The 57,671-nt window shown below is 50.9% G+C and carries 52 protein-coding genes (1 of these 52 running past the window's edge); 23 read left to right on the top strand and 29 right to left on the bottom strand.

Translation table 11 applies throughout. The features are described from left to right. Window positions 1-711 carry the 3' portion of a DMT family transporter gene (locus OOT00_RS12360; RefSeq protein WP_265425688.1) on the top strand. 219 nt of this gene lie to the left of the window's left edge, so the window shows 711 of its 930 coding nt (coding positions 220-930); its start codon lies off the left edge, out of view; its stop codon occupies window positions 709-711. Further along, complete coding sequence (locus tag OOT00_RS12355; RefSeq protein ID WP_265425687.1) at window positions 689-1,852, top strand: THUMP domain-containing class I SAM-dependent RNA methyltransferase; 1,164 nt, start codon at window positions 689-691, stop codon at window positions 1,850-1,852. The genes OOT00_RS12360 and OOT00_RS12355 overlap by 23 nt, the downstream gene beginning before the upstream one ends. Window positions 1,853-1,971: 119 nt before the next feature. On the opposite strand, the gene OOT00_RS12350 is transcribed toward OOT00_RS12355, so the two are convergent. Together OOT00_RS12350 and OOT00_RS12345 are read right to left on the bottom strand one after the other, a co-directional pair. After that, window positions 1,972-2,355: a hypothetical protein gene (locus OOT00_RS12350; protein WP_265425686.1), complete on the bottom strand. Its 384-nt coding sequence runs from the start codon at window positions 2,353-2,355 to the stop codon at window positions 1,972-1,974. 130 nt (window positions 2,356-2,485) lie between these two features. After that, window positions 2,486-3,517, bottom strand: coding sequence for a lipid A deacylase LpxR family protein (locus OOT00_RS12345; RefSeq protein WP_265425685.1), 1,032 nt, complete (start codon window positions 3,515-3,517; stop codon window positions 2,486-2,488). A 374-nt stretch (window positions 3,518-3,891) separates the two neighbouring features. Here OOT00_RS12345 and OOT00_RS12340 point away from each other — a divergent pair, with 374 nt between their 5' ends. Continuing rightward, window positions 3,892-5,163, top strand: coding sequence for a hemolysin family protein (locus OOT00_RS12340; protein WP_265425684.1), 1,272 nt, complete (start codon window positions 3,892-3,894; stop codon window positions 5,161-5,163). Between the two features lie 62 nt (window positions 5,164-5,225). Here OOT00_RS12340 and OOT00_RS12335 read toward each other — a convergent pair whose 3' ends face one another. The 5 genes from OOT00_RS12335 to OOT00_RS12315 all read right to left on the bottom strand — a co-directional run bounded on the left by OOT00_RS12335 (window position 5,226) and on the right by OOT00_RS12315 (window position 11,122). After that, window positions 5,226-6,248 carry an ABC transporter ATP-binding protein gene (locus tag OOT00_RS12335; protein ID WP_265425683.1) on the bottom strand — a complete coding sequence of 341 codons (1,023 nt, stop codon included), beginning with the start codon at window positions 6,246-6,248 and terminating at the stop codon, window positions 5,226-5,228. Between the two features lie 103 nt (window positions 6,249-6,351). After that, window positions 6,352-7,323, bottom strand: a complete 972-nt coding sequence (locus tag OOT00_RS12330; protein WP_265425682.1) for an ABC transporter ATP-binding protein — start codon at window positions 7,321-7,323, stop codon at window positions 6,352-6,354. A gap of 3 nt (window positions 7,324-7,326) precedes the next feature. After that, window positions 7,327-8,244: an ABC transporter permease gene (locus tag OOT00_RS12325; RefSeq protein ID WP_265425681.1), complete on the bottom strand. Its 918-nt coding sequence runs from the start codon at window positions 8,242-8,244 to the stop codon at window positions 7,327-7,329. Next, window positions 8,241-9,218, bottom strand: a complete 978-nt coding sequence (locus OOT00_RS12320; RefSeq protein ID WP_265425680.1) for an ABC transporter permease — start codon at window positions 9,216-9,218, stop codon at window positions 8,241-8,243. Before OOT00_RS12320 ends, OOT00_RS12325 begins: the two co-directional genes overlap by 4 nt. Window positions 9,219-9,562: 344 nt before the next feature. Continuing rightward, window positions 9,563-11,122, bottom strand: coding sequence for an ABC transporter substrate-binding protein (locus OOT00_RS12315; protein ID WP_265425679.1), 1,560 nt, complete (start codon window positions 11,120-11,122; stop codon window positions 9,563-9,565). A 412-nt stretch (window positions 11,123-11,534) separates the two neighbouring features. Between OOT00_RS12315 and OOT00_RS12310 the strand changes: the two genes are divergently transcribed. The 10 genes from OOT00_RS12310 to OOT00_RS12265 all read left to right on the top strand — a co-directional run bounded on the left by OOT00_RS12310 (window position 11,535) and on the right by OOT00_RS12265 (window position 19,648). Continuing rightward, window positions 11,535-12,053: a Na+/H+ antiporter subunit E gene (locus OOT00_RS12310; protein ID WP_265425678.1), complete on the top strand. Its 519-nt coding sequence runs from the start codon at window positions 11,535-11,537 to the stop codon at window positions 12,051-12,053. A 3-nt stretch (window positions 12,054-12,056) separates the two neighbouring features. Continuing rightward, window positions 12,057-12,371: an MrpF/PhaF family protein gene (locus OOT00_RS12305; RefSeq protein ID WP_265425677.1), complete on the top strand. Its 315-nt coding sequence runs from the start codon at window positions 12,057-12,059 to the stop codon at window positions 12,369-12,371. A 5-nt stretch (window positions 12,372-12,376) separates the two neighbouring features. Continuing rightward, window positions 12,377-12,718 carry a monovalent cation/H(+) antiporter subunit G gene (mnhG, locus tag OOT00_RS12300; protein WP_265425676.1) on the top strand — a complete coding sequence of 114 codons (342 nt, stop codon included), beginning with the start codon at window positions 12,377-12,379 and terminating at the stop codon, window positions 12,716-12,718. Further along, window positions 12,715-12,957, top strand: coding sequence for a Na(+)/H(+) antiporter subunit B (locus OOT00_RS12295; RefSeq protein WP_265425675.1), 243 nt, complete (start codon window positions 12,715-12,717; stop codon window positions 12,955-12,957). Before mnhG ends, OOT00_RS12295 begins: the two co-directional genes overlap by 4 nt. Further along, window positions 12,954-13,787, top strand: a complete 834-nt coding sequence (gene mbhE, locus OOT00_RS12290; protein WP_265425674.1) for a hydrogen gas-evolving membrane-bound hydrogenase subunit E — start codon at window positions 12,954-12,956, stop codon at window positions 13,785-13,787. Before OOT00_RS12295 ends, mbhE begins: the two co-directional genes overlap by 4 nt. Before the next feature lie 3 nt (window positions 13,788-13,790). Then, window positions 13,791-14,174 carry a cation:proton antiporter subunit C gene (locus OOT00_RS12285; protein WP_265425673.1) on the top strand — a complete coding sequence of 128 codons (384 nt, stop codon included), beginning with the start codon at window positions 13,791-13,793 and terminating at the stop codon, window positions 14,172-14,174. A gap of 46 nt (window positions 14,175-14,220) precedes the next feature. Next, the gene (locus OOT00_RS12280) at window positions 14,221-15,753 is read left to right on the top strand and encodes a complex I subunit 5 family protein (protein WP_265425672.1); all 1,533 of its coding nucleotides are present in this window, start codon (window positions 14,221-14,223) and stop codon (window positions 15,751-15,753) included. Between the two features lies 1 nt (window position 15,754). Beyond that, entirely contained in the window at window positions 15,755-17,233 is a 1,479-nt protein-coding gene (locus OOT00_RS12275; RefSeq protein ID WP_265425671.1) for a monovalent cation/H+ antiporter subunit D family protein, read from the top strand. A gap of 45 nt (window positions 17,234-17,278) precedes the next feature. Beyond that, complete coding sequence (locus OOT00_RS12270) at window positions 17,279-19,072, top strand: Na(+)/H(+) antiporter subunit D (protein WP_265425670.1); 1,794 nt, start codon at window positions 17,279-17,281, stop codon at window positions 19,070-19,072. An 81-nt stretch (window positions 19,073-19,153) separates the two neighbouring features. Continuing rightward, complete coding sequence (locus OOT00_RS12265) at window positions 19,154-19,648, top strand: Crp/Fnr family transcriptional regulator (RefSeq protein WP_265425669.1); 495 nt, start codon at window positions 19,154-19,156, stop codon at window positions 19,646-19,648. Window positions 19,649-19,801: 153 nt separating this feature from the next. Here the strand turns inward: OOT00_RS12265 and OOT00_RS12260 are convergent, their stop codons facing one another. From OOT00_RS12260 to OOT00_RS12250, 3 genes are read right to left on the bottom strand one after another with little or no spacing between them, the layout of a single operon-like run. Then, window positions 19,802-20,314: a methylated-DNA--[protein]-cysteine S-methyltransferase gene (locus OOT00_RS12260; RefSeq protein ID WP_265425668.1), complete on the bottom strand. Its 513-nt coding sequence runs from the start codon at window positions 20,312-20,314 to the stop codon at window positions 19,802-19,804. Window positions 20,315-20,319: 5 nt separating this feature from the next. Next, entirely contained in the window at window positions 20,320-21,723 is a 1,404-nt protein-coding gene (gene gltA / locus OOT00_RS12255) for an NADPH-dependent glutamate synthase (RefSeq protein ID WP_265425667.1), read from the bottom strand. Between the two features lie 17 nt (window positions 21,724-21,740). Beyond that, on the bottom strand, window positions 21,741-22,601 hold the full coding sequence (locus OOT00_RS12250) for a sulfide/dihydroorotate dehydrogenase-like FAD/NAD-binding protein (protein WP_265425666.1): 861 nt from the start codon (window positions 22,599-22,601) through the stop codon (window positions 21,741-21,743). Window positions 22,602-22,859: 258 nt separating this feature from the next. On the opposite strand from OOT00_RS12250, the gene OOT00_RS12245 reads away from it, so the two are divergent. Continuing rightward, on the top strand, window positions 22,860-23,660 hold the full coding sequence (locus OOT00_RS12245) for a TatD family hydrolase (RefSeq protein WP_265425665.1): 801 nt from the start codon (window positions 22,860-22,862) through the stop codon (window positions 23,658-23,660). A gap of 82 nt (window positions 23,661-23,742) precedes the next feature. Here the strand turns inward: OOT00_RS12245 and OOT00_RS12240 are convergent, their stop codons facing one another. Next, on the bottom strand, window positions 23,743-24,936 hold the full coding sequence (locus OOT00_RS12240; RefSeq protein ID WP_265425664.1) for a vWA domain-containing protein: 1,194 nt from the start codon (window positions 24,934-24,936) through the stop codon (window positions 23,743-23,745). Between the two features lie 44 nt (window positions 24,937-24,980). After that, the gene (locus OOT00_RS12235) at window positions 24,981-25,832 is read right to left on the bottom strand and encodes an AAA family ATPase (protein ID WP_265425663.1); all 852 of its coding nucleotides are present in this window, start codon (window positions 25,830-25,832) and stop codon (window positions 24,981-24,983) included. A gap of 299 nt (window positions 25,833-26,131) precedes the next feature. Between OOT00_RS12235 and tatA the strand changes: the two genes are divergently transcribed. Both tatA and OOT00_RS12225 read left to right on the top strand, forming a co-directional pair. Beyond that, window positions 26,132-26,320, top strand: a complete 189-nt coding sequence (gene tatA, locus OOT00_RS12230; protein ID WP_265425662.1) for a twin-arginine translocase TatA/TatE family subunit — start codon at window positions 26,132-26,134, stop codon at window positions 26,318-26,320. A gap of 469 nt (window positions 26,321-26,789) precedes the next feature. Then, window positions 26,790-28,610, top strand: a complete 1,821-nt coding sequence (locus tag OOT00_RS12225; protein ID WP_265425661.1) for an acyl-CoA dehydrogenase — start codon at window positions 26,790-26,792, stop codon at window positions 28,608-28,610. Between the two features lie 211 nt (window positions 28,611-28,821). On the opposite strand, the gene OOT00_RS12220 is transcribed toward OOT00_RS12225, so the two are convergent. The 5 genes from OOT00_RS12220 to pilM are packed head-to-tail and all read right to left on the bottom strand — an operon-like array spanning window position 28,822 to window position 34,715. Then, on the bottom strand, window positions 28,822-31,437 hold the full coding sequence (locus OOT00_RS12220) for a type IV pilus secretin PilQ (RefSeq protein WP_265425660.1): 2,616 nt from the start codon (window positions 31,435-31,437) through the stop codon (window positions 28,822-28,824). A gap of 45 nt (window positions 31,438-31,482) precedes the next feature. Further along, the gene (locus OOT00_RS12215; protein WP_265425659.1) at window positions 31,483-32,412 is read right to left on the bottom strand and encodes a pilus assembly protein PilP; all 930 of its coding nucleotides are present in this window, start codon (window positions 32,410-32,412) and stop codon (window positions 31,483-31,485) included. After that, window positions 32,409-33,089: a type IV pilus inner membrane component PilO gene (locus OOT00_RS12210; protein WP_265425658.1), complete on the bottom strand. Its 681-nt coding sequence runs from the start codon at window positions 33,087-33,089 to the stop codon at window positions 32,409-32,411. The genes OOT00_RS12215 and OOT00_RS12210 overlap by 4 nt, the downstream gene beginning before the upstream one ends. Before the next feature lie 19 nt (window positions 33,090-33,108). Then, window positions 33,109-33,663, bottom strand: a complete 555-nt coding sequence (locus OOT00_RS12205) for a PilN domain-containing protein (protein WP_265425657.1) — start codon at window positions 33,661-33,663, stop codon at window positions 33,109-33,111. Then, complete coding sequence (gene pilM, locus OOT00_RS12200; RefSeq protein WP_265425656.1) at window positions 33,660-34,715, bottom strand: type IV pilus biogenesis protein PilM; 1,056 nt, start codon at window positions 34,713-34,715, stop codon at window positions 33,660-33,662. Before pilM ends, OOT00_RS12205 begins: the two co-directional genes overlap by 4 nt. Before the next feature lie 729 nt (window positions 34,716-35,444). Here pilM and OOT00_RS12195 point away from each other — a divergent pair. Both OOT00_RS12195 and OOT00_RS12190 read left to right on the top strand, forming a co-directional pair. Further along, window positions 35,445-36,944, top strand: a complete 1,500-nt coding sequence (locus tag OOT00_RS12195; RefSeq protein WP_265425655.1) for an ATP-binding protein — start codon at window positions 35,445-35,447, stop codon at window positions 36,942-36,944. Continuing rightward, window positions 36,922-38,319: a sigma-54-dependent transcriptional regulator gene (locus OOT00_RS12190; protein WP_265425654.1), complete on the top strand. Its 1,398-nt coding sequence runs from the start codon at window positions 36,922-36,924 to the stop codon at window positions 38,317-38,319. Before OOT00_RS12195 ends, OOT00_RS12190 begins: the two co-directional genes overlap by 23 nt. Window positions 38,320-38,722: 403 nt before the next feature. Here OOT00_RS12190 and OOT00_RS12185 read toward each other — a convergent pair whose 3' ends face one another. From OOT00_RS12185 to OOT00_RS12140, 10 genes are all read right to left on the bottom strand, one after another. Continuing rightward, window positions 38,723-39,397, bottom strand: coding sequence for a tetratricopeptide repeat protein (locus OOT00_RS12185; protein WP_265425653.1), 675 nt, complete (start codon window positions 39,395-39,397; stop codon window positions 38,723-38,725). Between the two features lie 13 nt (window positions 39,398-39,410). Further along, window positions 39,411-40,442 (bottom strand): adenosine kinase, encoded by a 1,032-nt coding sequence (locus OOT00_RS12180; protein WP_265425652.1) that lies wholly within the window; start codon window positions 40,440-40,442, stop codon window positions 39,411-39,413. 74 nt (window positions 40,443-40,516) lie between these two features. Then, a complete protein-coding gene (locus OOT00_RS12175; protein WP_265425651.1) occupies window positions 40,517-40,987 on the bottom strand; it encodes an SH3 domain-containing protein in 471 nt (156 codons plus the stop codon). Window positions 40,988-41,065: 78 nt separating this feature from the next. After that, window positions 41,066-42,250, bottom strand: coding sequence for a hypothetical protein (locus OOT00_RS12170; protein WP_265425650.1), 1,185 nt, complete (start codon window positions 42,248-42,250; stop codon window positions 41,066-41,068). A 52-nt stretch (window positions 42,251-42,302) separates the two neighbouring features. Continuing rightward, on the bottom strand, window positions 42,303-43,280 hold the full coding sequence (locus OOT00_RS12165; protein WP_368407600.1) for a polyprenyl synthetase family protein: 978 nt from the start codon (window positions 43,278-43,280) through the stop codon (window positions 42,303-42,305). Beyond that, window positions 43,280-44,614: a 30S ribosomal protein S12 methylthiotransferase RimO gene (rimO, locus tag OOT00_RS12160; protein WP_265425649.1), complete on the bottom strand. Its 1,335-nt coding sequence runs from the start codon at window positions 44,612-44,614 to the stop codon at window positions 43,280-43,282. The genes OOT00_RS12165 and rimO overlap by 1 nt, the downstream gene beginning before the upstream one ends. 69 nt (window positions 44,615-44,683) lie before the next feature. Further along, entirely contained in the window at window positions 44,684-45,502 is an 819-nt protein-coding gene (locus OOT00_RS12155) for a crotonase/enoyl-CoA hydratase family protein (RefSeq protein WP_265425648.1), read from the bottom strand. Window positions 45,503-45,584: 82 nt separating this feature from the next. Continuing rightward, window positions 45,585-46,604 carry an FAD:protein FMN transferase gene (locus OOT00_RS12150; RefSeq protein WP_265425647.1) on the bottom strand — a complete coding sequence of 340 codons (1,020 nt, stop codon included), beginning with the start codon at window positions 46,602-46,604 and terminating at the stop codon, window positions 45,585-45,587. Between the two features lie 170 nt (window positions 46,605-46,774). Beyond that, window positions 46,775-48,775, bottom strand: a complete 2,001-nt coding sequence (locus OOT00_RS12145) for a hybrid sensor histidine kinase/response regulator (protein ID WP_265425646.1) — start codon at window positions 48,773-48,775, stop codon at window positions 46,775-46,777. Window positions 48,776-48,790: 15 nt separating this feature from the next. Further along, a complete protein-coding gene (locus OOT00_RS12140; RefSeq protein ID WP_265425645.1) occupies window positions 48,791-49,681 on the bottom strand; it encodes a molybdopterin-dependent oxidoreductase in 891 nt (296 codons plus the stop codon). Between the two features lie 478 nt (window positions 49,682-50,159). Between OOT00_RS12140 and OOT00_RS12135 the strand changes: the two genes are divergently transcribed. Further along, window positions 50,160-51,212 (top strand): tRNA dihydrouridine synthase, encoded by a 1,053-nt coding sequence (locus OOT00_RS12135; protein ID WP_265425644.1) that lies wholly within the window; start codon window positions 50,160-50,162, stop codon window positions 51,210-51,212. 77 nt (window positions 51,213-51,289) lie between these two features. Here the strand turns inward: OOT00_RS12135 and OOT00_RS12130 are convergent, their stop codons facing one another. After that, entirely contained in the window at window positions 51,290-51,739 is a 450-nt protein-coding gene (locus tag OOT00_RS12130; protein ID WP_265425643.1) for a hypothetical protein, read from the bottom strand. 158 nt (window positions 51,740-51,897) lie between these two features. Next, window positions 51,898-52,830 (bottom strand): tRNA modification radical SAM protein MnmL/YtqA, encoded by a 933-nt coding sequence (gene mnmL / locus OOT00_RS12125; RefSeq protein ID WP_265425642.1) that lies wholly within the window; start codon window positions 52,828-52,830, stop codon window positions 51,898-51,900. Window positions 52,831-52,960: 130 nt separating this feature from the next. Here mnmL and mnmG point away from each other — a divergent pair, with 130 nt between their 5' ends. From mnmG to OOT00_RS12105, 4 genes are all read left to right on the top strand, one after another. Further along, window positions 52,961-54,847: a tRNA uridine-5-carboxymethylaminomethyl(34) synthesis enzyme MnmG gene (mnmG, locus tag OOT00_RS12120; RefSeq protein WP_265425641.1), complete on the top strand. Its 1,887-nt coding sequence runs from the start codon at window positions 52,961-52,963 to the stop codon at window positions 54,845-54,847. A gap of 3 nt (window positions 54,848-54,850) precedes the next feature. Then, on the top strand, window positions 54,851-55,456 hold the full coding sequence (locus tag OOT00_RS12115) for an ABC transporter ATP-binding protein (protein WP_265425640.1): 606 nt from the start codon (window positions 54,851-54,853) through the stop codon (window positions 55,454-55,456). 152 nt (window positions 55,457-55,608) lie between these two features. Beyond that, on the top strand, window positions 55,609-56,400 hold the full coding sequence (locus tag OOT00_RS12110; RefSeq protein ID WP_265425639.1) for an ABC transporter permease: 792 nt from the start codon (window positions 55,609-55,611) through the stop codon (window positions 56,398-56,400). 123 nt (window positions 56,401-56,523) lie between these two features. Further along, on the top strand, window positions 56,524-57,417 hold the full coding sequence (locus OOT00_RS12105; protein ID WP_265425638.1) for a DnaJ C-terminal domain-containing protein: 894 nt from the start codon (window positions 56,524-56,526) through the stop codon (window positions 57,415-57,417). The last annotated feature ends 254 nt before the right edge of the window (window positions 57,418-57,671 follow it).

Genomic DNA, 57,671 nt, shown 5'->3' with positions numbered 1-57,671 from the left:
CCAAACTATCTTTTCCTCGGTATCTTTGGCATGGCCGCCATGCAGGCAAGCTACCTTCTTGCCATCAGCCGAATCCAGGTTGCCGCCGCCATTCTACTGCAATATCTGGCTCCGGTACTCATAACCATCTGGCAACTTGTTTTTCAAAAAAAGCCCCTTTCCCTGCGCATCCTTATGGCCCTTTGTACAGCTGTTGCCGGCTGTTCACTGGTACTGAATCTTCCTTCCATGGAGTTTCAGTCAATGAACATAACAGGCATTCTTGCCGGATTGGGAGCGGCTCTTACCTTTGCCATCTACTCCCTTGCGGGCGAAGCCCGGATGAAGGAAAAAAGCCCTGAAACCGTTGTCTTTTTTGCTATGACCATCGCCGCCGTTCTCTGGCACATCCTGCTGCCGCCTTTTTCCGGATTCAGGGCTCTGGGAAACGATCCGACAACCTGGGCTATCGCCCTTACCATCAGCACCTTCGGCACCGCACTGCCCTTTTTTCTGTTCCTTTACGGCATTGCCTTAACCGGTGCAGCACCAGCCAGTATCACAGGTACCCTTGAACCCGTATTTGCCGGTATTATCAGCTTTTTTCTTCTCGCCGAATTGTTTAATACACTGCAGCTTTGCGGTGCAGCACTGGTTATTGCTGCCGTCATTCTGCTGCAGCTTCCCCAGACAAGGAAAAACTCTTATCATGCGCAGAACCCGACTTCATAAACAACTCCGCAGGCAGCTTATGGAAAAAAAACAGGAATTCTTCATTATCTGTCCCCCGGGATTTGAAAATGAATGCCTGCTGGAAATCCAGTCCCTTTTTCCTGAATCCGGTCCGGCACAGGTTGAAAAAGGGGGAATTCTTCTCCATGCTCCTTTGCACTTTGTTCCAGCGGCCAATCGCCAGCTGCGGACAGCCTCAAGAATTCTCATGCGTATTGGCCGGTTTACGGCCACGGATTTCACCACCATGAAAAAGAAACTTTCCGATATACCATGGAATATTTTTTTCCCGGAAGGATGCCTCCCTTCCGTACGGGTCCTCTGTCACAAATGCCGCCTTTACCACAGCGAAGCCATTGCCCAGAGAGTTCAGGAAGTTTTTACGCAAAAGACAGCATCTGAGATTCTTGTACCTCCCATACCGGAGAAACCCCTTCCCTCCCTTTATATCCGCGGCAATAAAGACCGGTTTACCCTTTCCATTGACAGCTCAGGCCCACTTCTGTACCTGCGGGGCATCAAAACCAGCGGCGGGCGGGCAACCCTAAGAGAAAACCTCGCTGCGGCCATACTCATGGCTGCAGGCTACACCCCTTCCCAACCGCTGATGGACCCCATGTGCGGATCCGGCACTTTTTCCATGGAAGCAGCCCTTATGGCAAGCAGCACTCCTCCCGGCATCTTTAGAACTTTTGCCTGGGAGAACTGGCCTGTGTTTCTCCTCATGCCACCACAGGAAACACCCCCTACCTGCCTGCCCTTTAAAGCCTCCATTCTGGCCAGTGACAGGGATGCAAAAGCCATCCAGAGCTTTCGTAAAGTCTGCCAAAACCACTCCTTTCTGCAGGAAGTTGAAGCGACAGAAGCCGATTTTTTCTCCATGCAGCCATCTGGTCATCCGCCGGGCCTCGTTCTGCTCAACCCGCCCTATGGTATCCGCATCCATACCCGTGCAGAAGCTACCCGACTGAGGCAGAAAATTGTTTCCCATCTTCTTTCACACTGGAAAGGCTGGCGCATGGGCCTGCTCATTCCCAAAGAAGAAGGCCGACCGCAGGAATTCGGCAACTATACCTGCCGACACTTCCAGCATGGCGGCATTGACATGCAGCTTCTGACGGGAAAGCTCCATGATTCCTGAGGCTGCTTTTTTCCATGGACGATGACTACCGGCATAAAAAAGACCCTGTTGTCTGCGTAAAATCCTCGTTTTACGCAGACAACAGGGTCTTTTTTATATCAGACGATGAAACCGATACCTCATCTTTGGGCAGCGGACCCGAGATGGTCCAGAAAATTATCTGCCTCTTCCCGGGTCCGTACCAGATGGGCAGGGTAACCAATCTCAAGACTGCCCGTTTCAAACTGAATATGCTCCGGAAGAGCCTGCCGTCTCTCAACCCGCACAGCTCTGGAAATGCCTGCATCCTTAAGGCATTTTTGTACCTGAAAAATCAGCTCCTCTCCGGAATCACCCAGGCGCCGGTACTCCCGCAGATCCGTTACACAGGAAAAACCCGGAGAAAGACGGGGCAAAACAGCCTCTACCTCGGCAAGCAGGGCATGAATTTCTTCATGGGACTGAAGAAAACCGATGGTAATGTACAGCCGGTTTTTGTTTACATCCACACTGGTAGAAAACATGGTATCACCACTATATCAGAGTCATCAGAAGTTCTTTCCCATAACCACCTTTTTCTTGTAACTCATTGCAGTGCACAAAACAAGGTTCATGTGCACAAACCCGATATTTTATGACGGCTTTTTGAAAGACCTACCAGGTATAGGACACATGAACGGTTCCGTAGCTCTGCCCCTCCTTCTGGGTCTTATACTCTCTGCTGCTGTGGACACGGCCATAAACGATTTTAAACCGATACAGAATCACTCCGATCCCATAGGAATAATTCCCCACCCACATCTCTTTATCCACACTGGCACTGCTCCGGAACGTATTGCCATCCAAAAGAATATTCCGGGCCACCCAGGATCCCGATGCTCCGCCATAGAGATGAACCCCTACACGCCGGAAAGGGGGATTGAAGCGAGGGTCTTCGGAAGACAAGGGAAGGTGGGTTTCCGTTGCTGGCCGGATATGACCGTTGCCGAAGTCTCTGGGAAGATTCCACCCCGCACGGACCTCCATGCCACCACCAAGGGAGGTAAAGCCGTTCCCAATCCCCCAGCCTGCCCTTGGCAGCACATCCATACCCAGACCCTGCCTTGTCTGAGGTGATGCAAAACGCCAGTGTGACGTATAAAAAATCTGAAGAACCGGCTCATTTCTCAGCTGATGTTCCCATCCACTGGGCTGACTCCAGCCCCCCCAGTCGTGAATAACCCGCTGGGTATCTTCTGCATAGGAGTCTTTTCCCACAAGGCCAAGGCCCAGCTCCCAAGTACTGAGGTGACAGTCCTTTCTCTTCAGCAGGGCAAAGCCCAGATAGCTAAGCCCGGCATAGGGCCTTTCATCAGGGAGATATTCCCGACTGTAGGTATCATCTGCCGTATAAATATTCTGTCCCAGACTTAGGGCAAACAGTCTCTGCGAATCCCCATGTCCAATGACAGGAATACGGTCAATCAAACGATGGACCTTCTCCGTGGTGGCGCCGGATGCAAACGGAACATGGGCGGCCGTATAGGTGAAGCGAATGCCGTTGGTATAATCCCGGTCCGTCCCATAAAAGGTATCGTTTTCAAAATAGGCGGATACGGTCTGGGGTGATGAGGAGAAAGCCGCACAGGGCAAAAGACCTGCCGGAAAAATCCCAAACCACCATATCCATGAAAAAACCTTTTTCATTATCAATCCTGTCCCACCCTCTTTTCCCATATTTTCTACCAATCACAAGCGTATCTTTTTTTAAAACAGGAACAGCCCTTGCAGTATCCATGCTGACGATTTATTATTTCAAACCACAGTATCATTGTATTTTCCGCCCTATCAAGCCGGAAAATACAATGATACGGTTCCTGCACGCAGCCAAAGGAACCGTACAGTTTATTCAGGCGACAGCCTTGGGATTAAATCGTTTGTCCCCTTATGGAAACACAGCTGGCAATGTCATCCTAAGCGGCTTCTCCGCTGAATCCGTTTAATGTGTATTTTTTTTTAGAATTCTTACACCTGACCCGAAAGGAGGCTGTGATTCCGCCTCAGACAACGGAATCCGATCCATGGCTTTCCATCTGACTCTTCTGGTTCTTTTCCTACTGCTTTCTGGCTTTTTTTCCAGCTCTGAAACGGCCCTGTTCTCCCTTTCCCGCGCGCGGGTGTATCATATGGCCAAAGAGGGAGGAAGGGCGGACAAACTGATCCTGAAAATGAAAAGCAAGCCCCACCGCCTGCTGGCCACCATTCTCATCGGGAATAACCTTGTGAATGTAGGTGCCTCAGCCATTGCAACGGCTCTGGCCATTCAGCAGTTTGAAAGCAATGCCATTGGTATTGTTACGGGGGTAATGACGCTACTGCTCCTCATTTTCGGGGAAATCATTCCCAAGTCACTGGCCACCCAGAATAATCTGCTCATTGCCCGTATGGTTATTTTTCCCATATCATGGTTTTCCATGCTTTGTTATCCGCTTATTCTCCTGCTTGATTTTGTTCCGCTACTCACAGGACGCCTGCAGCGACTTCCTGCCATCACCGAAGAAGAACTGATTTCCATTGTGGAGGTTGGCGAAGAAGAAGGAGAAATTAAGGAAGAAGAAAAGGAACTGATCCGGAATATCTTTGAGTTTGATGACATTCCGGCCTACGACATCATGACTCCCAGGCGGGATATGTTTGTTGTGGACCTTGAAGAAAAACCGGACCTGCCTGCCATTATGGCATCGGGTTTTTCCCGCATCCCCCTCATTCAGGGCAATCTTGACGAAGTGATGGGAGTGATGCATGTGGGGGATATATTCCGGTTTCAAACCACCCGGGGGCGTCTTCCCGACTTTCGGGAAATCATGCGAAAACCCTACTTTATCCCGGAATCTAAAAAAATTGATACCCTTCTGGCTCAGTTCAAGACCAGAAAGCAGCATATGGCCATTGTGATAGATGAATATGGCGGCGTCTGTGGCCTTGTGACACTGGAGGATGTTCTGGAAGAAATTGTGGGGGAAATTTCCGATGAATCGGACAAAGATGAAACTCTTATCAAGGAAGTGACCCAACACGAATGGATTCTCTTAGGAAAAATTCCGGTGGAGGATGCCAATCGCATGCTGCCGGAAGCTCTGCCTGAATCACCGGACTACGACACCTTTTCCGGTTTTCTTCTCCATCATATCGGTCGCATACCCACCGAAGGCCAAACCTTTGTGGTGGCATCTTACCTGATTACCGTACTGACCATGGATGGCAACCGCATCCTGCGTCTCCGGGTTAAATACTCTCCTCCGGGAACCATAAACCATTCACAGGAAAAACAGCATAAGCCTGACAGGGAATAGAGCTCCGCATCGGCTTTCCTTCTCTGCTGAAACGAGGAGAGCTAAAAAAGCCTCCAACTGTCTCAGTCCAGAATCCGCCCCTCTTCCACACCATGGCAGGCTACCTGCACTCCCGATGGCAGGGCCAGGAGCTGGGGTATCTCCCTGCGACAGCGCTCATTGGCATACAGACAACGCCCGTGAAAAACACAACCCGAAGGCAGATTGATGGGGGTTGGAACCTCACCTTTCAGCTTGACATGAGCCGGTTTTTTCTGACCCAGCTTTGGAATGGCCGAAAGCAGTGCCCGAGTGTAGGGGTGACGGGCTGTTTCAAAAAGATTGGCCGCCGCTGCCACCTCGCAAAGGGTTCCCAGATACATCACAGCCACACGGGTGGACACATGGGCCACCACGGAAAGATCGTGGGTGATCATCATATAAGTCAGCCCTCTCCGATCTCTGGCTTCCATAAGAAGATTCAGAATCTGGGCCTGAATGGACACATCCAGAGCAGAAATGGGCTCATCTGCAACAATAAATTCCGGATCCACAACAAGGGCTCTGGCAATGGACACCCGTTGACGCTGTCCCCCGGAAAATTCATGGGGATAGCGCTCTCCCCATCCGGGATCCACCCCGACCTGCCCCATCACTTCCGCAACCCGGTCTTTTACCTCGCCCTGTGAAATGGACGGGTTATGAAAACGCAAAGGCTCTTCCAGCGTCTGGCATACGGTCATACGCGGATTCAGGGACGCATAGGGATCCTGAAAAATCATCTGCATTTTCCGACGGAATCCCAGCATCTGAGCATTGTCCAGCGAATCGATTCGTGTATTTTCATAATAAATGGCACCTGAGTCCGGCTTATAAAGGCCCATCACCGTGCGGGCCAAAGTGGATTTACCGCAGCCGGACTCACCCACCACACTTACAATCTCACCCTTTTCAATGGTCAGACTCACATCGTTGATGGCATGAACCTTTGTCTGCTGCAGACGGGGACGCAGGCCTTTGAAGCGTAGCTGTTCCAGAAATCCGCCAGATATATCAAAATGCTTGACCACCTTGTTCAGGGTCACAAGGGACGAGTTTGCCAGCATGTTTTTCCCCTTTTCATGTGGCAGAAGCTGCCAGCATATTGAACAGTCTCACCAAAAACAGGACAGGGGCACGGACAAGGTCACGGATACCCCCCATCCCTATCTAAACCGCCCCCACAAGATGACAGGCCACCAGCCTCTGAAACAACCCGCGCTGCATGAGCGGAGGGACTTCTGCCCTGCAGACATCACGGGCCAAATCGCAACGGGGGTGAAAGGCACACCCCTCTGGAATGGCTGAAAGGCTGGGCATGCTTCCGGGAATCTGATACAGCATGCTTCCCGGCTCGCGGCTTCCGGGAAGAGCCCGGATCAGACCTTTGGTATAAGGATGCTGAGGATTGGAAACAATATTATCCGTGGAGCCCATTTCCACAATTCTCCCGGCATACATGACACCAATCTTCTCCGTCACCTGGCTGACAACCCCAAGATCATGGGTGATCAGAATCATGGCCATCTCCTTCTGGGTACACAGATCCAGCAGAAGGTCCATAATTTCGGCCTGAATGGTCACGTCCAGAGCCGTTGTGGGCTCATCTGCAATAATAAGATCCGGATCCGTCAGGAGGGCTATGGCAATCACAATGCGCTGGCGCATTCCACCGGAAAACTCATGGGGATACTGACGCAGCCGGGTTTCCGGAGAAGGAATATGAACCGCCTTCAATTTTTCCACAGCCAGATCCTCAGCAGAACTTCTGGATATCTTTCTGTGGGCCATAAGACCTTCTGTCATCTGATCACCGATGGTCATAACAGGATTCAGAGTCATCATGGGATCCTGAAAAATCATGCTGATACGGTTGCCACGAACGGACCGCATTTCTTCCGTTGTTAAAACCGCAAGGTCTCTGCCCCTGAAAAGAATCCGCCCACCGGCAATATAACCGGGCTTGCTGATGAGGTTTAAGATGGAAAAACCCGTTACGGACTTACCCGCACCGGACTCGCCAACAAGCCCCATACGCTCACCTTTTTCAAGGGTAAAACCAATACGGTTAATGGCTGTAAGATCGCCGGAGCGCAAGGCAAACCGGACCTCCAGATCGTTTATTTCAAGCAGATGGCTCATCAATTATCCCTTGTAAAGCTTTGGATTCAACACATCCCTCAACCAGTCGCCCAGCAGGTTGATGACCAGCACAAGCAAAACCAGCAGAAACCCGGGAAAAAGGGTTATCCACCAGGACCCGGAAAAAATATACTCAAAACCGGAATTAATCAGAGAACCCAGGGAAGGACGGGTCACGGGCATCCCCAGTCCCAGAAAAGAAAGGGCCGCCTCACTCATGACCGCATTGGCCACCTGCACGGTGGATATAACCAGTACGGGCGACAGGGTATTGGGCAGAATATGACGGAACATGATGCGTCGGGAAGGCAGACCTATCACCCGGGCTGCTTCCACATACTCCTTTCCCTTTTCTCCCAGTACGGATGCACGGACGGTTCGGGCATACTGGGGCCACTCCGCCAGGCCTATGACCAGAATAAGAATGGGTACGGCCATCTGTTCATAGCGCCCCGCCCCAAAGGCCGTTTGGAAAATGGCGGAGATGAAAATAGCCACCATCAGGGTTGAGAAGGATAACTGCACATCCGCAAGACGCATGAGAAAGGCATCCACCCTTCCGCCCACATATCCCGCCACCAGACCGATAAAAATGCCCAGCACGGCCTGAAGCAGAACGGCCCCAAGGCCGATCAGAATGGACACCCTCATCCCGTACATCATGGTAGACAGGAGATCTCTGCCCTGAATATCCGTTCCCAGAAGAAAACGAGTCTCCCCTTCTTCCATCCATGAGGGAGGCAGGTTGGAATCCATGATATCAATGGTGGACGTATCATAAGGGTTATGGGGTGCCGTCCAGGGCGCAGAAAAGGCCATAATAAGCAGCAGGATAAAAATCACAAAACTGGTTACGGCCACACGGTCTTTTTTAAAACTATACAGAAAATAGGATTGTTTAAACTCTTGCCAGCGTTTCATTTATTGCCTGCCTGAATACGGACCTTGGGGTTGACAATGCCGTAGAGAATATCCACCAGGGTGTTCACCACCACAAAGAGAAAGCCCACCACCATCAGATAGGCCACCAGAAGAGAGGTATCCGCACGCTGCACCGCCTCTAGAAACATAAAGCCCATACCATGCCACTGAAAAACCGTTTCCGTTAAAATAGTAAAAGCGATCATGGTGCCGATCTGCACGCCTCCCACAGTAATGACAGGCAAGAGCGTGTTCCGGAACCCATGAACCAGCCAGACACGCAGGGGAGAAAGCCCCTTGGCATGGGCAAATTTAATGTATTCCGTTTCCAGAACCTCCATCATTTCCGAACGGATCAAACGGATAAAAAGGGGCAGCATAATGGAAGAAAGGGCTATGGAAGGGAGAATCAGATGCAGCCAGCCATCCACCGTCAGCATACCCGTCTGCCATCGGCCCACCATAACCAGCTCGCCCCTGCCATAGGAAGGCAACCATCCAAGGATTACCGAAAAGAGATAAATGAGAAGGATGGCCGTCAGAAACACAGGAATGGAAACCCCGACAATGCTGCCTCCCATAAGAATTCTTGAAAAAAAACTTTTCGGCCTTATGGCGGCATACATTCCCAGAGGAATGGAAAGGGCAATGATGATGACCCCTGCACAGAAAACCAGCTCCAGCGTTGCGGGCATTTTCGCCAGAATCACGTCCAGAGCAGGCTTCTTGAAAAAAAAGGACTGGCCCAGATCCCCGCGCAAAACCCCTTTTAAAAAACGAAAATACTGCACATGAAACGCGTCATTGAGGCCCAGTTCATCCCTCAGCGCTTCTCTTTCCGCCACAGAGACACTCACGCCAACCAGATCCCGAACAGGATCACCAATCTGATGCCGTATGGAAAATCCCAGAAAACTGATCACCAGCATCACAAAAACCGCCTGAGTAACCCGGCGCACAATAAATGCAAACATGGCAACAAACCTGCAGGCTACGGGTTCATAAATACCGTCCGGGCATCCCCGGACGAAAAACAAAAAAGCATACCATAAACACCAGCACAAAAAAAAGAGGATATCGTATGTACACCAAAGGGTTCCTGTAACAGACATGGGTTAAACCGCCGCCTTATTACGGTTTCCCGGCCATCAGCAAACCCTTTTTTCCCCGCTGTCCTTTCTCCGCAGACCGGCCAAATCAGCAGAGCCAGCCCGGAAAAGCATTCAGAAATCCATAAAAAAACTCCGGTGAACAGCCATCTGAGCACGATTTCTACCCAGCCCTGCACCACCGGAGTTTTTTAAATTCAACAACCTTTTCAGTGAACCACAAGATCACCGAAATAAGGGAAATCCTGTACGTTTACGATTGTTTCAATTTCAAGATTATTCCTGGCAGCCCAGGATAGATCCTGCCAGTGAAGGGGAACAAAAGCGGCATCTTCATAAAGAATCCGTTCAATTTCCCGCAGCATGGCATTTCGTTTTTCCATGTCCGTCTCCGTCTGGCAGGCCAGAGCAAGCTCATCCACCCTGGGATTGCAGTAATTGCCGGAGTTATACTGGCCGTAACCAGTTTCTGTGCTGGGACACATGGCAAGATATTCCGTAAAGTTTCCGGAATCTTCCGTATCAGAATGCCAGCCGATAAGTTGAATGTCTGCCACCTGGGCGTCAAACTCATCCCAGTACTGAGCTTTGGGCATGGTTTGGAGATTCACCCGGATATTGATGCGGGCCAGCATGGGAACCACGGCTTCCGCAATGCGGGCGTCGTTCACATACCGATCATTAGGGGCAACCATGGTAACCTCAAAGCCCTTTTCATAACCGGCTTCCTTCATGAGCTGGCGGGCTTTTTCAAGGTCATACCTCGGAACAAGTGATTCATTGTATCCCGAATAACCCTTCGGGCTCTGCTGGGCAGCCACCGTTGCCCGTCCACGCATGATACGGTCCACAATGCCCTGATTATTAACCGCGTGCACAATGGCCTGACGAACCCGCACATCCTGGAATTCAGGACGCCGTTTCTGATTCATCTGCAAGGTGATAATGCGGGTGCCGGACATGGTGACAAGCTTGACATCTCTGTGCCGCTCAATGCGATCCTGATCCTGAGGAGGAACGGGCACGATAAAATCCACATCACCGGAAAGGAGAGCCGCCACGCGGGTGGCATCATTGCGGATGGGAGTCAGCACCATGCGGGTTACGTTACCCGGAGATTTTTTATCCCAGTAATCCCCAAAGCGGTCAAAAACCGTACGCACTCCATGCTGACGGGCCGTGACCCGGAACGGTCCTGTCCCTGACGCATTGGCGTTGGCAAAACTGGGGCCGGTTTTCGCTATCATATCTTTGGGCTGCCCCTGCTCGTCCGTACCGCTGTAAAAGACACTGTCCATGGGAAAAATATAGGTGGCAAGGCTTAACACCAGACCATAGGGACGGTGGGTGATAATGTCCACCGTATGGTCATCCACCGGACGGGCTTCGGCAAAAGCCTCAAAAAGCCCCCGGAAATCCTGGCTTACCTTGAGTCGGTTCAGGGTCCATGCCACATCTTTTGCCGTAAAAGGATTACCCGAATGAAAGGTTACACCTTTCCGCAGATGAAAACGCATGGTCAGTTCATCAATGCGCTCCCAGCTTTCGGCAAGGCGGGGTTCAAAATCCATCTCCTGGGTCCAGCGAACCAGAGGATCAAATACCTGGTGGGAATACATCAGCATCCCGCCGGAAAGCTGCATATGAGGATCCAGGGAAACGGGATCGGAGTCAAAGGCTAAACGGATTTCCTTTGCTACAACCGGTGCCGCCGCACAACAAATCAAGGCCAGCATGCATGTAATGGTTAAACCAATTTTTCTCATCATTCCTCCTCAGAGTATGGAAAAAGCATGAAAGATCCCCATGGACCTTACCAATAAGAGATATCATCAGGCTATACTCCTTCACAGAAAAGGGGTCAATACCGGAAACATGTTCACGTGTAAGGAAAAAAACCTCTTTCATGGGCAGAAAAAAACAATACGATACATTTTTGAACAAAGCCATTTTTCCCCGTTTCCGGAAAAAGGAACAAGGAGAACCGTTCGCCCACAGGGCATATAAAAAGATTTTGCACAGGGTCTTCGAAAAAGGTTGAATTCCGGAAATCCTTGGGCTAATTTTTTCCATTGAGTTTTCCCCCACACATCAAATACAGGGGCTTTACCAAAAAACGTTTAGAACTGTTTCATTTCAACCCAAAATTCATCACTGCGCATCACCACAAGGAGGGACAGAGTGATCCCGACAGATACCCCCCACAGGAGCAGAAAGGGTCCGGCACTGCTTCTCACCTGGCTGGTCCTTATGCTGACATGGATAATGCTTTCCGGAAAATTTGATCTTTTCCATCTCGGCCTCGGTGCCCTTTCCGCAGCCATCATTTCATGGTTTTCCCATGACCTTCTTTTTCCCCGGGGCCTTACCGGACATACTCCCCGCCTCTGGTACCGCTTTTTTCTCTACATATTCTGGCTGCTATGGCAAGTCCTGCTTTCCAGCATTCACGTACTCCGGCTGGTTTTTCACCCACGCCTCAAAGAACGCATCAACCCGCACATTCTTCGTTTTCAATCACGGATACAAAATGAAACAGGACAAGTTACCTTTGGCAATTCCATAACCCTGACACCCGGCACCATCACCATTTCCATATCCCCTTTAGGCAAATTCACGGTACATGCCCTGGATCAGGAGTCCAGCGCATCGCTGCCGGGTGAAATGGAAAACCGGATTGCCCGGATCTTTGGAGAATAAATCATGTTCATAAATACGCTTTTTAACGCTGCCGCCATCTGCATTGCCATGGCCATGGCGGCGGGACTGTACCGCGCCGCACGGGGACCTTCCAGTCTGGATCATATTATTGGTGTCAATGCCATCGGGTCCAAAACAACTCCCCTGCTCATTATCATAGGCGTTATGTATCAGCGAGTAGACATGCTGGTGGATATTGCCCTGGCCTATGCCATGCTCAACTTCATTGCCGTACTGGCCGCATCCCGCTATTTCCAGAAACGACGGGGACTGCACGAAGATGCAGCACCCCCCTCCCATAACCCGGATAAAGGATAAGGATCATGCTCTTTGTCAACACCCTCATCGCCCTTCTTCTTCTGGCGGGCTGCCTCTTCCTTGTGGGTGGCGCTGTCGGCATTCTCCGCATGCCGGATTTCTATACAAGGCTGCATGCGGCAAGTCTTCTGGACACCACAGCCCTGATATGCCTCCTCGGAGCCGCTATCCTTTACGTACTCACGCAGCACCCGGATCTCAACGGCGTAATTACCAGCCTGAAAATCATTCTCATCGCCGTCTTTGTTTTCATCACCAGCCCCACAGCCACCCACGCCATTGTGGATGCAGGCATGCGGGCCGGCGGGAAGCCCTGGACCCGTAAAAACGAGGAGAAACAGATATGATAACCGTTGATATCATTGTTTTCACTCTCATCATTCTCTGTGGCATCGGAGCCCTTGCCGTCAAAGACCTGATGGCAGCCGCCATAGTCATCAGCGCCTACAGCTTCATGATATGCCTGCTTCTCGCCGTAATGGGAGCCGTGGACGTGGCTTTCACGGAGGCAACCGTTGGCGCCGGTGTCAGCACTGTCTTTTTTGTTGCTACGGTATTTCATACCACAAGGAGGACCAAAGATTGAAAAAGCTTGCCCTGATACTCTGTCTTTTTGCAGGCGGCCTCCTTCTGGTCAATGCCCACCATCTGCCCATGTGGGGAGACCCTGCCTCTCCGGCCAGCCTGCATGTTTCCCCTTTCTACATTGAAAATGCCTATGAGCATACCCAGGCTCCCAACATGGTAGCGGTAGTTCTGGCGGATTACCGATCCTACGACACCATGTTTGAAGCAGCGGTGGTTCTCACGGCAGGGCTTGCCTGCTTCTTTCTGCTCCGCACCAAAGGACGGAAACAAATCGGCCCCCAATATTACCGCCATATTCCCACCGGGGTTACCCTGCGTATTGAGGAAGGAGGAAAGCTGCCACCGGAAGACTCCAAGGTGTTCCGGCCCATCGACACACTCTGGACACCCTTCGATCCCATTATCCGAACCACCTGCCGGTGCCTCATTCCCTTTCTGCAGATATACTCCCTCTACGTTCTGGCCCATGGCCATTACAGCCCGGGAGGTGGTTTTCAGGCGGGGGTTGTACTGGGTGCCACGATTATCCTCCTGGCCATCAGCCGCAATCTCAAAACCGCCATCCACCGTATGAACGAAAGGGTAACAGCCCTCTTTTCCATCATAGGCGTTGCCATCTTTGCCGGTACCGGTACCCTATGCCTTTTACTGGGCATGGATTTCCTCAACTATGACATACTGGCCCCTTTCCTCCTGAGCGATACGGTAATGGCCCGGTCCCACAGCATACTTATTGTGGAAATCGGCGTAACCATGGCTGTCATGGCCGTGATGGTCTGGATTTACTACAACCTGTCTTCTGCAGGACAGCAGGACGAAGGACTCTAGCATATGGATGCCATTCCCTACTTTATCGGAAAGTATAACTACTGGGGCTGTATATTCCTCTTTTTTCTTGGAATGTACGCCATGATTTCCAAAACCAATCTGGTTAAGAAAATCATAGGCCTGAATATTTTCCAGACCTCCATTATTCTTTTTTTCATTTCCGCTTCTTTTAAAAAAGACGCCACCCTCCCCATTCTCATGGAGGAAAGCAAAGGGGCCATTGACCCTGCCATGTATCTCAACCCTCTGCCCCACGTACTGATGCTTACGGCCATTGTGGTTGCCGTGGCCACCCTCGGGGTGGCCCTGGCGCTGACCATCAAGGTTTACCGCAGCTATGGAACCCTTGAAGAAGATGAAATTAACCGTGCCATTCAGTCCCGCTGAACAGCTGGCACCCTAACGCGCCCCTGAGGCGTATACGGATTCGATTATGATGGAATTCACCCAGCATTTTCCCGTTCTGGTTGTCATGGCACCCTTTCTGTGGGGTATGGCCGCAGCGGCAGCGGGATGGGTCAACCGGAAATGGGCTTTTCCCTTTGCCCTTGCAGGACTTCTCTCCGGACTTGGTACTGCCCTGCACATGCTTGTCACCACAGCCAGAGGAGAAACACTCACCTATCACATGGCAGGATGGATGCCTCCCTTTGGCATCGCCTACCGCATCGATACCTTCAGTGCCATTGTTCTTACCGCCATCATGGCCGTTGCCCTTGTCAATCTTGTGGCATCCAGGAACCGGGCCGAAAAGGACTTTGCCGAAAAAACACCGGCCTGGTACGCTCTCTACATTTTTTTTGTCTGTGGCCTTGCGGGTATGGTGGCAACGGAAGATATTTTCAACCTCTATGTTCTCCTTGAAATAGCTTCCCTTTCGGGATATGCCCTCATCGGCATGGGAAACAACCGTGCTCCCCTTGCAGCCCTCAACTACCTGATCATGGGAACCATCGGAGCCAGCTTCTATCTCATGGGGGTAGCCTATATCTACATTGCCACAGGGTCCCTCAACATGGCTGATATTGCTGCCATTCTCCATGAAATGGGTCCCAATCCCACCATCACCATGGCCTTTGTTCTCTGCATCACAGGACTTCTGGCCAAAATGGCGGCCTTCCCCGTTCACGGCTGGCTGCCCAATGCCTACACCTACGCTCCGGATGCCACCACCAACCTGATGGCCGCCCTGACCACCAAGGTCAGCATCTACATCATGGTACGAATTGTTTTTTCTGTTTTCCCCATGTCTCTAGCCTTTGATACGGGAGTCATAGCCGAGGGTCTTGTCTGGCTGGCCACCATCGGCATCTTTGCAGGAGCCTTCATGGCCCTTGCCCAAAAAAGCTTCAAACGCATGCTCACCTACATCATTATTGTGGAAGTTGCCTACATGGTGGGAGGATTCTGGCTGGGCAACAGGGCGGGGATGACCGGTGCCATGCTCCACATTGTCAACGACGCCGCCATGACCCTGTGTATCTTCATGGCAGCCGCCACCATACGGGCCAAACAGGGAAGTGATGCATTTACGGACCTGAAAGGTCTTTTCCAGAAAATGCCTTTTTCCATGGGAGCTCTGGTCATTGCCGGTCTTTCCATTATTGGCATTCCGCCTACCTGCGGCTTTTTCAGTAAATGGTACCTCATATCCGGCGGTATCGAAGCCGGTCACTGGGGTTTTGTCGTCGCTCTTCTTTCCGCGAGCATCATCAATGCCATTCTCTTCTTCAAGGTTTTTGAAATCGCCCTTTTTGAAACACCTGAGGATGCCGTCATCCACCATGGGCATGGTCATGATGACCACGCCCACCACGGTCCGCCAGCCCTCGCCATGGCCGAGGCCCCCGTTTCCATGGTGATTCCTCTTTTAATTGCTGCTCTGGCCCTTGTGGTCCTCGGCCTTCTGGCCGGAGACATTGTCACCCTTTTCATTGATCCAGCGATTCCCGGACAGGTGCTTTAATATGGAAACCCTACACTCCATCATACCCCTCCTTGCCGTGCTCGTTTCCCTGGCGGTCGTTCCGGCCATTGTATCCAGCAGGAGTGAAAACGCCCGGGAAGGATGGACCTTTGCCGCCGCCTTCATCAAATTCGGCCTGGTGGCCTCCATGACTCCCTTTGTTCTTCAGGGAGGCAGCTATACATTTACCCTTGTCGAAGTGATTCCCGGCGTACCCATCGCCTTCCGGGTGGATGCCTTCGGAATGCTTTTTGCCCTTGTATCCTCTTCTCTCTGGATTGTGACCTCCGCCTATTCCATCGGCTACATGCGGGGCCTTGATGAACACAGCCAGACGCGCTACTTCAGCTTTTTTGCCATCTCCCTTTCCGCCACCATCGGCGTTGCCTTCTCGGCGAATCTCTTAACCATGTATCTTTTTTACGAGATGCTGAGTTTTGCCACCTATCCGCTGGTTGCCCACCATCAGGACCATGAAGCAAGGGTTTCGGGTAGAAAATACATTGGCTATATCCTTGGCGCCTCCATATGCCTGGCCCTTCCGGCCATGCTGTATGTATATGTGCAGGCCGGCAACCTGGACTTTACCGCCGGTGGTGTTCTGACAGCGGATACGGGTAAAGGCACCCTGCTGGTCCTGGCACTTATGTTTGTATTCGGCTTTGCCAAGGCAGGCGTCATGCCCTTCCATTCATGGCTGCCGGCAGCCATGGTTGCGCCAACCCCGGTCAGCTCCCTTCTCCATGCCGTTGCCGTGGTCAAGGTAGGTGTTTTCTGTGTTTTCCGTGCCCTGACAGGCACGCTGGGTACAACGCCCCTTTCCGATGCAGGCATCGGCACAGTGATTGCCGTCATTGCCAGTATCACCATTCTGGTCTCATCTCTCATTGCCTTAAGCCAGGATGAACTGAAAAGAAGGCTTGCTTTTTCCACCATTGGACAGCTTTCCTATATTATTCTGGGAGCCGCCCTTCTCACCCCGGCGGCTCTGCAGGGCGGTATGATGCATATCACCATGCATGCCTTCGGAAAAATCACTCTCTTTTTCTGTGCAGGCGCCATCTTTGTTGCCTCAGGGAAAAAATACATCAGCCAGATGAAAGGCATCGGTCGCCGCATGCCTGTAACCATGACAGCCTTTTTCATCGGTGCCCTTTCCGTTATAGGACTGCCGCCTGCAGGGGGCTTTCTTTCCAAATGGTATCTTGTCATCGGTACCCTTGAAGCCGGTCAGATCGGTTTTCTTGCCGTGCTGCTCTTCAGTTCCATACTGAATGCAGCCTATTTTCTGCCCATTGTCTACAGGGCCTTTTTCTGCGCACCGGAAGACAATCTGTTTGAAGAGGGCATTAAGGAATCGCCACCATGGTGCCTGTACCCCCTGTGCATTACTGCTGCGGGGTCTCTTCTCCTCTTTTTCTATCCACAGCCCTTTTTCCGGCTGGCGCAGCTTGCCGTTTCCCAGATCATGGGCGGCTGAGCAACGTATGAAACCGGATTTCACATAACCGTACAGGAGTCCCCCATGTACCAGACTCTCTTCGGCAGCGGTATCCCCCCTGCCCTGATTCTTATTTTCGGAGCTCTTCTCATCCCGCTTCTGTCCCGAGGGGCCAGGGCTGTATGGATGCTCCTTCTGCCCCTTCTTTCCCTTGCCGTGGTCCTCAACACGCCCAACGGTGTACACTGGACCCTGCAGTTCATGGATTTCCATCTCATCTTCGGCCATATGGACGGACTGGCCAGGCCCTTTGGCATTATCTTTTCCATGGCCTGCTTCATGGGCGTTCTCTATGCCCTGAAAGTCCAGGACAATGTGCAACACATGGCAGCCCTCTTTTATGCTGGTGGAGCTCTGGGCGTAACCTTTGCGGGAGACCTCCTTTCCCTGTATATTTTCTGGGAGATCATGGCCGTTGCCTCCACCTTCCTCATCCTTGCACGCAAAAGCCGGGAAGCCTATGATGCCGCTTTCCGCTATATCCTTGTCCATATGGCAGGCGGGCTCATACTCTTGGGTGGTATCATCATCCATTACAATGCCACAGGCGGAGACCTCACTTTCGGGCGTTTCTCCCCGGACCAGGCAGGCCTTGCCGAATACCTCATCATGATCGGCTTCATTGTCAACGCAGCCGTTCCACCCCTCCATGCATGGCTTCCGGATGCCTACCCCGAAGCCACCGTTACAGGTGCCGTTTTCCTCAGTGCCTTTACAACCAAAACGGCGGTCTATGTTCTCTGCCGGGCCTTCCCCGGCTTTGAAATTCTCGCTGTTCTCGGTGCCATCATGACCCTTTACGGTGTAACCTACGCCCTCATCATCACCGATGCCCGCCGTATCCTGGCCTATCACATTGTCAGCCAGGTCGGTTACATGGTCTGCGCCGTAGGTATCGGCACCAGCCTTGCCATCAACGGTGCCGTTGCCCATGCCTACGCTCACATCATTTACAAAGCGCTGCTTTTCATGGGTGCCGGTGCCGTGCTGCAGATGGCGGGAAGTTCACGCATCAAAGAACTGGGTGGTCTCAAAGCGCTCATGCCACTGACCCTGGTTTTCACCGTTGTGGGGGGTATATCCATTTCCGGCGCCCCCCTGACCTCGGGCTTCGTATCAAAGGATATTATCCTGACAGCGGCGGAACATTCCGGCAGAACCATCCTCTGGGGCATGCTGCTGCTTGCCAGCCTCGGAACCTGGCTTTCCGTAGGCCTGAAGCTGCCGTACTATGTATGGTTCGGCGGGAAAACAGCTCCCAGCGTTCCGGAAGCCCAGGATCCTCCCCGCTGCATGCTGCTGGCCATGGCCATAGCCTCTTTCCTCTGTTTTTATCTGGGTGTCTATCCCGACGCGCTCTACAAACTGCTACCCCACAGCATGGACTACAATCCCTATACACTGGTACATCTCATCAAACAGATTGCCGTTATGGCGCTGGGTGTATGGCTTTTCACCCTCATGGTGAAAGCAGATAAAAAGAAAGACAAAACCAAAGCCAGACCCACGCATAAACTGACCGACACGGACATTACCTATATTGAGGGAGGCAAGGCCTTTTACCATGCCATGGATCGCAGCCTCAACGGAATGAACCGGGTTACGGAAGCATTGGTTACCCACAGGCTCATTCCCCGCATTGCCGAAATTTCCAAAAACATACCCGAACGTATTACCCGCGCACTGGCGCGTCCCTTTACGGACAGCAAAGTGGAAGAACAGATCCGGGCAAGCTACAGTACTGGCACAACCCCGCTGGGTATCAGTGCGGCAGGAGTTGTCTGCATACTGATTCTGCTCTTTTTCCTTGTCAGCTGACAAAAAAGCCCGCTTATCCCTATGGATAAGCGGGCGGAGACCCTTTACGCTCACCGATAACCTTCCATGAAAGGAAGTTGCATGCTCACCACAGACTCTTTGGCCCACTATCCAATCCTGGAAAAACTGAGTACGCAGGAAGTCGAACAGGTTCTTCCCATATGTCAGGAAGTGCATTTTGACGAAGGGCAGACCATTTACCGGGAAGGTGATGCAGCCGAAACCTTCTTCCTGCTCAAATCCGGAACTGTTCTCCTGGAACAGCGTATCCATAAGACCATGGTTGTAACCGTCGGTACCCTTAAACCAGGTGCTGCCTTCGGCCTCACCGCCATTCTGGATCAGACCGGCTACAGTCTTGACGCCGTCAGTGCCGATGCCTGTGAGCTCATCATGATCAATGGGCCGGCACTGATGGATCTTTTTGAAAAAAACAGCTCCATCGGATACAAAATGATACGCGCAACGGTCACTATCATCCAGAACCGGCTAAGCCAGCGAACCCAGCAGTTCGTCCGCTCCATCGCCACACATCCGGACATATATGCTCTGAAAGAAGAAGCCGTTTCCTCCTGAATCCTACAGCAAAAAGGTGCGGCTTGGGCAACACCCTGCCCAAAACCGCACCTTTCCAGAATATCCTATCAACAGGGACCTCTCCACAATCTGTAAAGAGCCTGATGAAAAAAAATCATTCCGCACAAAATGAAACAAGAAAAAACGGGAGCTTCATCGGTGAATCAAGCCATCTTCCGTCTTTCCGGTTTCCAAACTCAGAAGAAATCTTTTACGGAAAAGACCACTGCTGTATCCTCCCAGGCCGCCATCGGCGGCAATAACCCTGTGGCAGGGAATCAAAAGGGGCAGAGGATTTCGGCCATTGGCATTGCCCACTGCCCGAGAGGCCCCCGGCTGCCCCAGAGCCATAGCTATATCTTTGTAAGACCTTGTTTCTCCATGGGGAATAACCCGAAGCTCTTTCCACACCCGTTGCTGAAAAAGCGTTCCTTCCGGTAAAAGCGGAAGATCAAAGGACATGCATTTCCCTGAAAAATAAGCCAAAAGCTGTTCCTTTGCCTCCTTCAGCAGAGACACTTCCGGTGAAAACGAAAAAAAAGCCCTTTCATTCTCATTCACAAAAAGAAGTTTTTTCAGCCCCTTCTCTCCGGTATCACAAAAAACAGCAACAGGCCCCAGGGCTGTAACAAAAAAAATCCCCCTGAAAGCCTGTGCATAGCTCATCGCAATCACCAGCCCCGCGCCAAAAAGTCATGCATGCTGGTGGCAGCTTTCCTGCCCGCTCCCATGGCAAGAATCACCGTTGCCGCACCGGTGACAATATCACCACCCGCCCAAACTCCGCGCATGGAGGTTTTTCCATTTTCCGGATCCGCTTCAATATTGCCCCAGCGGTTCAAAGCGATCTCTGGTTCCGAGCTGGTGAGCAGAGGATTGGCTCCGGAGCCAACGGCAATAATAGCCAGATCGCAGTCCATGGTGAAATCGGAACCATCTAGGGGTACAGGCCGCCTTCTACCGGAGGCATCAGGCTCTCCCAGCTCCATTCGCTTGCAGGTTACACTTGTCAGCCTTCCCCTTTCATCCCCGTCAAAACGAAGAGGATTGGTGAGCAGCATAAACTCCACTCCCTCTTCCTCCGCATGATGGGATTCTTCCAGGCGTGCGGGCATTTCCTCTCTGGATCTGCGATAAATAATTTTTACGGATTCAGCACCCATGCGTAAAGCCGTTCGTGCTGCATCCATGGCCACATTACCGCCTCCCACAACCGCCACATTCCGTCCCACAACCATGGGGGTGTCATAGGCCGGATCATAGGCCTTCATGAGATTGGCACGGGTCAGATACTCATTGGCTGAATAGACACCAATGAGATTTTCTCCCGGAATATTCATAAAGCTGGGAAGCCCCGCTCCCACACCCACAAAAACAGCATCAAAGCCCTCTTCAAAAAGCTCCTTCACATCCACGGCCCTGCCGACCACCGTATTACAGACAAGGTTGACTCCCAGCTTTTCAAGGGTTTTCACTTCCGATTCCACAATGGCTTTCGGCAGACGGAATTCAGGAATACCGTAAACCAGAACGCCACCTGGTTTGTGAAAGGCCTCAAAAAGCGTAACATCATGCCCTTTCAGCACAAGGTCCCCTGCCACCGTAAGACCAGCAGGACCGCTTCCAACAACCGCCACGCGCTTTCCTGTGGCAGCCATTTTTTCCGGAAGGGATCCATCCCCCTTCTTCCGTTCCCAGTCTGCCAAAAAACGTTCCAGATTCCCAATGGCAACGGGGCTGCCCTTTTTTCCCAGGATACACTGACCCTCACACTGACTTTCCTGTGGGCAAACCCTGCCGCAGACAGCCGGCAGTGCATTCTTTTCCCAGATTGTCCGGATACCTTCCGAAAAACGACCCTCTGCAATGGCTTTGATAAACTGAGGAATGGGTACGGCAACGGGGCAGCCCTGAACACATTGAGGATTTTTACACTGGATGCAACGGGTGGCTTCCGCCATGGCCGTTTCTTCACCATAACCTAAGGGAACTTCCAGAAAATTATGCCGCCTCACATTCGCCGGCTGCTCCGGCATGGGGTGCCGGTCCTGGATTTTGCTTTTTTTTTCCTGCATTCCTTCCTCCGGTCCTTTCAGGACTGCTGATCAGAGTTTGCCGCCTGCGCCTCCATACGGCATCTGTGAATTTCCATGGCAGCCTGCTCTTCTTCCTTATAGGCGCTGAGACGCTGAGAAAGCCCATCAAAATCCACGGCATGACCATCAAACTCAGGGCCATCCACGCAGGCAAACTTCACCTTGTCCCCCACGCTCACCCTGCAGCCGCCGCACATACCCGTACCATCAATCATGATAGGATTAAGACTTACCAGGGTATGGATACCATCCGGCCGCGTCATTTCACTTACAGCCTTCATCATGGGCACCGGTCCTATGGCCACAACAAGTTCGGGCTTACCAAGGGCCAGCGTTTCCTGTAATGCGTCCGTGACAAAACCTTTTTTCCCTGTGGATCCATCATCGCTCACAGAAATAAACGTATCGGCCAGAGCCGACATTCTGTCTTTTAAAATCATAAAATCCGCACTTCTGGCCCCCAGAATGACCGTCAGCCGGTTGCCGGCCTCTTTCATGGCGCGGGCAATAGGATGCAGCACAGCAATACCCGTTCCTCCGCCAATACAGACCACATGGCCAACCTTTTCTATATCCGTGGCCCGTCCCAGGGGCCCGATTAGATCCGCATAGCCTTCCCCTTCCTGAAGAGAAGCAAAAAGAGCTGTGGATTTACCAACGACCATAAAAATAATCGTTACGGTTCCAGCAACAGGATCGGTGTCTGCCATGGTCAGAGGAATCCGCTCCCCTGTCTCTGTGGCCTTAACAATCACAAACTGTCCGGGCCTGGTCTTCTGTGCAACTCTCGGAGCATGAATTTCATGAAGAATTACCGAAGACGGCACAAGTTCTTCCCGTTTTACTATCTTAAACATGGTTCCTCCTCTACGATTTTTACCAAGGATACCATACATAAACGCAGAATTTTCAGAAAGCAAGCTTCAGTCCGGATAAGTAAACATGTGTTGAATAAAAAAACAAGCGCATATCCTTTCCCTACACTCCTGATGCCACCGAAAAAACAGAGGCCTCAACACTTTTTTATACATTTGCCCTCTTTTCAAAGCAATGTTACAAAGCCGGAAGGAAATCATGGCTTCTGCCATTTTTTTAAGAAAATAAGGAAAACTACCATGCGTTTTTTCGACAGCCACTGCCACATTGAAGACGAAAGGGCCTTTGGCCAGGACAGGGATCACATGCTCGAAAGAGCCCGAAAAGCCAATGTTCTGTGCATGATGATCGCAGGAATCACCCTCGAGCGATCCAGACAGGCCATTGCCCTCTGTGAAACCCATGAAGGCCTGTTTGCCAGTACCGGCATCCACCCCCATGACAGTGAAAGTTGTAACGGCAGTATTATCAGCGCCCTAAGCTCCCTGGCCAGGCACCCAAAAGTCCGTGCCTGGGGGGAATGTGGGCTGGATTTCAACCGCATGCATTCTCCCATGGATGTGCAGGAAAAATGGCTGGAAGCCCAGATAGATGCCGCCCTTGCCCTCAGGCTTCCCATTATTTTCCACGAAAGGGATTCCAAAGGCAGACTCCTTTCCATGCTACGCCACATGGCACCTTCCGGTCTTTCAGGGGTTGTGCACTGTTTTTCCGGTAACCTTGAAGAAATGAAAGCCTATCTGGACCTCGGGCTTCACATCGGAATCACAGGAATCCTTACCCACAGACAGCGAGGCGAATCCCTTCGATCTATGGTACGTATGCTGCCTGATGACGGCATCCTCATTGAAACGGATGCCCCCTACCTTACCCCGTCACCGGAACGGAACCGCCACAAGCGCAATGAACCTGCCTTTGTTCCTTCCGTGCTCAGCACCCTTGCCGAAGTGCGGAAAGCTGCCGAATCGGATCTGGCAGAAATCATCTTTCAGAACACCTGCGAACTTTTCCGGGTGCAGCCAGAAGAAATTCCTGTCTGAGATATCCAACAGACAACCCGCATCCGCCATCATCGCTGAAAAGCCCCGAACCGGGGCTCTTTAGCCTGCCTTTCTGCCTTGCCTACTGTCTCTGCATCAGCCTTGTCACTGCCTCCTCCAGACCATCCAATGAAAGGGGGTACATGGGAAAAACCTGACTGATAAGGTTGATGGTGGCTGTATATCCCCACATCCGTGGATTCACAGGATTCAGCCAGACACTGCGGGAGAACATTTCCGCCAGAAAGGTAAGATTCTCCATGCTGGGCCGACCGCTCCTGTCCTGCATATGGATAGCCCCGTTACGGGCCATCAGCTCGTAGGGAGCCATACTGGCATCGCCAACAAAAATCAGTCGGGTTTCCGGATCTCTTCTGGCAAAATCGGAGAGCCGAACCGGCTTTCTGTATCGGGAAGGGTCCTCCCATACGGTATCGTAAACGGTATTATGAAAGAAAAAGGTCCGGACTTCCTTGAACTGCGATCTTGCATAGTCGAAAAGGGTCTGCACCACATCAACGTAAGGGTCCATGGACCAGCCGCCATTATCGATGAACAGCATAATCTTCAGGCGATCCCGCAGACTTCGGTCAAAAAGTATTTCTATTTCTCCTCCATTTTTGAGAGTCTGCCTCAGTGTGGCATCAATATTAATTTGATCCTTCGGCCCGGCAGGAACCATGTTCCGCAACCGCTTCAATGCTTCTCCCACCTGTGACTGGGTCAAAGGACCACTGGCCGAATAATCTTTATACCGCCGTTCCCCTGCCACTTTCACCGCAGATTTGTTCCTGGAAACACCCCCTACCCGCATTCCCTCGGGATGATACCCCGAGTGACCGACAGGCGACGTTCCGCCCGTACCAATCCAACGGTTTCCCCCGTCATGCCGCTCCGTCTGATCCTTCAGCCTTTCCTTAAAATACTCCAGCAGCTCATCGGGAGAGAGACTGGCCAGTTTTTTCTCATCTATCCCCAGTGCCCTGGCAATCTCTTTGGGATTTTTAAGCCACTCATCCAGAAGACCACGGGCGATCGCATCCATCTCAAAACCTTCTTCCACAGAAAGCTCCACCCCTTCGAAATGATGCGCAAACGCTTGATCAAAAAGATCAAAATGACGCTCACTCTTCACAAGTATGGTACGGGAAGCAATGTAAAAGTCATCCAGAGAACGGATCAGTCCCAGATTCATGGCCCTGTGCAGCGTAAGAAAAGCCGTGGGACTCACCGGGATACCGACATTCTTGAGAAGATAAAAAAATGCAACAAACATGGAAACATTCCTTCAGGAAAAAGTACGGTTCCGCATCCAGGGTTTCAGATGCCCCTCCGGCGGGTGACAAGACGTGTAACCCGCTCATAATCAGGGCTTTTTTTAAACAGAACCCCTAAAAAAGGTACCTGACCCTTAACAAGGTCCGCAGACTTGAAATCAGGATCTGCATCCAGTGCACGCATCCAGTTAATCAGCTCCCGTGTGGCAGGCCTTTTCTCCATACCGTCCAGGTCTCTGAGCTTGTAGAAAGTATCTATGGCGCTTTCCGCCAGTTTTCTATCTATGGTTGGGAAATGCACATCAATTATGCGACGCATCATTTTCGGGTCAGGGAAAGCAATATGGTGAAAGTTACAGCGCCCGAGAAAGGGATCGGATAAATCTTTTTTGGCATTGGATGTGATAATGATTACCGGCCTGTGTCTTGCCTGTACGGTCTCATCCACTTCCATAATATCAAACTGCATCTGGTCCAGCACATCCAGCATATCATCCTGAAAATCCGTATCCGCCTTGTCAATTTCATCAATTAAAAGAACCACCCTCTTATCCGCTGTAAAGGCCTGCCCTATCTTGCCCATCCGGATATACTCACGAATATTGCTGACATTACGGGTAGAATCCCCAAAACGGCTATCGTTCAAACGAGTCAGCGTATCATACTGATACAGGGCATCAATCAGCTTCATACTGGACTTTACATTCAGAATAATCAGGGGCATTCCCAGACTGTCGGCTATGGCATGGGCCAGCATGGTCTTTCCTGTACCCGGCTCTCCCTTCAACAGGAGCGGCATTTCCAGAGCCATGGAAATATTAACAATACTCGCCAATTCATCATCCAGCACATATCGCTGGGCACCGGTAAACTGTACACCGGAAATCTTACTCATCCCGCATCTCCTTTTATTCCTGCGTTTTGTTCCCACGCCCAAGAGGTAAAGGCGTTTTCTTTACCAAGTAGGAGAGATCGCCTGTGACCTCCCTCTCAACAGAAAAAATCCGGTCTGCTTTCCTGCACAGGCCCTATGGCTTCTGTCCGCTTTCTACCATGGATCAAAGGTTTCCTGCAGGTCAATACTTATGCGTCTTTACCTTTTTGTCAATTGACATCCATCCATACTTGGTGCTATTGCCTAATGCTTGATAAATTAAATTTCTTGCTTAAAAACCATAGACTTGAGGAGTTGCCATGTTCGGCATCGGCATACCGGAACTGATTATTATCCTTGTCATTGTGCTTGTGGTATTTGGTGCATCCAAACTTCCTGAAATCGGATCCGGCCTCGGAAAAGCCATTCAGAATTTCAAAAATGCTTCCAGAAGCGATTCGGAAACCAAAGAAAAAATCAGCACTACCCAGGAAAAAGACCCGGAATGACTTTTCCATAAAGGCTTACCCACAAACAAAACTGGTCCCCTGCTCGAAAAAAACCAAGAAACAAAAGAGATACGGGGAAAGACTTTTTTTCGCCAAAGAGCTCCAGATTTTACAAAAAAGGCCTCCGGATGAACAAAAAGTTACGCACGCACCGCAAAAGGAGGACAAAAGTTCTTCATATACCATTGACATCCTCCTCATTTAAAAGTATGCGTGCAAAAGATCAAATATCGAGACTTTATTGAGGTGAACATCAACTTAAAACCTCAGAATGGACCCACAGCAGAGGAATTGCATACCTGCTTCGCTCCATCCGGATGTCTGAAAAAGTGGACTCCAGTTTTTCAAAAGTACAGAAATACTTATAACACCATGTTTTTATCACAGCCTAGCTGTGTCTGCCGTGTGATTTTTTCACCCGGCCACCAGGTTCAGGAGTCATCAAAACACCAAAAAGGAGAGATGGGAAATGCCACTTATTGAACGCAGAGATCAAGATTTTTTGCTGCATGAAGTTTTTAATGTAAGCGAGTTCAGCAAAAACGAAAAATTTGCAGATTTTAACAAAAAAACCTGCGACATGATCATTACCGAGGCCAGAAACCTCGCCATTAAGGAAATTCTGCCCACCAACAAAATGGCAGATAAAGAAAACGGGCATCCCGATGCCGTAAAACTTGAAAACGGCCAGGTTAAAGTTCCACCCTCATTCCACAAACCCTACAAACTCTTCTGTGAAGGCCAGTGGCTGGCCATGTGCGATGATCCCGAATTCGGTGGTCAGGGCATGCCCCATCTTCTGGCCATGGCTGCTGGTGAATATTTCACTTCCGCCAACTGCTCCTTCATGATGTACCCCGGCCTGACCCATGGATGCGGCAATATCCTTGCCACCTTCGGCACGGAAAAACAGAAGCAGCTTTATGTAAAAAACATCTTTACCGGCAAATGGGGCGGCACCATGTGCCTCACCGAAGCTGTAGCCGGATCCGACGTCGGTGCCCTTGAAACCATTGCCGTTCCTCAGGGAGATGGAACCTACAAGATCAAAGGCAACAAGATATTCATCTCCGGTGGTGATTCTGACCTTGTAGAAAATATGGTTCACCCCGTTCTCGCACGCATAGAAGGTGCTCCTGCCGGTACCAAAGGTATCTCTCTCTTCCTCGTTCCCAAGTATAGAGTGAACGACGACGGCACCATGGGCGAATTCAACGATGTGGAAACCGTTGGTATCGAAGAAAAAATGGGTATCCATGGTAACGCCACCTGCACCCTGGCCTTCGGCTCCAAGGACAACTGCATCGGCGAGCTTATCGGTGAGCCCAACAAGGGCATGAAGTACATGTTCCTCATGATGAACGAAGCCCGTCAGGGTGTGGCCATGCAGGGCCTTGGCTTTGCCACTGCCTCCTACTGCAACGCCATCCAGTACGCCAAAGAGCGTATTCAGGGTCCCAACCTGATGAAAGCCGTCCTTGAAGGCGACCTTACGGGTGTCCCCATCATTCAGCATCCAGATGTCCGCCGTATGCTTATGTCCATGAAAGCCTATGTGGAAGGATGCCGCTTCCTTGTTTACTTCCTGAACAGCTGCTTTGACAAAGCAACGGTTACGGAAAGCGAAGATGAGAAAAACAAATGGGAAGGGCTGATTGAAATCCTGACCCCCATTGCCAAGTCCTACTGCACTGACAAAGCCGTTGAAGTGGCCTCCACTGGTATTCAGGTATACGGCGGCTACGGCTTCATAGAAGAATATCCCCAGGCCCAGCACTACAGAGATGCCAAAATCACCGCCATCTATGAAGGCACAAACGGCATCCAGGCCATGGACCTTCTTGGCCGTAAACTCGGCATGCGCAAAGGTAAGCCCATCATGGACCTCATGGGTGAAGTCAATGCAACCGTTGCCAAAGCCCGTGAAGCCGGTCTGGAAAAAATCGCAGACAGCCTTCAGGCCGCACTGAACAAGCTGGGCGAAGTTGCCATGACCCTTGGCGCTGCCGCCATGAGTGAAAAAGCTCTGGACGCCTTTGCTTCTGCCACGCCCTTCCTTGAAGTGGCCGGTGATCTTGTCATGGCATGGGCATGGGCCGAACGTGCAGCCGCAGCGAAGAAAGCCGTTGAAGGTGCCAAGAAAAAAGACAAGCCCTTCTACGAAGGTCAGATCGCAACTGCCAAGTACTTCTATGAGCAGCTGCTGCCCACCGCCATGGGCAAAATGGACTCTGTGAAAAATCTCACCGGAGCCATCATGGAAATACCTGAAGAAGCATTTGTAGGTTAATCCAAACAAACCAGTGGCCAACTCTTTGGGAGGAGGCCACTGTCCGCAAAGAGAAGGGAAAGACACGGTCTTTCCCTTTTTTATTACCTGCCGTCAAAAAAAATCTTCAAAAAAAGGGGTCTTCCGTATACATCGAAAGACCCCTTCAAACCCAGCTTTCAGACTCTCAATCCAGCGCTGGAGGAAAAATTCCAACCGTAGCCTTCACCAATCACAATTCTCTTGTGTTTTCCAGCTGCACAATTCTCGGAGTCAGAAAAATCAACAACTCAGATTTGTTTTCAGTACGATTGACCGACTCAAAGAGCCAGCCAATGAGAGGAATTCTGTGGAAAAATGGAATCCGGTTATTAGAATGCGAACTTCTTGTCTGAACAACTCCACCAATGACAATGGTATCCCCGTCATTCACAAGAAGTTCCGTTTCCACCTTCTTCGTCTGAAGGGCAGGGCCATCATCGGTCATGACATAGATATCGTTTTTATCAATGTTCACTCGCATAGCCACACGGTTATCCGCCGTTACGTGGGGAGTAACCTCCAGCTTCAAATCAACATTCTTAAACTCTGTAACCACATCTCCATCACTGTTGCGGGTTGTATATGGATATTCATACCCCTGATTGATGGTAGCCGTCTTGTTATCCAGAGTTACGATTCTCGGAGAAGAAACGATCTTGGTTTCACCACGCTGCTCACTGAGATTCAGGCGGGCATTCAAAGCCAGCTGCGTACCGGCAATACGGGCAAAATGCAGCCCGATATTACCGGCACCCGTGGGCGTATTTAAAGAAACATTATATCCATACTGCCCACCGAGGGTACCGGATGGCACCGTGGCATAGGGGTTACGATCCGACCCGCCCGTACTTGCCTGCCATTCCGCTCCCAAGGCCCGCGCAAATTCGTCACTGGCTTCCACAATCCGTGCTTCAATGACAACCTGAGGCGTAATTTTATCGATGCGGCTGATAATGGTTTTCGCATTGGCAATGGCCTCTGCCGTATCCGTAATAATCAGCTGGTTATTGCGGGCATCCGCACTGACCCGTCCCCGCTCTGTCAGGATATTCTGCACATGGGGAATCACCTCCGAGCTTACGTTGGAGTAATTGATCAGAATATACTCCGTCATCAAAGGAGCCAGATCACTTTCTCTCCGTTCATTTTCCTGCCTTGCCCGAAGAACCTCCTGCCGGAGCCCCTCTTCCCTGCGCAGAGTGGTCATGGCAGCAACCCGTATAATACTTCCTTCTTCCACCATCCCCAGACCATTCATACGCAAAACAAGATCGAGAATCTGGTCCCAAGGAACAGGGTGCTCAAGACTCATGGTCACTCTGCCTGCCACGTCACTGTCAATGGCAAAATTTTGACCACTTACATGCTGCAAAATCCTGAAAACATTTCTTATATCAGTCTCATAAAAGTCAATGGAAATAGGGGTTCCCGTAAAAACCTTCCCAGACGAAGCACTGCCGCTCTGCCGGCTGTCTCTTGCCGGAGAAGGAGAAACTTTCTTCTCTTCTTTCATGACCTCAGAGGAAGCTGCAACCACAAAAGAACCTGTTGCAATCGGCCTTCCGGTATCGCCGCTGCTGCCTTTTGCTTCAAAAGAACCTTCTATGGGTCTTGGTCCGATACTGCTGGCCTCAAAGCGCAGCTCAATGCGATTTCCTGAAGGATTCAGTACATACGCAACGGGCTCCCTCATATCCATAACAAAGGTCGTTTTATTACCCGGACCGGATTTGGGAACCACCTGATCCAGAGCACTTTCAAAACGAGTCGTAACCAAAGGCCGTTCATGGTGTTCCGGCAACCTCGTATTATCAAGGGAGAGTCGTAAACGTGTCTGGCTTTCACTAATCACCTCATGGATAACCGGACGATCCGTCTCAATAAAAATCTGAGAACGACCTTCAGGAAGAGCCGTAAAGCCAATATCTTTTATAACAGCAGAGCCTCTTTGAACTTCCCGTTTTTTTTCGCCAGCTGCGGATCGGCTACTGGCCACAAACACTTCATAGCCACCCGGTACGGAGCGGGCTTCATAAGCATGCAGGCTTTCCTCGGGGGTATCAAGCACCACACGAACTTTATCTGCATACCCATAATGGCGCACGGAACGAACCCATGAACTATCAACACCCAGACGCTGTTCTCCTTTAAACGGAGATGACAGTCCGGCTATATCGAGAACTATCCTGGGGGGATTTTCAACGGTAAAGGCATGGACATCCTTCAGAGTATCGCTGGCAAGAATCTCCAGCCGTACACCGGTCTCCACGACATGTGCCCTCACATCTACAAGCTCCGGCCGTTGTCCAGCCTTCTTTTCCCTGCTCTCTGATGACAGAAGTACGCCATCCGAAGAGTTTTTACCTTGAATGTCCCAACCGGAACTCTTTTTCTCTTTTTCCCCCAAACCAGCCAGCAGAATACGGATACCCGCTTCCCCTTCAGGTTTGACCTCATAGGGAAGATCTTCCCGGAGAACAAGGACCAGCCTTGTTTCCGTTTCAGAAATCGTGTCTGCGGAAAAAGACAGAACAGCTCCTCCGGATCTTTTTTCAGGCAGTGCGTCCGAAGTCAGTATTGTATCCGGAAAATACAGGCGCAAACCTGCGGGATCCTGTTCCTTAACGGCTGTATAGGCAAGATGCTCCTTTGCCAGTACCACAAGGCTGGTGGTCTCCCCCTCACGTTCCAGATAAATACGCTCTATCCGGTTGACGTCCACGTCCCTTTCACTATCTTTTATTTCCTGTGTTCCTGAACTGGGAGTACAGGCCGCCAGTAAGCCAGCCACCAGAATTCCTGCCAACAATGCTCTTTTTTTTGTTCTCACTTTGCGCATTCCCCACATAATCTATTCTCCGGTCGGCTTCTGGAGTTTCAGTTCCCGTTGTTCCTCCCGGAATTCTCCGGAAAGACTTTCAACGATTTCCGTAACCACGATACGCTCCCGCTCAATGGCCGTAACCCTTCCTCCGTTCATGCCAATATAAGTTCCTTCCGTCACCACATAGCCTCGCCCGCTGGATTCCTCCACCATTGCCCTGGACCCCATGGGAGACCTCACAATCCCCACAAGTTTCAACTGACTCAAAGCAACCTTTTCAAGAGGAGTCTGAGGCACACGTCTTTCCGGGCGATCTTCTCTCTGGCGCACCTGAGGTCTTTCCTGAATCAGTGGGCGAAAAGGATCGATCCGGCCGGAAGGATCATAGATTGCAAAGCCTCCTTCACCTTCCAGCAGACCCTCCTGAAGAAAAAGAGCCGGTGTGAAACCCTCGGCGACAACCTCAGCAATGGATCCTTCCGATTCATTGCTACCTTCAGCAGCGCCGTCATCGGTCTTTATTTCTTCCACCTCGAGAATCAGGTCTCCTGATTCCTGCCTTTCCGGCATAACAGAGAGGCCAGCCTCAACCCCCTCTTCCGTCCCCGCTGTTTCTTCAGCAGCGGCCACCACATCCGGAGGCAGGAGGCTTTCTGCCTTTTCCTCCCCTTCATCCGCTTCCGTTCCGGCGGGAAGCATCACACCATCGCTGTCATCCATCGCTTCCGTCATATCAGAAACGTCTGGTATTCCATGGGAAGATACCACTCCCTCCTGCCCTTCCGCCTTCTTTTCGGGCTCAGGGAAAATAATATTTCGCCTTACCACCTCAACTTTTTCAGGCTCTGGAACAGGGGCAGAATCTTCTCCACAGCCGAAAGGGAGAATCAGAAGTGTTATCCATACCCCCAGCCACAGTCTCCGGTCCAAACCGACTTTTCTGCTTATTCTCATCATTGCGCGTGACCTCTCTGTGCAGACTCACCGGATGCAGATGCTACCTCCACAAAACGATAGGTCACAATCTGACATCGCGTCCGTATCGTCTGCCCCTTTTCCCTATCCGCCTGGCTCTGCATTTCCACCCCGCGAACATTCACCACACGAGGCATTCTGGCAAGGTGATCGAGAAAGGTTACCGTTTCATGAAAACCGCCAACCATTTCTACGGATACAGGAATTTCGGCATAAAATTCCCTCAGGACCTCTGACTCCGGTTTAAACAGCAAAAAATCCAGTCCGGCATCTCTGCCGGAAGCAGAAATGGATGACAGAAACATCGGAATTTCTCGTCTTTCCGGCAATGCCCTCATGGCCTCTTTAAAAGCCATCTCTTTTTCGGCTCTCTCTTCCTGAAGGGGCTTGAGCTGCCGAAGATTAGCCCGTGCCCTGACAATTCTATCTTCCACCAAACGGGTATCCTCACGGATCTGGGCCAACGCCTGCATTTTAGGAAGATAAAGAAGATAAAAAAAACCACCACAAAGAACTACCATGGTCACCGCAACCACCAGAAATCTCTGCAATCGTGTAAGACCATTAATCTGGTTAAAAAAAGGTTCCAGCCGGGCACTGGCATCGGCCAGCTGCTTGGTTACATTCCCCCCAGCTTTCTTTTTTCGATCTTCTGTCATAATGTTTACCTTCGCCTTATTAAGAACCTGCAGGATTTTCTTTCTGACATACCAGGGAAAAAGCCCTCAGAGCAATATTACCCTGCATCTGCTGCCGCACACTCTCAAGGCTGACGGAGGAAAAGAACCCGCTTTTTTCAAGATTAGTCATAAAATCCGCAACGGTTTTATCATCAAGGGCCAGTCCGCTCATTCGTACCGATCCGCCATCTTCTCTGTAAGTAAGAAGCCACATACGCTGAGCAATCACAGCATCCGTAAGTGCTTCAAAAATATCCACCGACCCCCGTCTGCCTGTTTCAAGGGACTCGAGGACAGCGATTTTCTGATTCAGAAGTTCCAGCTCCCTGCGGATAACTCCAACCTCCCTGGCTTCTCTTTCAAGGGTAGTGGCTTCTTTCCGCAATCGTTCAAGAACATCACGGCTTTCTCTCACCTGGGTTTCCATCCGCATATAAGCAACACCCATCACCAGAAAAACCAGTACAAGGGAAAGCAGGAAAATGGAAACCTGACGACGGATATTCTCTTTCTTCCGTGCCGCCCTGAACGGCAAAAGATTAATTCGTATCATTTGTCTTCCATCTTTCTCAGCGCCAAGCCCATACATACAGCAGCCTGGGGAGCCATTTTCCGGATATCATCCTCATCAATTTTATCGAGATCCACATGTACCAGCCCAAAGGGATTCATCACCGTAACCTCGGATCCGGTCTGTGCGGCCAGTGCATCCCTGAAGGTTTCGAGATGGGCTCCTCCACCGCAAAGAACAATTTTTTCAACCCGGTCTCCTGGGTAGGTGGAATAAAAAAAGTCCAGAGCCCTTCCTATTTCCGTACACCACTGGCCGACAACCTGACCAACAACGCCAGAGTACTCTTCTTCTGGCATTTTTTTTCCGCCACCGGCCATTTTCAGAGACTCTGCCTCTTCTTCCGAACATCCCGTGAAGGAACGGATTCTCGAATCAATCTGCCGGGAACCAAGGGAAACATCCCTCATAAATATGGAATCTCCCTCCTTCACGATATTCAGGGACATCTTTGCTGCCCCCACGTTCAGCAGGACCACTTCCTCTGAAGAAATACCGTGAACAAACTCATAAATATTCTGAACTGCCAGGGCATCGACATCCACAACGGCCGGGGTCAGACCGGCAAGCTCTGCCACTTCCACATACTGGGTGACCAGATCTTTCTTGGCCGCAACGAGAAGCACGTTCAGCTGATTCGGATTTTGTGGATTTTCCCCCATCACCTGGAAATCCATACGGATATCCTGAATATCGAATGGAATATACTGTTCTGCCTCCACAAGAATACTTTTTTGAAGGGCATCTTCTTCCATCACAGGCATGCTGATTTTTTTGATAATGGCAGAATACCCGCCAATGGACAGAGCAACCCTGTCATTGCGAAGCTGGTAAAGCGAAAAAAGTTCCCGGATGACGGCAGCAACATGCTCAGGATCCTTGATAATGCCATCTTCTATGGCACCAGCTTTGAGAGCTAATGCCCCGAAGCGCCTGAGAACCATCCCCTTTTTGGTTTCCACCAGTTCCGCCGCCTTCACCATGGCCGAACCAATATCCAGCCCTACTAGATGATTTGTCTTTCCAAACAACATGGCAGCCTTTCTAACCCGTTTTCATGAAAACATTATGGGTATGTGCTTCTTCAGCAATACCTTCCCGGTACATGAGAGGATCCAGCCAGACACACTCTGAATACAGCAGCATGGACTACAGCGGCCAAGATTCCTGTTGCAGACACCCCCTATTACCTGGCCGAAAGGATAGGCTGAACAGGGTCGACAAAGAAAACATCTGCAATGAGCATATGTCTGGAAGATTTTCCATTTTTCATGCAAAACAACGTTCAAGTCAATATTTTTATATGTTTTTACCTTTTGAAACGATCTCTTATACTTTATGCTGTGCCCTGAATCAGAAAGAAAGTATATGTAGACTAGCGTTTCGCTTTTCTTTCCATGCATTCTGAAAAGATTACCCATGGTTTACCGGTCGCCCTGAGCTGATCAACGGGCTACCCTCATACCTGTCCAAAGGATTTTACTCTTCAAGGAGCAAAACCATTTTTTTTCAGACAAATAACCGAATTCAGAAAAAGCAAATCACAGGCCATATGAAAAATTAATTTACATCCACTGCAAACCATCCTTTGGCTACCCTTGAGCAAGGTGCCCTCATAAAAAAATGACATTTTTTGTCCGAAATCGACAAAAAATGTCAAGCTCCCCGTATTGAGCTTAGTCGGCAAATCCACTACACTCCCTGTGTATCCGTGATACATAGACTCCAGATACTGACAACCTCAACAAAAGAAATGCCCGTACATGAGTAATTTCAAGCTGATTTCCGCCCCGGAACCACCCTCTTCCAAAAAAACAGCTTCTCCGAGCGAATCATTTACCCTCGTAAAATATTTTACTTTCAGCAGTCTCGTTCTCATGTTTATCGGGGCCATCATCCTTTCCACCCTGCACAGCCACCTGGTGCGCAATCTTTTAATCCAAAAAAGCGAAGAGTATGGCAAACTCCTTGTAGAAAATCTTAACCATCAAATTTTTATGCAGTTTCTTCTTCCGGTTTATTTTCAGTACGGGCAGATCCAGCTCAAAGATCCAGAACAGTTCCAGCGTATGGACGCTGTAATCCGAAACACTCTCCACAGTTTCCATCCGGACATGGTCAACATTTATGATCTTGACAACATCATATCCTACAGCTTTAACACCGAAATTGTCGGGGAAAAAAACCTGGGCGGCACGGGTTACCAAAAAGCCATGAAAGGAGAATCCACCACATCCTTTGTCCAGATTGGCAACATGTGGGAAATACTCTTCCGCTTTCCCCGTGTCACCCGCATCACGACCTTTGCTCCCCTGCGCATGGAAGATGCAACAGCCTCTCTTTCCGGCCCCATCATCGGTGTTGTGGAAATTGTTCAAAACGTTTCCGATGACTACAGAAAAATTTTCCGCCTTCAGTTGCTGGTCATTCTCACAAGCTCCCTTGTCATGGGAATCCTCTTCCTTATTCTGAGAACCATTGTAAAAAAAGGGGAAAGAATTATCGAAGAAAGAAATCAGGAACAACTCCGTCTCAAAGAAGAGGTTAACCAGAACCGTCACCTCTCTGCTCTTGGCGAAATGACAGCAACCATCTCCCATGAAATCCGCAACCCTCTGGGCATTATACGCAGCTCAGCAGAGCTCCTGCAGAAAAAACTTAACCGACTGGATCCCGGCAATACCATTGCGCAGGTCATTGTTGAGGAATCCACACGCATGAATGCCATCATTACAGACTTTCTTACCTATGCCCGCCCCAGAAGCATGGCACCTGTCCCTTGCCATCCCAACGATATCCTGCAAAAAAACAAACTTTTTCTTTTGCAGGAACTGGAAAATGACAACTTCGACCTTCAGATCTACTGCGCTCCCAAAGTGCCTGAAATTACAGCTGACCCTGCATTGCTTTATCAGGCATTTCTTAACCTCATCCTCAATGCCATGCAGGCCATGCCTCAAGGGGGTAAAATTCGAATCTCCATTCTCAATGACCCGGGCAGAATCCACATTATTTTTGAAGACAGCGGGCCGGGAGTTCCGGAAACAATACTTACAAAAATCAGGGAGCCCTTTTTCACCACAAAAGAAAAAGGAACGGGTCTCGGTCTTGGTATTGTAGATAAAATTCTCGTCGCCCACGGAGGCAGCATGGATATCAGCAACCGGCAGGAAGGCGGCGCCAGAGTAAAAATAACTCTGCCTTCCGCAAGCCCTGATCCAACCGGAGAGGACAGATCCCATGGAAACCATACTCATCGTTGATGATGAAAAAAACTACCCCCGCATTCTCAGCGCAATCCTTGAAGAGGAAAACTATGAGACACTGAGCTGTCATTCCGGCGAGGAGGCCCTTACACTGCTGACAGAGTCAGAAATAGACCTTGTTCTAACAGATATGCGCATGCCCGGCATGGACGGAATTTCCCTTTTGAGAGCAATCAAAAACAAGCAACCGGATCTTCCCGTCATCATGATGACGGCTCACGGCACCGTGGAAAAAGCCGTCGAGGCCATGCAGCAGGGTGCCTACACCTACATCCTGAAACCTTTTGAAAATGAGACCCTTATCCAGCATGTAGGAAAAGCCATGGATCTCTACCGGGTTGTCCGCGAAAACCGGCAACTCCGGGCAATGATTGCAGACCGCTTTTCATTTTCAAGTATCATAGGCAAAAGCGAAGCCATGCAGCAGATCTATGCCACCATACGGAAAGTCGCTCCATCCACAGCAACCATACTCATCGAAGGAGAATCAGGCACAGGCAAAGAACTGGTGGCCCGCGCCCTGCATTTCAACAGTCCCAGAAAAGAAAAGCCTTTCATTGCCGTCAACTGCACGGCACTTGCGGAAAGCCTTCTTGAATCTGAATTGTTCGGCCATGAAAAAGGTGCTTTTACCGGCGCAATCTCCATGAGGAAAGGACGGTTTGAGCTGGCTGACGGAGGCACCCTGTTTCTGGATGAAATAGGAGAATTAAGCCCCCAAATGCAGGTAAAACTCCTGCGCGTGCTTCAGGAAAAAACCATTGAGCGGGTCGGTGGAGGCAAAACCATTTCCGTTGACTTCCGTCTGATGGCTGCCACCAACAAAAAACTCCATGAAGAAGTGCGCAAGGAACGGTTCCGGGAAGATCTTTACTACAGACTCCATGTTGTTCACTTTAAAATTCCACCTCTGAGGGAAAGGGATAACGATATTCTGCTCCTTGCCGAGGCTTTTTTACAGAAATTTTCACCGCAGAGGACCGATGGGCAACCTCTCTCCGGCCTCAGCAGCCCATGCCGAAAGCATCTTCTTGACTACGCATGGCCCGGCAATGTTCGCCAGCTGGAGAATGTCATGGAAAGGGCCGTCCTTCTTGCCCCCGGCCCCATGATCACCCCAGAGGATCTTCCAAAAGAAATCCGGGAACAAAATACCCTGTCACCGGCCATTCCACTGGCACTGCCGGAGGCCTCACTCAGCGACAGCCTTGCCCATGTGGAAAAGGAACTCATTGAACGTGCCCTGAAAGCTTCCGACCATATACAGGCCCATGCCGCAGCCCGCCTGGGAATCACTAAAAGCGGGCTGCATCAGAAAATAAAAAAATACAACATCCGCGTGGGCTCTTCCCGTGACAAGGCAGATTCATGACGCTGTTCATAAAATCCACACCACTGAGTTAATAAAAATGAACATCGGAATAAAAATAAAAAACAAGCGCTTATAAAGAAGTCTCCCACACAGAAGACTACAAAGTTCAAATTTATGAACCCGCTGTTTCGAAACTATACACAGACCCCATCCGCACCGACCAGCAAATAACAAGGCAAACCATTGTTTTTATACAAAAAAAACAACAATCCAGCCAAGTGGCACAACACTTGCTAATCATAATGCTAACAAACAAGGCATTCTCCCTAGAAAAGCGGACCGACTGACCCCGGTCCGCTTTCTTGTTAAAAAGGCAGACCGTAAAATATTAAACCCAAAAAAAATGGCAGATATCTGAATGAATTCAGAACCATCTGCCATACCCATCAAGCGAAAAACACCATCAGAAAACACGCACCTCTCTGTAGGGTGAATCAGGATAGCGGTCCAGCATGCGCTCATAAGCCGCTCGACTTTTTTCCGGTGCTCCCATCTCCGCCTCCAGACGAGCGACATGGAACATGGCAGACTCCTGCAAAAAGAAATCTTTTTCCGATGCTATTCTCGTAAAATCCGAAAGGGCCGTTTCTTTATCCCCCAGTGCCAAGCGGACGTGAGCCCTCTCCCACACGATCAGACGGCCAAGCAACTTGTCCTTTCCGAGCAAAGAAAAAGCCACATCATAGGCTCCTAGTGCGGCCTCAGCATCCCCTGAATCAAACAGCATACGTGCCTCATAAATACGGGCCATACGGCCGGAAAGGGTTCCCGGACGGTCGTTCTGCAAAGCCCGCAGCTCTTCCAGCAAAACAGATGAGCTGCCATTTTCTGTCACCTCCGCCGCCTGCAGGACCAGCCCCAGGCGCGTGGCTGCATCCCTTTCAGCCGCCACCTGCCATCCCCAGTACCCAAAGCCACCAGCCAAAACCACAATCAGCACAAAGCCACCAATAACAAGCTCTCGGGTATAGGTATTACAGGCATCCCACACGCGGGTAAAAAAACGGGCAATGGGATCATCCTCAATCATATCAAAAGGAATTTCCGGCATCTTGTTTTTATTTGTTTTCTCTTCCATTACAGGCCTCTTTTCAGGAACCGACAGGGGACACTCTTGCCCCGGTGAGTAAGAAACGAGAGCAGATTCTCAACCATCCGGCCTCCGGAATCTGCGCCCCCACCACACAACAAACCTCGTACCCACAAGCGGAAGCCAAAGCTCCGCAGTTTTCCATGGGCCAGTCCAGAACAAGGCCATGCAAAAACCCTGCCGCCCACAAATCTCCGGCCCCCGTCGTATCCTTTACGGAGTTCCCGTTACAGGCTGCAATCTGCCATAATGTTTCTCCTGACCGGATAAGACTGCCATCCTTTCCCATTTTCAACACTGCCAGACCTGCCTCCGAAGCCATATATTCCAGTGCTTTCAATGGATCCCGATACCCCGTATAGGCATAGGCCTCATCCTCATTGGCTATTAAAATATCAACAAAGCGGGGAACAGCATCATGGAGAAGATCCGAAGCCGCTTCCACAACGGTAAAACTGGCTAAATCCATAGCCACCACCGCCCCGGATGATTGAGCTTCTTCCAGCACAGCAAAGGCAAGATCCGGATTGAAAAAGAGATACCCCTCCATAAAAACAATGGCAGCTGTCTCAAAATGCTCCCGGACAATATCGGAAGGAGCCAACTCAGAGGAAGCACCAAGAAAAGTAAACATGGACCGCTGCGCATCTGGAGTGATAATGGAAAGAACCCGGCCCGAAGGTGTCCGGGATACGGAAAGAACAGGATGTACACCCGAATTTTTCAAAAAAGACTCAAAAGCGTCTCCTGTTGCATCATTCCCCCTTTTACCCATAAAAACAGCTTCACCCCCAAGCCGGGCAAGGCCCTGTATGGTATTACAGGCAGCGCCACCGGGTACGGTTTCTCCAGCCTGAGGGATCTTCTTCATACAGCCATCCAGAAAATCTGAATCAACAAGGGTCATGCCACCTTTGATATGGCTGATCGTCTGCAGTTCCTCATCGGAAGCCCGCACAAGAATATCCGTAAGGGCAGAACCTACCCCCAGCACCTTTTTACCACGGGCGCTTATCCGGCTTCTTACATCCATATTCTTACCTTTCATTCATAAAAAAAGCAGTCTTCCGCCCACGACACGCAGACAAAAAACCGCTTCTGTTGTACCTACCAGACAAGATTCCTGTGGATCCAGCCCTCATCACCATCGGCATGACGGATGCGCACCCATTCGCCCTGACGTCCCAGCACCCTGAAAGGCACTCCTTTTTCTACGGTAAACACAATGGAATGACTGGTACCTGGCCCGGAACGAACGTTAGCCTTGGAATTTTTTACCACCACGGATGGTGTTGTACCTGTGAGGTTTGCTGAAACCCAGCCCTCATAACCTTCAAAATCCCGAAACCGAACCCACCCATCCCTTTTCTCCAAAACTTCAAGGGGGTAGTTGGCCTCCGCCTGCCATAGAACACTATGCTGTGTGCCAGGACCTGAACGCACATTCACCGTTGGTCTCTCCACAGTCAGACGCTCGGCAGCGCACACCATGGAAGTCATGACCATCCAGAAGCAAAGCGCCACAAGGCCCGCAAATTGATAGAGGTTTTTTTCCCGTCGTTTTGCCTCCTGTGCCAAAATCTGCCTCCTTTTCTAAAACAACCAAAAATTGACCTGCTCGATCTGCGAATTACACTCCGTAACCTGCCATATTCATCAAGGCGATGCCACCAGAGTCACCCGCATTCTATCCTCTTCCACATCGGAAATCCGCACACCAAAACGATCATAGCTCAGTCCCATCAGGGCCGTAGCCAGATCATTACCCCGACCCCTGTACCGCACACGAACATCCATACCCTGAGCCGTGATCTCCCGCCTTTCTATGGAAATAACACCTTCCACCTCATTCAAAGCTCTCCGGAAATGGGCAAAACGGGTCAGAAAACTATCACCTCCTATATCCATACGGATTTCCCGCACCAGGGAATCTTCCCCGGCCTTCCGTGACCATGCCGCCTGCAGCTCCGGACTGATACGGGCTGCAGCCCTTCTTCCCGCCTCATACAATGCATCCCGCTCACCGGCCGAAGGATTCTCATTCACGACCACGAGAAAATCTTCTGTTTCCGCCAGGACATCACCCGTTTCCGTATGAAGGGCAACCAGAAGAACCGACGCGCGGAAAGACTGTTTGCTATCCCCCATCACATTACCACCCGGCTCCACACGGGCACGCCCCACCAGAACAACAGGCGCACCAAAAAGAGCCCCCATGCGCCGTGCTTCCCTTGTATCCAGAACGGAAGGGGCCTCTGCTTCAAATGAAAACAGGGGCCGGTTATCCGGCAGGATCACATGGAACCCTGCCTGCCCCATCACCGTAACCATGGCTTCCATGGTCCTGCCACCTGTTCTTGAAATACTGGCATCTGGCACCCACCATTTACGGGGGGCATCATCCATAAGCCCCTGTTCGGAAACCATAAACAGAACACCCGGCAGACTCGAAAAGCCCAGCCCAAGCTCTTTCATGCGCCTTGTCAACTTTTCCCCGTCCGGTAGAACCCTTGCTACCAGATGATACCTGTTCCCTTCCTGGACAGTTCCCAGAATCCGGAATTCCCGAATGTACCCATCGGGTTTTTCCTCCCACAATGGATCCAGCATGGTCAGCGATGACGCGATACGAGACTCCGGCAGACTCTCCAGAACAAAACGCTCCACCGCTCTGGAAAGGGCCACCTGCTCTGCCCGGGACCGGGCATTCCGGCCCCCCTCTCCCTGAATTTCCGCTGTTCCCATGACAAGAAAGCTCTGCCCTCCGCCAGCCTGAACCCATGAAATCTGCGGACCTGCCAGAAGCAGAACACACCAGACATACCATATTTTTTTTACCATAGCCCTCTCCCTGAACTTTTCTGACAAAATACGGCCAGAAAAACCTGCCTGTTCAACTTTTTCTCACCAGCGCATAGGAGGCGAGCATTTCCAAAAGCTTTCTCTCCGGACCAAACGCCAGCAGATCCAGAGCGGATTGAGCCGCATCGACATGTCTTTCGGCCCGTTTTCGCGTGAAGGCAATCCCCCCTGCGGCATGCACAACAGCCTTCACGCGCATGAAATCTTCATTAGCAAAATCCGTTCCCGCAACTGACTCTAAAAAGGCTCTGTCCGCCGAATCAGCTTCCCGCAGGGCGCAGATCAGGGGCAATGTGGCCTTTCCTTCCCGCAGATCCGCACCGGGACGTTTCCCAAGACTGCTTTCATCCTCCGTATAGTCCAGAAGATCGTCGGCCATCTGAAAAGCCATGCCCAGCTCCCACCCATACCGGGCGGCAGCCTGCACCCTTTCCGGTCCGGCATTGGCCAAAAGCGCTCCTGTTTTACAGGAACCTTCAATCAATACAGCTGTTTTTCGTTCAATGACACGGTCATATGCCGCTTCTGAAAGCCCAAGATCCCCCTTGTTCCGCAGCTGCTCAATTTCCCCCTGGGCCATCTGTTCCGTAATATTGGCAATAACGGCAATAATTTCAGGGTTCCCTGTTTTTGCAGCAAGATTCAGCGAACGGGCCAGAAGAAAGTCTCCGGTCAATACCGCTTCCGCAGCACCAAAAAGCCTGTGGGATGCCGCTCTGCCCCTTCTCACCTCTGCCTCATCCACCACATCATCATGGATCAACGTGGCCGCATGAAGAAACTCAAAAATTCCTGCTACATCCGTCACAATGGCATCCCGTCCGCCCAAAGCCCTGTGCATCAGCACACACAGCAGAGGACGTAAGCGCTTACCCCCTGAAAACAGTGTATGACCGGCAATTTTACGGACGAGATCCAGCTCTGGAGTCAGATTTGCCACAAGGGCTTTTTCAATGGCTGCAAGATCCTCTGCAACGGCAGCAGCAATCTCTTTTTTCAAATCACCCATCAGTCCACCACATTTCCCGCAAGATCATAGTCAAAGGCATCGGTCACCTCAATGGTCACCACATCTCCTCCCGCAAGCCCGCTGCCATCTACAAAGGTAATGCCATCCACTTCAGGCGCCTGAAACCGGGTTCTTCCTTCGGCCAGATCACCTTCAGGCACCCCTTCAATGAGCACCTCATATTTATTTCCGATTTTTGACTGATGCCTTTCCCATGAAATACCTGCCTGCACCTCCATCAGCCTATCCCTCCTGGCAGCAGCCACTTCCGGAGGAACATGATTGTTCAGTCTGTGCGATGGCAGATCATCAAGATCAGAATAAAGAAACACTCCCAGATGATCAAAACGAATGTCCCGGACAAAAGCCAGAAGAATCTCAAAATCATCTTCCGTCTCTCCGGGAAAGCCGGTTATCAACGTTGTACGGAGGCTCACATCGGCCACCTTTGCCCGTATACGTGAAAAAAGAGCACGCAACCCTTCATTCGTATAGTGACGGCCCATACGCCGCAGAACCCCGTCTGCGGCATGCTGCACGGGCAGATCCAGATAGGAACAAAAATTGTCCCTGCTTGCCATCAGATCAAGAAGATCGTCACGGAGGCTTTCAGGATGACCGTACAAAAGACGAACCCAAACCTTCTCCCCTACAGCATCACATACCTCCGCCACAAGGTCACAGATATTCTGCCCATTCTGAAGATCCTTTCCCCAATCCGTTGTTTCCTGAGCCACCAGAACCACTTCCTTCACACCCTGGGAAACCAGATTACGGGCTTCCGCCACCACATCATGAAGAGAACGGCTTCGCTGTACACCGCGCAGTCGGGGAATGATACAATAGGTACAGTGCCTGGAGCAACCTTCTGCAATCTTGAGGTAGGCCGTATGCACCGCAACGCGAAAACGGGGCATGGCTGCTGTCTGCAAGGGTGCCTTCACCGGATCCGGACAAAAAACAGATCCGTTTTCCTTCATGAAAATATCTTCCTCTTCGAGAAAGGAAAGGATAGAAAAATAGGCGGCGGTTCCGGCAAAGAAATCCACCTCCGGCAAGGATACTGCAATATCTTCCTGAAAACGTTCTGGCAGGCATCCGGCTACTATCAGATATCGGCAGAGGCCTCCCTTCCGGAATGAGGCAAGCTCCAGAATGGTGTCTATGGAATCATCAATGGCATCCTGTATGAATCCGCAGGTATTGACAATAATAATAGCTGCATCCTCAGGCCCTTCTGCCAGCGGATAACCCGCTCGTACCATGTGGCCTGCCAACACTTCACTATCCACCTGATTCCGTGCACAGCCCAAAGTTTCAATATAACATTTCATGAAGAATGAAATACCCGTATCTTTCCCATTTTTGTGGTCAGCAGCAGAGACTGCTGACCACTGTCATGCCTATTTACCGGTAAACTTAGGAGCCCTGCGCTCCGCAAAAGCCGTAAAAGCCTCCATCAGGTCATCGGAAGGCACAATATTGGCACTGATGCTCGCCACGTAGTCAAGCCCATCTCCAACGGTTCGTCCCGCGCCAAAATTCAGAACATTTTTGGAGGCCTGCACGGCTAAAGGAGAGTTGGCTGCTATTTCCAGAGCCATGGCTTCGGCCGCAGCCATCAGACTGTCATGATCCGGGTACACGTCATTGACCAGAAGCACTTCCTTTGCCCGAACGGCATCAATGGTTTTAGCCGTAAATGCCAGTTCACGGGCAATGCCTTCTCCCACAATACGTGGCACTCGCTGCAAAGAGCCCACATCCGCCACAAACCCCACAGCTGCCTCTTTAAGACAGAAAGTAGCATCCGCAGAACAGATACGAATATCACAGGCACTGATCATATCCAGACCGGCACCGATGCAGTAGCCATGCACCGCAGCAATCACAGGCTTCCGGCATTTTTCTATGCAGCTCATGGTCTCCTGCAGCATCTTGATTTTAGGAATAAAGCGCCACTTAACCCCGCCCTTCTGCTCCTCCATGAGTTCCGGCATGGCTCCCACCATACCCATCAGATCAATCCCCGCACAAAAGGCAGGGCCTTTACCGGCAACGATAATAACCCGAATTTCCGGATCCGCATCCAGATCCGCATAAATAGAAGGCGCATCCTCCCATGCAGGAAGATGCATGGCATTTTTCTTTTCCGGTCGATTCAGATACACCCATGCCACAGGTCCTTTTTTCTCCACCAGATAGTAAGTGCTCTCCGTCATCCCCGCTCCTTTTCTTGTCAGTAAGGTTCCATCCTGCCCTGCCTGGGCAGCCCCATCATTTCTATAGCATCCATCGTATGAGTCAACGCAGTTTTTCCATGAACCCCGGGCTCATCCAGCTTTCAACAACCCCGCCGTCTATCTCTTTCACCACCAGAGCTTCCACTCCGTCCAGTCTTGCCACCATTGCCCTTGCCTTTTCCATACCCATAACCATGATGGCTGTGGCAAGGGCATCGGCCTTCATAGAGCTTTTATGAAGTACCGAAGCACTGACGATTCCCGTTTCCACGGGATAACCGGTCAAAGGATCCATAACATGGGAAAAACGACGCCCGCCAGACTCAAAAAAATTCCTGTAGTCGCCACTGGTCGCAAGAGATCCGTTGCAGATTTCCATACGAAGGAGAAGATCCGAAGGTGCCGACCCCGGAAAAGGCCGACTGATCCCTAAAACCCATGGGGTGCCATCCGGACGGCAGCCCCCCACACGGATCTCGCCTCCTATTTCCACCAGATAATGCCTGATTCCTGCCTCTTCAAGGGTCTCTGCCAGAAGATCCACGCCATAGCCCTTGGCAATGGCCCCCAGATCCAGACTGATTCCATCTTCCTGCTTACCAATTCGCCCATCCTCATAAAAGATAAGCCTGTTCATACCAACGTTCTTTTTCACCTGCTCCAGAGCATCTGTATCCGGCAGGTAGCCGTGATAACCATCCGGGCCAAAACCCCAGAGATTCACAAGGGGGAGTACCGTAGGATCAAAAGCTCCTTCCGTCCATTCATAAACCTCCCTTGCCGCATGCAATACCGTCATAAAAAGCACATCCGGTACCATGGTTTCTTCCGCTTTCATACGGTTAAAACGAGAAACATCACTGTTTTCAACATAGACAGAAAGAGATCGGTTAATGGCATGCAGGCGCTTTTCAAGAAGGTTCTGAACTTCACCGGGATCTGTGGATACGGAAAGGGCACAGCGAACCTTCCACTCCGTCCCCATGATTTTTCCGTCCATCTCCACCATGCGGACACGATCACAGCCCCAAAAAAATACCACGGACAAAACCACCCAGTAAATCCATGCCGCTTTTTTCATCCATCCTCCCTCACCACACCGGAATCATTTCGTATCCGGCGCATGTGGCCGCCTTGATCAAAAAACCGGCGTATAAAAAAAGACTACCCCGTATCTTACATATAAAAGCGAGTGAGCTTCGGGAAACAAACCCAGGGCTTTTCACCAGGGAACAGGCAACAAACCAGAGTTTATCCTGTTTTTCTCAGGCTGTCCTGGATTGCCTGTTCCAGCTGCCTGTATTTTACGGGCCTGGGGAGACAAAAAGAATATTCCCTGCCCACTGCACCCGTTCCGGGACAAAACATCCTGGCAGACAAAAGCCCCCAGAAAGGCGGGAAATGAGCCGTCCAGCCCCTTTGCTCCAGCAGGCGGAAGCCTTCCACATCTTCATCCACAAGAATCAGAAAAAACCCCTGCCTCTCCTCTCTGGTCAAAAACGCCAGCCGATCTGCAGAAGCAAGAATCGTCACACCAGCACCCCATTGACGCAGATAGCCCTCCATCTGGGCTGCCAGCAGGGGAGCCGAAACCAGCAGAAGCACACGGCGACCGGCGAGAAACCGGACAACCCTTTCCTCTACTTTTCGCACCTTGCCGAAGATAGCTGTGAACCAGAAAGTTGTTCCTCCGGATTCACGGGAATCAAATCCCATATCTCCTCCCATAAGGTGAACCAGCTGCCGGGAAATAACAAGCCCAAGCCCTGTCCCGCCATAACGGCGGCCCATGGAACTGTCTCCCTGGGAAAAGGGCTGAAACAGACTGCCTGCCCTTTCTTCAGGAATACCGATCCCCGTATCCTGGACCTCAAAACGCAGCACAAGGGTATTTTCTGCCTCACTTTCCGTAACAATCTGCAGATTCACATACCCTTTTTCCGTAAATTTTACGGCATTACCCACAAGGTTCACCAGCACCTGCTTCAGCCGCAGGGCATCTCCCATAAGAGAATCCGGCACCTTTTCATGAATCCACCCTGTCAGGGCAAGACCCTGGGTTGCTGCCGAGATAGCCAGAACATCAAGACTTTCTTCCATTACATCCCTAAGGGAAAAGGCCTCCTCATTCATATCCACACAACCGGCCTCTATTCGTGAAAAATCCAGAACCCGGGTAATAATATCCAGTAAGCCTTCACCGGAAGAACGGATCATTTCCGCGTAATTTCGCTGTACAGGATCCAGCTTTGTTTCAAGAAGCAGCTCAGCCATACCGATCACTCCATTCATGGGTGTACGGATCTCATGGCTCATATTCGCCAGAAACTGGCCTTTGGCCTCGCTGGCCGTATGGGCCTGAGAGGCCAGAACCCGGGTTGCCTCCATGAAATGCTCAAGCTGCACAAAGGTATCCACCAAATGATGACGCATTCGGCTGAAGGCGTCCCTCAAAGCCTCCACCTCCCGTGTTGTCACGGGCACATCCTCGGGTCGGATGGATTCAAGGTACTGGCGAAGAGCCAGAGGGGAATCCGCATCCTCAAGCCGCACAAGAGCGCGAGTCAGAAGGGACAGGGGCCGGATATGACGATGCAGAACCAGCACCATCCCTCCGGCAAGGGAAACCAGCAGTATAGCCCCTCCTATACCAACCAGAAAATATTGGGCCTGGATCTGCTTCCGCAGGGCCTGAGTGGAAAACCCCATCCGCAGATAACCCATCAGAGAATCTCCATAGCGGATAGGTCTGACGGCATCCAGCACAGGCTCACCAGCGCGTCCCCGCTCCACGCCCATATATGAAACCGGTGCTTTCAGAACAGCATGACGGATCTGAAAACGTTCTGTCTCATCATAGGGATAAAGACGCACCTCCATCTGATCCGCAAGCTTCAGACTTTGAACATCCTCCGGCACCACAAGGGGATCCCGGGAATCCAGAACATTGTCGTTCTGAGCAATCAGGATAACCCCTTCCGGATCCGTAACAAAAAAATAGATAAGATCTGGATCATTCAGAAAATCATGGGTCAGATTAACCGCAAGATTTGCCCAGTTTGCGTGATACAGAAGCTGTCCGCTACGGCGGGAAACTTCGTTCAGCACAAAATGAATTCTGCCATAACTCGATTCCCGCATTGCAACATCCGCTTTCCGGGAAATAAAAACACCCAGCAGTACAACCTGCACCGTAACAATAAGAAGAAGAAGAAGGGTCACCTTTGTCTGTAACCGGGCTTTTTGCCTCATCAGGTATCTCCCTTTTTATTCCACAATCATCTCGTAAATAAAAAACAGGGTATCCGGATTGGGCAGCCGCACTGCCAGCTGAGGATATTTCAGAACAGGGACCCAAAGCATCCATGGGCCGCCCCGGCTCACACCTAAAGGCCCCTCTTCATTGAGGCCAAAAAAAAAGAGATCCTTACCCTCAATATCACTGCTGACCAGTCGGAGTTCCTGACCTGACAGGCTTCTTAGCGTAACACCCGTAAAGGCTCCATACCGATCTTTCAAAAAATCACCCAGAATAAAACCCCTCAGAAACTGCCTCCGGGGACGTTCCGTGTCATAGCGGTAGCCCTTGGGAACGGGCGGGAGTAATTGCTTGGCAATCCTCTGGTTATCCGGCATTTGCCCCCCCAAAAAGATATGGGTTTCCGGTCCCCGTATCATCCGTAAAGGAAGGTCTTGCCCCCTGTCAGAGAGCAGCACCTTCACATACCATGCGTTGGCAGAAGGATGAAGATTCGCTGCATTGCCGAAAACTATTTTTAAAGGCCCTCCCCTGTGCCGGGGAATGGGCCTTCCATTTTCATTCCACGCCAGCATAGCCATGCTGTCTGCCAGCACGCCCATGGGAAAAGATGCCACATACTGGTCCTCACTGAGCAAGGTCACGCTTCCTTCGGCTTCACCTATCAAATCGACAATAAAAACACCTTCAAAAAGCACAGGCTCCGGGGAAGGGAAGTTTCTGTCCTGGCTGTATAACTCCGACGCTTTGGCCTTCAGTACCGATGCATCCAGCCGTACCAGACTGTGATCGGGGCCCATGACAAAAAGTTCAGGGCCTTCCGCAGCCAAGACCACGGCAGTCATCATCATCAGCAGCCAGCAGCACACACTTATTCTGCAAAAACGGAGTAATCCCATCAGGCCTCCTTCGTCAGCAAAACCATATTCAGGCCTTGCAATATTTTGCCGGGCTCGCAAAAATCCGGAATACGCCAACAGGGCCACAACGTAAAGAAACCCCTGATGCCAAAATGCAGCTTATGACACAACTGGCGGCGGGGCCTGACTTTTTGCTAGCCCGTCATCTTAAAACAAAAATGGAAGACCTTTCTTTTTGATCCGTTTTCCCGTCCTGAAGCCCCCTTTCTTCAAGTTGGGCAGACTATCGGTCTTAAAGCAAGGTTATCATTTTACTCCGGCTTCTTTTAAAAGCATAATTTTCTATATATGGTCCGGATAAAATCATGATAGAAAAACGTTTCTTATGCTTTCCATACCGAGGGTGGCAGCATCCGGGAAGCAAGAAAAAAAAAATTGACTCCCCCAAAAACAGGGGAACAGAGTTCATCTTTTTTGAGCATATCTTACCCTTCTCATCCAGAAAGCGTCAAGCAACATGGGTCTTCCTGCATCATCCTGTACCAGATCTCTGCTCCCCGATCTGGCTGAAAAACTCCGTCAGCCCTTTCTTATTCAGGGAAAGGAAATTCCTTTCCGAACAGCCCTTGCGCCCATGGCAGGTATTGGGCATGTAGCCTTTCGCCACTGGGTCCGCCACTTCGGAGGATGCGGGCTTCTCTTTACGGAAATGTGCAATGCCAGAGCACTCCCCCATGAGAATCCCGCCCTTTCCGAAGTGTTCCGATGGCAGCCCGAAGAGCTGGAATCTCTCATTTGCCAGATTTTTGGTGAAGATCCTGATCTTATGGCCCGCGCGGCCATAAGAATAGAAAAAGAAGGCTTTTTCGGCGTGGATCTCAATTTCGGCTGCTCCGTTGCCGCCATTTGCAAACAGGGAGGTGGCGCAGCCTTGCTCAGAAACCCGGACAAAGCCCTCGTCATTGTGGAAAAGGTAAGAAAAGCCATACGCATTCCCCTTTCCGTAAAATTTCGTACGGGCTGGGATGACAATGTGAAGAACGCCGTCGATCTGGCCCGGAAACTGGAAACAGCAGGGTGCGACCTCATCACTTTTCATCCCAGGGTAGCACCGGACCGTAGAAACCGGCCTCCCCGATGGGATCATATCCAAAAAATCAAGGAAGCCGTATCCATTCCAGTTCTGGGCAATGGCAATATTTTTACTGCGGAAGACGGTTTGCGCATGCTGGAAGAAACGGGCTGCGACGGACTGAGCATCGGACGTATGGCTGCCGCACGCCCCTGGATCTTTGCCGATTTAACGGGGCAACTATCGGAAGAGCCGGATACGGCAGCGTTGCTTCTCTCCATGCACGCAGGCTACTGCCGTCATTATGGAGAACTCCGGGGTCTGCGTCTGTTTAAAAAAATTCTGCCTTATGTCATGGCGGTCTATCCCTTTGGCCACCGCATGCATGCCCATATCCGCGCCGCCTCCCATGGCGAAGATCTCCACATGCGAATCCGCGAGGCCTTTGCCACCAATCCCCGACCCAACGCAGCTCCCAATGGTAACCTCATGGTGTAGGCCCAGAGAGACAACACCTCAGGCTGTAGAATCCTTCGGCCCTTTTCCTCTGGTTGAAAGGCCCTGAGAAGGGCTTTTCAAGGGATCTCTTCCAGCCAGGCACGCCCCATTCCGTAACGGATTCTTTCTGGATTCTGCACAAAAAGACCGGCACTTTTTTCTGTAATGGGCGTATAACTTGTGATACTCCCCCCATCCGCAGCAATGGTCACAAAGACAAGAACTCCCCGCACGGGATAAAAATAAATCGTCCCCCCTTCTCCCGGCTGCTGCCAGGAATAATCCACTGAAAAACAGGTGCCATAGAATACTTCTCCAACGGGGGGGCCCATACTGTGTATAAGCTCAAAGCGAACCCGCTTCTGGGTGCTGCGCCGATTTTTTTCCAGAATTTCAATATCTGCGACCCGGGCAATGGCTTTGACGCCCGAATTTTCAGCAAGCCGCGCATAAAAATCCGGTGGCATAACAGCCTGGGCAGAAGAGCTGAGACAAAAAAACAGACAGAAAAAAAATCTGTATCCCATGATACAGCCCTCCTGTTAAGCAGAACCCGTTTGTTATAGGGTGGGAAACATACCGGAAAGGATAACAGAAAAAAGCTTCCCCATACAGTCAAATCAACTACGTAGTGCAGGGCCTCCACCCACCAGCAACCATTCATTTCCTATTCTATCTGAATCTTTTACTGTTCCCCATGAAACCGGCTTCCCTGAACCGTACCCCGCATCTCAAGAAGTTGGAGAATGCGGTTTCTCACCCTTTCCTTTTCCATGGCCCAGAGGGGAGCCACCAGCTCCTCTTCATGGGGATCTCCCGTGAGGCGCTGAATCACCATTTTGGGCGGAAGTCTTTCCAGAAAATCACACACCGCTGCCACATAAGCATCTTCCTCCATGCAAACATAACGCCCCCGGGAATAAAGCTCTTCCAGAGGGGTTCCCCTGACAACATATAAAAGGTGGATTTTTACACCGTCCAGCCCCATTCGAGCCAACACTTCCGCCGTTTTTACCATGGCTTCCGGTCCTTCACCGGGCAATCCCAAAATCACATGGACACAGATATGGATACCCCGCCCGCGGGTCAGACTGACGGCCCGCTCAAAACAGGCAAAATCATGGCCCCTGCCAATAAACCCAAGGGTTGTATCATGCACACTCTGAAGACCGTATTCCACCCATACCAACACTCCTTTCTTCACATAGCTTTCCAGAAGATCCAGGATTTCACCATTTATACAGTCCGGACGGGTACCAATGGCAAGGCCCACCACACCATCCACAGCCAGGGCTTCATCCCAAATTTCCTTCAGCCTTTCCAGAGGAGCATAGGTATTGGTGTAGCTCTGAAAATAGGCCATAAACTTTCTGGCTTTATATCGCCTGCCCATATTCCGTTTACCTTCCAAAATCTGTTCCGTAACAGATTTCCCGATACCGGAGGCCCCGGTTCCCGAACCTCTGGGATTACAATAAATACACCCCCCCGTTCCCAGCAGCCCATCCCGGTTGGGGCAGGTCATCCCCGCATCGACACTGATTTTCTGTACTCTTTCTCCAAAATGCTTTCTTAAAAACGTATTCAGATCATAAAAACGCGCATGATTCTGACGCATATGCAAACACCCCCTTGACCCACAAAGGAACTGGGCCTTATAATTTTATGTTTTCAGAACGCTGCCGAAAACGACCCGGCAACCAAGCGCCTCTGACCATTTTCTGCAATCAGGAGATCATCACACAGCCATGGCCCATACACCCACCTACGACATACTTGTTATCGGCGCCGGTCACGCCGGTTGTGAAGCCGCTCTGGCCGCAGCCCGTATGGGATGCAGCACCTGCCTCTTTGCCATTGATCTTGACAAACTGGCCTCCATGCCCTGCAGCCCCTCCATTGGCGGCACAGCCAAAGGCCATCTGGTGCGGGAAGTGGATGCCCTTGGCGGTACAATGGCGGAAATCACAGACCAAACAGCCATTCAATACAAAACACTCAATACCAAAAAAGGACCAGCTGTCTGGTCCACCCGTACCCAGAATGATAAAAACCGCTACCACAGGGCCATGAAGCAGGTGGTAGAGCAATGCCCCGGCCTGGATCTTCGTCAGGCCCTCATTGAAGAACTGCTGGTGGAGAACGGACGCATCGTCGGAGTGATGGATCATACAGGCTTCTTTTACAAAGCCTCCTGCACCATTCTTGCCACAGGGACCTTCCTTTCGGGAAGGGTGCATATCGGCCTGCGGTCCATTGAAGCTGGAAGAGCAGGAGAATTTGCATCCTACGGTCTGGCGGAAAGCCTTAAACACCTGGGCCTGACACTAGGCCGCATGAAAACGGGCACCCCTCCCAGGCTCAAAAAAAATTCCATCGATTTTTCCAGATTCACCCTGCATACAGCAGACAGCGACCCCAAACCCTTTTCCTTCCGCTCCAACACCCTTTCCTCCCTTCCCCAGCTTCCCAGCTGGGTAGGCCATACCACAGCCAGAAACAGGGAAATCGTACTGGCCAACCTTGACCGCTCCCCCCTCTATTCCGGGCGGATTCAAGGGGTATCCGCACGATATTGCCCTTCCTTTGAAGATAAAGCTGTCAAGTTCCCCCAGAGGGAAACCCACCAGGTTATTCTTGAACCGGAAGGCATTGATACGGACGAAATCTATGCAAGCGGTCTTGGCAACAGTCTTCCCATGGATGTGCAGATTCCCTTTGTCCAGTCCGTTCCGGGCCTTGAAAAAGCCGAAATAATCCGGCCCGGCTATGCCATAGAATACGACTTTGTGGATCCTCTGCAACTGAAATCAAGCCTTGAAACCCGCCTTGTTCAGGGCTTGTTTCTCGCAGGTCAGATCAATGGCACTTCCGGGTATGAGGAAGCGGCTGCTCAGGGACTCTGGGCAGGCATCAATGCCGCCTGCAGCATACAGGGTCGCCCCCCTTTTATCCCGGACAGATCCGAAGCTTATATGGCTGTAATGGTGGATGATCTTATCACCCGTGGCACAAGCGAACCCTACCGTATGTTCACATCCAGAGCCGAATACCGCCTCCTCCTCAGGGAAGATAATGCGGACCTGCGCCTGGCGGAAAAAGGATATGACTTAGGCCTGGTGGATCAGGAAGGCGTAGAAAGGGTACGGGAATACGCCCTCCGCACGCGACTGGAAATGGAACGCATACGCAGCATCCACATCGGACCTGCCCAGGCCAAGCATTTTCTTCAACAGACAGGGTCTCCTGAACTGAAAAACGGCGTTTCTCTGGATCAGCTCCTGAAAAGGGCAGAACTGGACTATACCTGCGTGGAAGTACTGGCCCCTCCTGAAAAAAGTCTGGACCAAAGGGTCCGTCGCCAGGTGGAAATTACCATCAAGTATGAGGGCTACATACAGCGACAGACGCAGGAGGTGAAAAAATTCAGAGATCTTGAAAAAATCAAAATTCCTGAGGACTTTCCCTACGAGGGACTTCCCGGTCTTTCCAGAGAACTCAGCAGCAAACTACAGAAAATCCGCCCTGAAACTCTGGGGCAGGCGTCCCGCATGGAAGGGATGACACCAGCCGCCCTGGCCTTGATCCGTGTGGCATTAAAAAAGCAGCTATCCCCCACCACAGATCAGACATAAGCCATGTTCCGAGCACAGAATATAAAAATCCATCATATTGGCCCTGTCTCCCTTTCCGTTGAAGCAGGGGAGTGCGCAGGCATTTCCGGCCCCTCCGGAGCAGGTAAAAGTATTCTGTTCCGGGCCTTTGCGGATATAGAGGTGTTTTCCGGCACCCTGATGCTGGACAATGTAATCCATACGGACATGTCAGGACCGCAGTGGCGCAGACAGGTTGCTTTGATGCCCGCAGAGAGTCAATGGTGGCTTCATACCGCTGGTGAGCATTTTCCCGGTACCTTTCCTGAAAAAGAAACTGCTTTTATGGGATTTCCGCCGGATGTGCCCTCATGGGAAATTCATCGTCTGTCCAGCGGCGAGAAACAACGTCTCGCACTGCTGCGTATTCTGGCCAATGAACCAAAGGTGCTGCTTCTGGATGAACCAACTGCCAATCTGGACGCTGAGGGCACAAAACTCATGGAAAAACTGATATTTGATTACCAGAAGAGGACCCGGGCTTCCCTTATCTGGATCAGCCACAATCCGGAACAACTGCAACGCGTATGTCACACCCTTTATTACCTGGCAAACGGGATTCTCTCCCATTCCGGAAGGGTTCTTTACTGATAAAACCAACTGTTCTGCCCGATATGGAATCTCCGGCTCTACCCTTCGGAACCCCTGACATGAACACTAAAACCGCTTTTTCACATGACTGTCTTCATGGGGAAACAGTCAGACAAACCAGGGCCCTGCTCCATCACTCCAGAAAGGACGCCATGATACTGCTTACGCCTTTTGATCTGGCACTGGCCTCTCTTCTCATTCTGATCAATGCTGGCCTCTCACTTTTTCTGCGGCTGGGCATCGGCCGTCAGCTGATGATTTCCGCTGCCCGGGCAACAGCGCAGCTTTCTCTTCTCGGATTTGCCCTCAAATTCATCTTTGAGCTCATTCATCCTGGCCTGCTCGGCCTTATGGTTCTTTTTATGCTTGCAACGGCAGGCTGGGAAGTCATGCGACGCCAGTCCTTGCGCTTTGCAGGACCATGGGGCTTCGGCATCGGCACAGGAGCCATGTGCCTCTCTTCTTTTCTGATTACTCTTTTTGCCCTTATGGTAATCATCTCCCAAGACCCATGGTACACCCCTCAATATGCCATACCCCTGCTGGGCATGATTCTCGGAAATACCATGAACGGCATTGCCATCGGCCTTGACCGCCTTACCCAGACCCTGTGGGAAAAAAAAGCCATCATCGAAACCCGGCTCATGCTGGGCCAGCGCTTTTCTGAAGCGGTTTCAGATATCCGGAAAGACAGTATACGAAGCGGCATGATTCCCATCATCAACGCCATGAGTGTGGCAGGCATTGTCAGCCTTCCCGGCATGATGACAGGACAGATTCTGGCAGGTGCCCCCCCCATGGAGGCGGTAAAATATCAGATTCTCATCATGTTTCTCATAGCCGGCAGCACGGGCTTTGGTACCATTTTTGCTGTAACAGCAGGGGCCAGACGACTTTCCGACCACAGGGAACGCTTGCGCCTCGATCGTCTAAAAAAATATTGATAAGCAAAAAAAACAAAAACTTATAACACAAAACACTCCTTGACATATGGCAAAATAAGCCTATCTTTTCAGCGATACATTCATCTGAGAAGAGTACGGTAAGGATAGACAAAGCGAGGTTCTATGAGTCATACGGATTATTATACACTTCTTGGCGTGGATCGCAGAGCCAGCGCCGATGAAATCAAAAAAGCCTACAGAAGGCTTGCCGTAAAACATCATCCGGATAAAAATCCCAACGACCCCGGTGCAGAAGCCACTTTTAAAAAAATCAGTGAAGCCTATGCCGTTCTAAGCGATCCGGAAAAAAGACAGCAGTATGATATGTACGGTTCCACGGGTTTCCAGCAACGCTACAGCCAGGAAGACATTTTCAGAAACTTTGATTTTTCTGATATTTTCCGGGAGTTTGGATTTGGCGGATCCGGGTTTTCATCTTTTTTCGGAAACAACAGCCGAAAAGGATCTTCACGCTTCCATCAAGCCCCGGCTAAAGGGCAGGACAGAATTTACCGGTTGCCGCTGACCCTCAGGGAAATAGCCGAAGGCACGCAAAAAACCCTGAGCTTTTCCATACAGGATAAAAACGAGCAGCTGCAGGTTAGGATTCCCAAAGGAATGCTACCCGGGAAAAAAATACGGCTGGCAGGAAAAGGTGACCCTGCAGGCTTTGGAGGTGAACCGGGCGATCTCTATATTCAGGCATCCCTCGTACCAGACCCCATCTTCCGACATGAGGGTCAGGACCTGTATATGGACCACAGCATCCGGCTCACCGAAGCTCTGCTCGGGACCCGTATCCGGGTTCCCACACTGGATGGCAGTGAGCTGGAAGTGAATATTGCTCCCGGCACCCCGCACAAAACACGTATGCGCATCCCCGGGCGGGGGCTTCCTGTTATGCAGCGTCCTCAGGAAAAAGGAGATCTTTTTATCAATGTCTTTATAGATATGCCTAAAACTCTTAGCGCTGAACAAAAGAACCTGGTAGAAAATTTAAAAGATACAGGGATTTAAAACATCCTCTTTTCTACATGAAACCTGCACTGTAATCCGGTAGACCGGTTGACTTTCTTCCGGATACCGGATATTTTTATCCTGTTAAGATTTTACAGAAACTGACAGAGACAATTTAGTGGTGGTAAGGATTATTTTTCATGGTGGATCTTATACCGGTTTTTTCTGAAGAAGACATTCGCACACGCGTCAAAGCCGTTGCTCAACAGATTTCCGAAGATCACAAGGGAAAAAAACTGGTTCTTATCGGCGTT

This window comes from Desulfobotulus pelophilus, assembly GCF_026155325.1.
Lineage (GTDB): Bacteria > Desulfobacterota > Desulfobacteria > Desulfobacterales > ASO4-4 > Desulfobotulus > Desulfobotulus pelophilus.
This window is presented reverse-complemented; position numbering and strand designations above follow the sequence as displayed.

What these genes read in the sequence shown, in the direction of transcription:
- OOT00_RS12355 (WP_265425687.1), top strand. Translation starts at nt 689, where the DNA reads ATGCGCAGAACCCGACTTCATAAACAACTCCGCAGGCAGCTTATGGAA.
- OOT00_RS12350 (WP_265425686.1), bottom strand. Translation starts at nt 2,355, where the DNA reads ATGTTTTCTACCAGTGTGGATGTAAACAAAAACCGGCTGTACATTACC.
- OOT00_RS12345 (WP_265425685.1), bottom strand. Translation starts at nt 3,517, where the DNA reads ATGAAAAAGGTTTTTTCATGGATATGGTGGTTTGGGATTTTTCCGGCA.
- OOT00_RS12340 (WP_265425684.1), top strand. Translation starts at nt 3,892, where the DNA reads ATGGCTTTCCATCTGACTCTTCTGGTTCTTTTCCTACTGCTTTCTGGC.
- OOT00_RS12335 (WP_265425683.1), bottom strand. Translation starts at nt 6,248, where the DNA reads ATGCTGGCAAACTCGTCCCTTGTGACCCTGAACAAGGTGGTCAAGCAT.
- OOT00_RS12330 (WP_265425682.1), bottom strand. Translation starts at nt 7,323, where the DNA reads ATGAGCCATCTGCTTGAAATAAACGATCTGGAGGTCCGGTTTGCCTTG.
- OOT00_RS12325 (WP_265425681.1), bottom strand. Translation starts at nt 8,244, where the DNA reads ATGAAACGCTGGCAAGAGTTTAAACAATCCTATTTTCTGTATAGTTTT.
- OOT00_RS12320 (WP_265425680.1), bottom strand. Translation starts at nt 9,218, where the DNA reads ATGTTTGCATTTATTGTGCGCCGGGTTACTCAGGCGGTTTTTGTGATG.
- OOT00_RS12315 (WP_265425679.1), bottom strand. Translation starts at nt 11,122, where the DNA reads ATGATGAGAAAAATTGGTTTAACCATTACATGCATGCTGGCCTTGATT.
- OOT00_RS12305 (WP_265425677.1), top strand. Translation starts at nt 12,057, where the DNA reads ATGTTCATAAATACGCTTTTTAACGCTGCCGCCATCTGCATTGCCATG.
- mnhG (WP_265425676.1), top strand. Translation starts at nt 12,377, where the DNA reads ATGCTCTTTGTCAACACCCTCATCGCCCTTCTTCTTCTGGCGGGCTGC.
- OOT00_RS12295 (WP_265425675.1), top strand. Translation starts at nt 12,715, where the DNA reads ATGATAACCGTTGATATCATTGTTTTCACTCTCATCATTCTCTGTGGC.
- OOT00_RS12285 (WP_265425673.1), top strand. Translation starts at nt 13,791, where the DNA reads ATGGATGCCATTCCCTACTTTATCGGAAAGTATAACTACTGGGGCTGT.
- OOT00_RS12280 (WP_265425672.1), top strand. Translation starts at nt 14,221, where the DNA reads ATGATGGAATTCACCCAGCATTTTCCCGTTCTGGTTGTCATGGCACCC.
- OOT00_RS12275 (WP_265425671.1), top strand. Translation starts at nt 15,755, where the DNA reads ATGGAAACCCTACACTCCATCATACCCCTCCTTGCCGTGCTCGTTTCC.
- OOT00_RS12270 (WP_265425670.1), top strand. Translation starts at nt 17,279, where the DNA reads ATGTACCAGACTCTCTTCGGCAGCGGTATCCCCCCTGCCCTGATTCTT.
- OOT00_RS12265 (WP_265425669.1), top strand. Translation starts at nt 19,154, where the DNA reads ATGCTCACCACAGACTCTTTGGCCCACTATCCAATCCTGGAAAAACTG.
- OOT00_RS12260 (WP_265425668.1), bottom strand. Translation starts at nt 20,314, where the DNA reads ATGAGCTATGCACAGGCTTTCAGGGGGATTTTTTTTGTTACAGCCCTG.
- gltA (WP_265425667.1), bottom strand. Translation starts at nt 21,723, where the DNA reads ATGCAGGAAAAAAAAAGCAAAATCCAGGACCGGCACCCCATGCCGGAG.
- OOT00_RS12250 (WP_265425666.1), bottom strand. Translation starts at nt 22,601, where the DNA reads ATGTTTAAGATAGTAAAACGGGAAGAACTTGTGCCGTCTTCGGTAATT.
- OOT00_RS12245 (WP_265425665.1), top strand. Translation starts at nt 22,860, where the DNA reads ATGCGTTTTTTCGACAGCCACTGCCACATTGAAGACGAAAGGGCCTTT.
- OOT00_RS12240 (WP_265425664.1), bottom strand. Translation starts at nt 24,936, where the DNA reads ATGTTTGTTGCATTTTTTTATCTTCTCAAGAATGTCGGTATCCCGGTG.
- OOT00_RS12235 (WP_265425663.1), bottom strand. Translation starts at nt 25,832, where the DNA reads ATGAGTAAGATTTCCGGTGTACAGTTTACCGGTGCCCAGCGATATGTG.
- tatA (WP_265425662.1), top strand. Translation starts at nt 26,132, where the DNA reads ATGTTCGGCATCGGCATACCGGAACTGATTATTATCCTTGTCATTGTG.
- OOT00_RS12225 (WP_265425661.1), top strand. Translation starts at nt 26,790, where the DNA reads ATGCCACTTATTGAACGCAGAGATCAAGATTTTTTGCTGCATGAAGTT.
- OOT00_RS12215 (WP_265425659.1), bottom strand. Translation starts at nt 32,412, where the DNA reads ATGATGAGAATAAGCAGAAAAGTCGGTTTGGACCGGAGACTGTGGCTG.
- OOT00_RS12210 (WP_265425658.1), bottom strand. Translation starts at nt 33,089, where the DNA reads ATGACAGAAGATCGAAAAAAGAAAGCTGGGGGGAATGTAACCAAGCAG.
- OOT00_RS12205 (WP_265425657.1), bottom strand. Translation starts at nt 33,663, where the DNA reads ATGATACGAATTAATCTTTTGCCGTTCAGGGCGGCACGGAAGAAAGAG.
- pilM (WP_265425656.1), bottom strand. Translation starts at nt 34,715, where the DNA reads ATGTTGTTTGGAAAGACAAATCATCTAGTAGGGCTGGATATTGGTTCG.
- OOT00_RS12195 (WP_265425655.1), top strand. Translation starts at nt 35,445, where the DNA reads ATGAGTAATTTCAAGCTGATTTCCGCCCCGGAACCACCCTCTTCCAAA.
- OOT00_RS12190 (WP_265425654.1), top strand. Translation starts at nt 36,922, where the DNA reads ATGGAAACCATACTCATCGTTGATGATGAAAAAAACTACCCCCGCATT.
- OOT00_RS12185 (WP_265425653.1), bottom strand. Translation starts at nt 39,397, where the DNA reads ATGGAAGAGAAAACAAATAAAAACAAGATGCCGGAAATTCCTTTTGAT.
- OOT00_RS12180 (WP_265425652.1), bottom strand. Translation starts at nt 40,442, where the DNA reads ATGGATGTAAGAAGCCGGATAAGCGCCCGTGGTAAAAAGGTGCTGGGG.
- OOT00_RS12170 (WP_265425650.1), bottom strand. Translation starts at nt 42,250, where the DNA reads ATGGTAAAAAAAATATGGTATGTCTGGTGTGTTCTGCTTCTGGCAGGT.
- OOT00_RS12165 (WP_368407600.1), bottom strand. Translation starts at nt 43,280, where the DNA reads ATGGGTGATTTGAAAAAAGAGATTGCTGCTGCCGTTGCAGAGGATCTT.
- rimO (WP_265425649.1), bottom strand. Translation starts at nt 44,614, where the DNA reads ATGAAATGTTATATTGAAACTTTGGGCTGTGCACGGAATCAGGTGGAT.
- OOT00_RS12155 (WP_265425648.1), bottom strand. Translation starts at nt 45,502, where the DNA reads ATGACGGAGAGCACTTACTATCTGGTGGAGAAAAAAGGACCTGTGGCA.
- OOT00_RS12150 (WP_265425647.1), bottom strand. Translation starts at nt 46,604, where the DNA reads ATGAAAAAAGCGGCATGGATTTACTGGGTGGTTTTGTCCGTGGTATTT.
- OOT00_RS12145 (WP_265425646.1), bottom strand. Translation starts at nt 48,775, where the DNA reads ATGAGGCAAAAAGCCCGGTTACAGACAAAGGTGACCCTTCTTCTTCTT.
- OOT00_RS12140 (WP_265425645.1), bottom strand. Translation starts at nt 49,681, where the DNA reads ATGGGATTACTCCGTTTTTGCAGAATAAGTGTGTGCTGCTGGCTGCTG.
- OOT00_RS12135 (WP_265425644.1), top strand. Translation starts at nt 50,160, where the DNA reads ATGGGTCTTCCTGCATCATCCTGTACCAGATCTCTGCTCCCCGATCTG.
- OOT00_RS12130 (WP_265425643.1), bottom strand. Translation starts at nt 51,739, where the DNA reads ATGGGATACAGATTTTTTTTCTGTCTGTTTTTTTGTCTCAGCTCTTCT.
- mnmL (WP_265425642.1), bottom strand. Translation starts at nt 52,830, where the DNA reads ATGCGTCAGAATCATGCGCGTTTTTATGATCTGAATACGTTTTTAAGA.
- mnmG (WP_265425641.1), top strand. Translation starts at nt 52,961, where the DNA reads ATGGCCCATACACCCACCTACGACATACTTGTTATCGGCGCCGGTCAC.
- OOT00_RS12115 (WP_265425640.1), top strand. Translation starts at nt 54,851, where the DNA reads ATGTTCCGAGCACAGAATATAAAAATCCATCATATTGGCCCTGTCTCC.
- OOT00_RS12110 (WP_265425639.1), top strand. Translation starts at nt 55,609, where the DNA reads ATGATACTGCTTACGCCTTTTGATCTGGCACTGGCCTCTCTTCTCATT.
- OOT00_RS12105 (WP_265425638.1), top strand. Translation starts at nt 56,524, where the DNA reads ATGAGTCATACGGATTATTATACACTTCTTGGCGTGGATCGCAGAGCC.